General features: G+C 54.0%; 59 protein-coding genes (1 of these 59 only partly in view). 16 read left to right on the forward strand and 43 right to left on the reverse strand.

Annotated elements, in window-relative coordinates:
* From ACSZO4_RS04535 to fkpA, 9 genes are all read right to left on the reverse strand, one after another.
* The coding region (locus ACSZO4_RS04535; RefSeq protein ID WP_437887659.1) for a GTP-binding protein at positions 1-196 on the reverse strand (196 nt) is incomplete at its 3' end.
* A 67-nt stretch (positions 197-263) separates the two neighbouring features.
* Positions 264-2378 (reverse strand): elongation factor G, encoded by a 2115-nt coding sequence (gene fusA / locus ACSZO4_RS04540; protein ID WP_437887660.1) that lies wholly within the window; start codon positions 2376-2378, stop codon positions 264-266.
* A gap of 96 nt (positions 2379-2474) precedes the next feature.
* The gene (rpsG, locus tag ACSZO4_RS04545) at positions 2475-2945 is read right to left on the reverse strand and encodes a 30S ribosomal protein S7 (protein WP_437887661.1); all 471 of its coding nucleotides are present in this window, start codon (positions 2943-2945) and stop codon (positions 2475-2477) included.
* Between the two features lie 95 nt (positions 2946-3040).
* Positions 3041-3415 carry a 30S ribosomal protein S12 gene (rpsL, locus tag ACSZO4_RS04550; protein WP_003023654.1) on the reverse strand — a complete coding sequence of 125 codons (375 nt, stop codon included), beginning with the start codon at positions 3413-3415 and terminating at the stop codon, positions 3041-3043.
* A 124-nt stretch (positions 3416-3539) separates the two neighbouring features.
* A complete protein-coding gene (gene tusB, locus ACSZO4_RS04555) occupies positions 3540-3827 on the reverse strand; it encodes a sulfurtransferase complex subunit TusB (RefSeq protein ID WP_437887662.1) in 288 nt (95 codons plus the stop codon).
* Between the two features lie 7 nt (positions 3828-3834).
* Complete coding sequence (gene tusC, locus ACSZO4_RS04560) at positions 3835-4194, reverse strand: sulfurtransferase complex subunit TusC (RefSeq protein WP_437887663.1); 360 nt, start codon at positions 4192-4194, stop codon at positions 3835-3837.
* Positions 4194-4580 carry a sulfurtransferase complex subunit TusD gene (gene tusD, locus ACSZO4_RS04565; protein WP_437887664.1) on the reverse strand — a complete coding sequence of 129 codons (387 nt, stop codon included), beginning with the start codon at positions 4578-4580 and terminating at the stop codon, positions 4194-4196. The genes tusC and tusD overlap by 1 nt, the downstream gene beginning before the upstream one ends.
* Positions 4580-5302, reverse strand: coding sequence for a helix-turn-helix transcriptional regulator (locus tag ACSZO4_RS04570; protein ID WP_437887665.1), 723 nt, complete (start codon positions 5300-5302; stop codon positions 4580-4582). The genes tusD and ACSZO4_RS04570 overlap by 1 nt, the downstream gene beginning before the upstream one ends.
* Positions 5303-5465: 163 nt before the next feature.
* Positions 5466-6290: an FKBP-type peptidyl-prolyl cis-trans isomerase gene (fkpA, locus tag ACSZO4_RS04575; protein WP_437887666.1), complete on the reverse strand. Its 825-nt coding sequence runs from the start codon at positions 6288-6290 to the stop codon at positions 5466-5468.
* A 235-nt stretch (positions 6291-6525) separates the two neighbouring features.
* Here fkpA and ACSZO4_RS04580 point away from each other — a divergent pair, with 235 nt between their 5' ends.
* Entirely contained in the window at positions 6526-6744 is a 219-nt protein-coding gene (locus tag ACSZO4_RS04580) for a protein SlyX (protein ID WP_437887667.1), read from the forward strand.
* Positions 6745-6802: 58 nt separating this feature from the next.
* Here the strand turns inward: ACSZO4_RS04580 and slyD are convergent, their stop codons facing one another.
* The 4 genes from slyD to kefG form a co-directional block, all read right to left on the reverse strand.
* Positions 6803-7402, reverse strand: a complete 600-nt coding sequence (gene slyD / locus ACSZO4_RS04585; RefSeq protein ID WP_437887668.1) for a peptidylprolyl isomerase — start codon at positions 7400-7402, stop codon at positions 6803-6805.
* Between the two features lie 94 nt (positions 7403-7496).
* Positions 7497-7697 (reverse strand): YheV family putative zinc ribbon protein, encoded by a 201-nt coding sequence (locus ACSZO4_RS04590; RefSeq protein WP_437887669.1) that lies wholly within the window; start codon positions 7695-7697, stop codon positions 7497-7499.
* 10 nt (positions 7698-7707) lie between these two features.
* Positions 7708-9513, reverse strand: coding sequence for a glutathione-regulated potassium-efflux system protein KefB (gene kefB / locus ACSZO4_RS04595; RefSeq protein ID WP_437887670.1), 1806 nt, complete (start codon positions 9511-9513; stop codon positions 7708-7710).
* A complete protein-coding gene (kefG, locus tag ACSZO4_RS04600) occupies positions 9513-10064 on the reverse strand; it encodes a glutathione-regulated potassium-efflux system ancillary protein KefG (protein ID WP_437887715.1) in 552 nt (183 codons plus the stop codon). The genes kefB and kefG overlap by 1 nt, the downstream gene beginning before the upstream one ends.
* A 138-nt stretch (positions 10065-10202) precedes the next feature.
* On the opposite strand from kefG, the gene ACSZO4_RS04605 reads away from it, so the two are divergent.
* Together ACSZO4_RS04605 and ACSZO4_RS04610 are read left to right on the forward strand one after the other, a co-directional pair.
* Positions 10203-12107 carry an ABC transporter ATP-binding protein gene (locus ACSZO4_RS04605; protein ID WP_437887671.1) on the forward strand — a complete coding sequence of 635 codons (1905 nt, stop codon included), beginning with the start codon at positions 10203-10205 and terminating at the stop codon, positions 12105-12107.
* Positions 12108-12125: 18 nt separating this feature from the next.
* The gene (locus ACSZO4_RS04610; RefSeq protein WP_437887672.1) at positions 12126-13058 is read left to right on the forward strand and encodes a LysR family transcriptional regulator; all 933 of its coding nucleotides are present in this window, start codon (positions 12126-12128) and stop codon (positions 13056-13058) included.
* Here ACSZO4_RS04610 and mdcH read toward each other — a convergent pair whose 3' ends face one another.
* From mdcH to prs, 10 genes are all read right to left on the reverse strand, one after another.
* Complete coding sequence (gene mdcH, locus ACSZO4_RS04615; RefSeq protein ID WP_437887673.1) at positions 13059-13955, reverse strand: malonate decarboxylase subunit epsilon; 897 nt, start codon at positions 13953-13955, stop codon at positions 13059-13061. It abuts the gene before it with no gap.
* Complete coding sequence (locus ACSZO4_RS04620; RefSeq protein ID WP_437887674.1) at positions 13956-14573, reverse strand: malonate decarboxylase holo-ACP synthase; 618 nt, start codon at positions 14571-14573, stop codon at positions 13956-13958. It lies immediately after the preceding gene.
* Positions 14574-14575: 2 nt separating this feature from the next.
* Positions 14576-15535 (reverse strand): AEC family transporter, encoded by a 960-nt coding sequence (locus tag ACSZO4_RS04625; RefSeq protein WP_437887675.1) that lies wholly within the window; start codon positions 15533-15535, stop codon positions 14576-14578.
* Positions 15536-15659: 124 nt separating this feature from the next.
* Entirely contained in the window at positions 15660-16460 is an 801-nt protein-coding gene (gene mdcE / locus ACSZO4_RS04630) for a biotin-independent malonate decarboxylase subunit gamma (RefSeq protein ID WP_437887716.1), read from the reverse strand.
* Positions 16460-17293, reverse strand: a complete 834-nt coding sequence (locus ACSZO4_RS04635) for a biotin-independent malonate decarboxylase subunit beta (protein ID WP_437887676.1) — start codon at positions 17291-17293, stop codon at positions 16460-16462. The genes mdcE and ACSZO4_RS04635 overlap by 1 nt, the downstream gene beginning before the upstream one ends.
* The gene (gene mdcC / locus ACSZO4_RS04640) at positions 17286-17585 is read right to left on the reverse strand and encodes a malonate decarboxylase acyl carrier protein (RefSeq protein WP_437887677.1); all 300 of its coding nucleotides are present in this window, start codon (positions 17583-17585) and stop codon (positions 17286-17288) included. The genes ACSZO4_RS04635 and mdcC overlap by 8 nt, the downstream gene beginning before the upstream one ends.
* A 9-nt stretch (positions 17586-17594) precedes the next feature.
* The gene (locus tag ACSZO4_RS04645) at positions 17595-18452 is read right to left on the reverse strand and encodes a triphosphoribosyl-dephospho-CoA synthase (protein ID WP_437887678.1); all 858 of its coding nucleotides are present in this window, start codon (positions 18450-18452) and stop codon (positions 17595-17597) included.
* A complete protein-coding gene (mdcA, locus tag ACSZO4_RS04650; RefSeq protein ID WP_437887679.1) occupies positions 18452-20107 on the reverse strand; it encodes a malonate decarboxylase subunit alpha in 1656 nt (551 codons plus the stop codon). The genes ACSZO4_RS04645 and mdcA overlap by 1 nt, the downstream gene beginning before the upstream one ends.
* A gap of 213 nt (positions 20108-20320) precedes the next feature.
* Positions 20321-21811 (reverse strand): nicotinate phosphoribosyltransferase, encoded by a 1491-nt coding sequence (locus ACSZO4_RS04655; protein ID WP_437887680.1) that lies wholly within the window; start codon positions 21809-21811, stop codon positions 20321-20323.
* A gap of 13 nt (positions 21812-21824) precedes the next feature.
* Positions 21825-22685 (reverse strand): ribose-phosphate diphosphokinase, encoded by an 861-nt coding sequence (gene prs, locus ACSZO4_RS04660; RefSeq protein ID WP_437887681.1) that lies wholly within the window; start codon positions 22683-22685, stop codon positions 21825-21827.
* A 192-nt stretch (positions 22686-22877) separates the two neighbouring features.
* On the opposite strand from prs, the gene ACSZO4_RS04665 reads away from it, so the two are divergent.
* The 4 genes from ACSZO4_RS04665 to ACSZO4_RS04680 all read left to right on the forward strand — a co-directional run bounded on the left by ACSZO4_RS04665 (position 22878) and on the right by ACSZO4_RS04680 (position 25837).
* Positions 22878-23597 carry an NUDIX hydrolase gene (locus tag ACSZO4_RS04665; protein WP_437887682.1) on the forward strand — a complete coding sequence of 240 codons (720 nt, stop codon included), beginning with the start codon at positions 22878-22880 and terminating at the stop codon, positions 23595-23597.
* A 92-nt stretch (positions 23598-23689) separates the two neighbouring features.
* Positions 23690-24706 (forward strand): hydrolase, encoded by a 1017-nt coding sequence (locus ACSZO4_RS04670; protein ID WP_437887683.1) that lies wholly within the window; start codon positions 23690-23692, stop codon positions 24704-24706.
* A 1-nt stretch (position 24707) separates the two neighbouring features.
* Positions 24708-24926, forward strand: a complete 219-nt coding sequence (locus tag ACSZO4_RS04675; protein WP_437887684.1) for a YheU family protein — start codon at positions 24708-24710, stop codon at positions 24924-24926.
* Between the two features lie 41 nt (positions 24927-24967).
* On the forward strand, positions 24968-25837 hold the full coding sequence (locus ACSZO4_RS04680) for a phosphoribulokinase (protein WP_437887685.1): 870 nt from the start codon (positions 24968-24970) through the stop codon (positions 25835-25837).
* A 68-nt stretch (positions 25838-25905) separates the two neighbouring features.
* Here ACSZO4_RS04680 and ACSZO4_RS04685 read toward each other — a convergent pair whose 3' ends face one another.
* Complete coding sequence (locus tag ACSZO4_RS04685) at positions 25906-26310, reverse strand: OsmC family protein (RefSeq protein ID WP_437887686.1); 405 nt, start codon at positions 26308-26310, stop codon at positions 25906-25908.
* A 308-nt stretch (positions 26311-26618) separates the two neighbouring features.
* On the opposite strand from ACSZO4_RS04685, the gene crp reads away from it, so the two are divergent.
* The gene (gene crp / locus ACSZO4_RS04690) at positions 26619-27251 is read left to right on the forward strand and encodes a cAMP-activated global transcriptional regulator CRP (RefSeq protein ID WP_000242758.1); all 633 of its coding nucleotides are present in this window, start codon (positions 26619-26621) and stop codon (positions 27249-27251) included.
* 47 nt (positions 27252-27298) lie between these two features.
* A complete protein-coding gene (locus tag ACSZO4_RS04695; protein ID WP_437887687.1) occupies positions 27299-29371 on the forward strand; it encodes a YccS/YhfK family putative transporter in 2073 nt (690 codons plus the stop codon).
* Here the strand turns inward: ACSZO4_RS04695 and argD are convergent.
* The 6 genes from argD to ACSZO4_RS04725 all read right to left on the reverse strand — a co-directional run bounded on the left by argD (position 29368) and on the right by ACSZO4_RS04725 (position 34161).
* Complete coding sequence (argD, locus tag ACSZO4_RS04700) at positions 29368-30588, reverse strand: bifunctional acetylornithine/succinyldiaminopimelate transaminase (protein ID WP_437887688.1); 1221 nt, start codon at positions 30586-30588, stop codon at positions 29368-29370. The two genes, ACSZO4_RS04695 and argD, sit on opposite strands and share 4 nt — an antisense overlap.
* A gap of 79 nt (positions 30589-30667) precedes the next feature.
* Positions 30668-31240, reverse strand: a complete 573-nt coding sequence (gene pabA / locus ACSZO4_RS04705) for an aminodeoxychorismate synthase component 2 (RefSeq protein ID WP_437887689.1) — start codon at positions 31238-31240, stop codon at positions 30668-30670.
* A gap of 30 nt (positions 31241-31270) precedes the next feature.
* Positions 31271-31873: a putative adenosine monophosphate-protein transferase Fic gene (locus ACSZO4_RS04710; protein WP_437887690.1), complete on the reverse strand. Its 603-nt coding sequence runs from the start codon at positions 31871-31873 to the stop codon at positions 31271-31273.
* Entirely contained in the window at positions 31863-32033 is a 171-nt protein-coding gene (locus ACSZO4_RS04715; RefSeq protein WP_437887691.1) for a YhfG family protein, read from the reverse strand. Before ACSZO4_RS04715 ends, ACSZO4_RS04710 begins: the two co-directional genes overlap by 11 nt.
* Positions 32034-32141: 108 nt before the next feature.
* The gene (ppiA, locus tag ACSZO4_RS04720; protein WP_437887692.1) at positions 32142-32714 is read right to left on the reverse strand and encodes a peptidylprolyl isomerase A; all 573 of its coding nucleotides are present in this window, start codon (positions 32712-32714) and stop codon (positions 32142-32144) included.
* 151 nt (positions 32715-32865) lie between these two features.
* Positions 32866-34161 carry a cytosine deaminase gene (locus tag ACSZO4_RS04725; protein ID WP_437887693.1) on the reverse strand — a complete coding sequence of 432 codons (1296 nt, stop codon included), beginning with the start codon at positions 34159-34161 and terminating at the stop codon, positions 32866-32868.
* Between the two features lie 241 nt (positions 34162-34402).
* On the opposite strand from ACSZO4_RS04725, the gene nirB reads away from it, so the two are divergent.
* From nirB to cysG, 4 genes are all read left to right on the forward strand, one after another.
* A complete protein-coding gene (nirB, locus tag ACSZO4_RS04730) occupies positions 34403-36946 on the forward strand; it encodes a nitrite reductase large subunit NirB (protein WP_437887694.1) in 2544 nt (847 codons plus the stop codon).
* Positions 36943-37269, forward strand: coding sequence for a nitrite reductase small subunit NirD (gene nirD, locus ACSZO4_RS04735; protein ID WP_437887695.1), 327 nt, complete (start codon positions 36943-36945; stop codon positions 37267-37269). Before nirB ends, nirD begins: the two co-directional genes overlap by 4 nt.
* Before the next feature lie 68 nt (positions 37270-37337).
* Positions 37338-38147 (forward strand): nitrite transporter NirC, encoded by an 810-nt coding sequence (nirC, locus tag ACSZO4_RS04740; protein ID WP_437887696.1) that lies wholly within the window; start codon positions 37338-37340, stop codon positions 38145-38147.
* An 11-nt stretch (positions 38148-38158) separates the two neighbouring features.
* Positions 38159-39523 carry a siroheme synthase CysG gene (gene cysG, locus ACSZO4_RS04745; RefSeq protein WP_437887697.1) on the forward strand — a complete coding sequence of 455 codons (1365 nt, stop codon included), beginning with the start codon at positions 38159-38161 and terminating at the stop codon, positions 39521-39523.
* A gap of 116 nt (positions 39524-39639) precedes the next feature.
* On the opposite strand, the gene trpS is transcribed toward cysG, so the two are convergent.
* The 12 genes from trpS to ACSZO4_RS04805 form a co-directional block, all read right to left on the reverse strand.
* Positions 39640-40644: a tryptophan--tRNA ligase gene (gene trpS / locus ACSZO4_RS04750; RefSeq protein ID WP_437887698.1), complete on the reverse strand. Its 1005-nt coding sequence runs from the start codon at positions 40642-40644 to the stop codon at positions 39640-39642.
* Complete coding sequence (gene gph / locus ACSZO4_RS04755) at positions 40637-41398, reverse strand: phosphoglycolate phosphatase (RefSeq protein ID WP_437887699.1); 762 nt, start codon at positions 41396-41398, stop codon at positions 40637-40639. The genes trpS and gph overlap by 8 nt, the downstream gene beginning before the upstream one ends.
* Positions 41391-42068: a ribulose-phosphate 3-epimerase gene (rpe, locus tag ACSZO4_RS04760; RefSeq protein WP_437887700.1), complete on the reverse strand. Its 678-nt coding sequence runs from the start codon at positions 42066-42068 to the stop codon at positions 41391-41393. Before rpe ends, gph begins: the two co-directional genes overlap by 8 nt.
* 76 nt (positions 42069-42144) lie before the next feature.
* Positions 42145-42966: an adenine-specific DNA-methyltransferase gene (gene dam, locus ACSZO4_RS04765; RefSeq protein ID WP_437887701.1), complete on the reverse strand. Its 822-nt coding sequence runs from the start codon at positions 42964-42966 to the stop codon at positions 42145-42147.
* A gap of 67 nt (positions 42967-43033) precedes the next feature.
* Positions 43034-44329 (reverse strand): cell division protein DamX, encoded by a 1296-nt coding sequence (damX, locus tag ACSZO4_RS04770; RefSeq protein ID WP_437887702.1) that lies wholly within the window; start codon positions 44327-44329, stop codon positions 43034-43036.
* 89 nt (positions 44330-44418) lie between these two features.
* Positions 44419-45507 (reverse strand): 3-dehydroquinate synthase, encoded by a 1089-nt coding sequence (gene aroB, locus ACSZO4_RS04775; protein WP_437887703.1) that lies wholly within the window; start codon positions 45505-45507, stop codon positions 44419-44421.
* Between the two features lie 55 nt (positions 45508-45562).
* Positions 45563-46084 carry a shikimate kinase AroK gene (gene aroK, locus ACSZO4_RS04780; RefSeq protein WP_185668982.1) on the reverse strand — a complete coding sequence of 174 codons (522 nt, stop codon included), beginning with the start codon at positions 46082-46084 and terminating at the stop codon, positions 45563-45565.
* A 293-nt stretch (positions 46085-46377) separates the two neighbouring features.
* The gene (hofQ, locus tag ACSZO4_RS04785; RefSeq protein ID WP_437887717.1) at positions 46378-47586 is read right to left on the reverse strand and encodes a DNA uptake porin HofQ; all 1209 of its coding nucleotides are present in this window, start codon (positions 47584-47586) and stop codon (positions 46378-46380) included.
* Positions 47531-47947: a HofP DNA utilization family protein gene (locus ACSZO4_RS04790; protein ID WP_437887704.1), complete on the reverse strand. Its 417-nt coding sequence runs from the start codon at positions 47945-47947 to the stop codon at positions 47531-47533. The genes hofQ and ACSZO4_RS04790 overlap by 56 nt, the downstream gene beginning before the upstream one ends.
* Positions 47937-48404, reverse strand: coding sequence for a hypothetical protein (locus tag ACSZO4_RS04795; RefSeq protein ID WP_437887705.1), 468 nt, complete (start codon positions 48402-48404; stop codon positions 47937-47939). The genes ACSZO4_RS04790 and ACSZO4_RS04795 overlap by 11 nt, the downstream gene beginning before the upstream one ends.
* Entirely contained in the window at positions 48388-48930 is a 543-nt protein-coding gene (locus ACSZO4_RS04800; RefSeq protein WP_437887706.1) for a PilN domain-containing protein, read from the reverse strand. The genes ACSZO4_RS04795 and ACSZO4_RS04800 overlap by 17 nt, the downstream gene beginning before the upstream one ends.
* On the reverse strand, positions 48927-49712 hold the full coding sequence (locus ACSZO4_RS04805) for a DNA utilization protein HofM (protein ID WP_437887707.1): 786 nt from the start codon (positions 49710-49712) through the stop codon (positions 48927-48929). The genes ACSZO4_RS04800 and ACSZO4_RS04805 overlap by 4 nt, the downstream gene beginning before the upstream one ends.
* 120 nt (positions 49713-49832) lie before the next feature.
* On the opposite strand from ACSZO4_RS04805, the gene mrcA reads away from it, so the two are divergent.
* Positions 49833-52385: a peptidoglycan glycosyltransferase/peptidoglycan DD-transpeptidase MrcA gene (mrcA, locus tag ACSZO4_RS04810; protein ID WP_437887708.1), complete on the forward strand. Its 2553-nt coding sequence runs from the start codon at positions 49833-49835 to the stop codon at positions 52383-52385.
* 26 nt (positions 52386-52411) lie between these two features.
* Here the strand turns inward: mrcA and nudE are convergent, their stop codons facing one another.
* Positions 52412-52972: an ADP compounds hydrolase NudE gene (gene nudE / locus ACSZO4_RS04815; protein WP_437887709.1), complete on the reverse strand. Its 561-nt coding sequence runs from the start codon at positions 52970-52972 to the stop codon at positions 52412-52414.
* 321 nt (positions 52973-53293) lie between these two features.
* On the opposite strand from nudE, the gene ACSZO4_RS04820 reads away from it, so the two are divergent.
* Positions 53294-55429 carry an intracellular growth attenuator family protein gene (locus ACSZO4_RS04820; protein ID WP_437887710.1) on the forward strand — a complete coding sequence of 712 codons (2136 nt, stop codon included), beginning with the start codon at positions 53294-53296 and terminating at the stop codon, positions 55427-55429.
* Positions 55430-55492: 63 nt separating this feature from the next.
* Positions 55493-55956: the 5' portion of a GMP/IMP nucleotidase gene (gene yrfG, locus ACSZO4_RS04825; RefSeq protein WP_437887711.1), read on the forward strand. Its footprint extends 217 nt past the window's final position; 464 of the gene's 681 nt are visible here — the first part of the coding sequence; it begins with the start codon at positions 55493-55495; the stop codon falls past the right edge of the window.

Genomic DNA, 55956 nt, shown 5'->3' on the forward strand with positions numbered 1-55956 from the left:
AAGTGTTGATGGTGATACCACGTGCTTTTTCTTCCGGCGCGTTATCGATCTGGTCGAATGCACGAGCCTGGCCACCGAAGGTTTTGGACAGAACGGTGGTGATGGCAGCTGTCAGGGTAGTTTTACCATGGTCAACGTGGCCGATAGTACCGACGTTGACGTGCGGTTTTGTACGTTCAAATTTTTCTTTAGACACGGCTATATTCCTTACTATAGTGCCCCCTCTCTGAGGGGACACGGGACTTTGGTTTTAACCCTGCGGCTTATTTACCACGGGCTTCGATTACGGCCTGAGCAACGTTGTTCGGCGCATCATCATACTTCAGGAATTCCATAGTATAGGATGCACGACCTTTGGTCAGAGAACGCAGCTGAGTTGCATATCCGAACATTTCAGACAGCGGAACTTCAGCATGGATCTTAACGCCAGTCACTTCGGATTCCTGACCGCGCAGCATACCGCGACGACGGCTCAAGTCACCAATTACGTCACCGGTGTTCTCTTCCGGAGTCTCTACTTCAACCTTCATGATCGGCTCAAGCAGAACTGGTTTCGCTTTCTTAAAGCCATCTTTAAAGGCAATAGAAGCGGCCAGTTTAAACGCCAGTTCAGAGGAGTCAACGTCATGGTAAGAACCGAAGTGCAGACGAACACCCATGTCTACTACCGGGTAACCAGCCAGCGGGCCAGACTTCAGCTGCTCCTGGATGCCTTTATCAACGGCCGGGATGTATTCGCCAGGAATTACACCACCTTTAATGTCGTTGACGAACTCGTAGCCTTTCGGATTTGAGCCCGGCTCCAGCGGGTACATGTCGATAACAACATGACCGTACTGACCACGACCACCAGACTGCTTGGCGTGTTTACCTTCGATGTCGGTAACTTTCTGACGAATCGCTTCACGGTAAGCAACCTGAGGTTTACCTACGTTCGCTTCAACGTTGAATTCACGCTTCATACGGTCAACGATGATATCCAGGTGAAGTTCACCCATACCAGCGATGATAGTCTGGTTAGATTCTTCATCAGTCCATACGCGGAATGATGGGTCTTCTTTCGCCAGACGGCCCAGAGCCAGACCCATTTTTTCCTGGTCAGCTTTGGTTTTCGGTTCTACAGCGATGGAGATTACCGGCTCAGGGAATTCCATACGTTCCAGAATGATAGGCGCATCCGGGTTACACAGAGTGTCACCAGTGGTCACGTCTTTCAGACCGATAGCCGCAGCGATATCGCCCGCGCGAACTTCTTTGATCTCTTCACGTTTGTTAGCGTGCATCTGAACAATACGACCAAAACGCTCACGTGCAGATTTCACGGAGTTCAGTACGGTATCACCAGAGTTAACCACACCGGAGTACACGCGGAAGAAGGTCAGGTTACCCACGAACGGGTCAGTTGCGATTTTGAACGCCAGTGCTGCGAAAGGCTCATCATCGCTGGCGTGACGCTCAGCCGGAGTATCTTTACCATCATCCAGCATACCGTTGATTGCCGGTACGTCGGTCGGTGCTGGCAGGTAATCAATTACCGCATCCAGCATTGCCTGTACGCCTTTGTTTTTAAACGCAGAACCACAGGTAACCAGAATGATTTCGTTGTTCAGAACGCGCTGACGCAGAGCTTTCTTGATTTCTTCCTCGGTCAGCTCTTCGCCGCCCAGGTATTTTTCCATCAGCTCTTCAGAGGCTTCAGCAGCGGACTCAATCAGGTTCTGGTGCCATTCGTCAGCCAGGTCCTGCATGTCAGCCGGGATATCTTCGTATTCGAAGGTAACGCCCTGATCTGCTTCGTTCCAGTTGATGGCTTTCATTTTCACCAGGTCGATAACACCGGTGAAACCTTCTTCAGCACCAATTGCCAGCTGCAGCGGAACAGGGTTCGCGCCCAGACGGGATTTGATCTGACCAACAACTTTCAGGAAGTTCGCACCCATACGGTCCATTTTGTTAACGAACGCGATACGTGGAACTTTGTATTTGTTTGCCTGACGCCATACGGTTTCAGACTGCGGCTGAACACCACCAACTGCGCAGTAAACCATTACCGCGCCGTCAAGAACACGCATGGAACGTTCTACTTCGATAGTGAAGTCAACGTGCCCCGGGGTGTCGATGATGTTTACGCGATGCGGTTCATACTGTTTGGCCATACCAGACCAGAATGCAGTAGTCGCAGCGGAAGTGATGGTGATACCACGTTCCTGCTCCTGCTCCATCCAGTCCATGGTAGCGGCGCCGTCGTGAACTTCACCGATTTTATGGTTAACACCGGTGTAGAACAGAATACGTTCGGTAGTCGTGGTTTTACCGGCGTCGATGTGCGCACTGATACCGATGTTACGGTAGCGTGCGATAGGTGTTGTACGAGCCATTTTATTCCTCGTTTATTGCATTAGGCATTCAGTTAAGTTACCCAGAACGGGCGCCCCATCTGAAGCGCCCGACTGGTGACTAATACTACGAAGGGATTACCAACGGTAGTGTGCGAACGCCTTGTTGGCTTCAGCCATACGGTGAACGTCTTCACGTTTCTTAACTGCAGTACCTTTGTTGTCTGCAGCATCAGAAAGTTCGTTCGCCAGGCGGAGAGCCATGGATTTATCACCGCGTTTACGAGCAGCTTCAACGATCCAACGCATTGCCAGAGCATTACGACGAACCGGACGAACTTCAACTGGAACCTGATAAGTAGAACCACCTACACGGCGGGACTTAACTTCTACAGTCGGGCGAACGTTGTCGAGAGCGACTTCGAAAGCTTCCAGTGCATCTTTACCAGCACGCTGAGCCAGGGTCTCCAGTGCGCTGTATACGATGGTTTCTGCGGTAGATTTTTTACCGTCTACCATCAGGATATTGACAAATTTAGCCAGCAACTCTGATCCGAACTTAGGATCCGGCAGGATTTTACGCTGACCAATGACGCGACGACGTGGCATGGAAATACTCCGTTGTTAATTCAGGATTGTCCAAAACTCTAAGAGTTTAGTTTGACATTAATATAAAACGTTTGGCCTTACTTAACGGAGAACCATTAAGCCTTAGGACGTTTCACGCCATACTTGGAGCGTGATTGCTTACGGTCTTTAACGCCGGAGCAGTCAAGCGCACCACGAACGGTGTGGTAACGAACACCCGGGAGGTCTTTTACACGACCGCCACGGATCAGGATCACGGAGTGCTCCTGCAGGTTGTGACCTTCACCACCGATGTAGGAAGTCACTTCAAAACCGTTAGTCAAACGAACACGACATACTTTACGCAGTGCGGAGTTCGGTTTTTTAGGAGTGGTAGTATATACACGAGTACATACGCCACGTTTTTGCGGGCATGCTTCCAGCGCAGGCACGTTGCTTTTCGCAACTTTGCGTGCACGTGGTTTGCGTACCAGCTGGTTAACTGTTGCCATTAAATAGCTCCTGGTTTTAGCTTTTGCTTCGTAAACACGTAATAAAACGACCTCATATAATATGAGGACGCAGAATTTTATGGCTGTGCTCAAAAGGTGTCAAGAAATATACAGCGATCCCGAATCACCAACGCATCTGAGTCTCATGTTTTAACGCCAGACTAACGAAGTCAGTATAGCCAACCCTGACGACGCTGCCTGAAATTTGACCAGACAGACCCCGCGCATCAATATCTTCTGTCAGCACATGCACAGTTATGGGGGCATTTAGCAGTAACTCAAGGTAGCGCCCCCCTTCCAGTGCGGCGGTCACGCCGTCGGACAGCAACAAAAGATCGTCCCCTTCCTGCAAAGTACGCAGCAAAGTTGCCATATCACATTGCCAGGGAGAATGAGCCAGAGTGTGTAACACAGGCACCTCAGAAGGTCATAACGACATCGTATTCATTGAGTCGCTGACGCAACGCATCCGCTTCCAGCAGCGTCACTGGCAGCACAAACGCCGTTGCGTCATCCAGGCCGCGCTCACGCATCGATGCCTGACATACCCAACACTCTTCGATGTCATAAAGAGGAAGAACTTTAAAAGTGGCGATGTAATCTCGCGCCAGAATCGCAGCGGGCTGCTGGTCAGCAAGCAGTTGAAAGACTCCGTCACCGATAAAAAATACGCCAATATCATCGCTAAGCGCAGACGTAGCCATCAGTGCATCAAGGCCTTCTCGTCCGGCAGCAGAACCGTGCGGCGTGGAGGTAAATATAAAGGCGATACGTTTCATCAGAATTGCACCATGCGATCGCAGGTTAATGCCGCTTCAGCGAGTGCGCCCAGCCCGGACAACGAAAATCCGGGCTGAAGATTGGCCGCACCCAGTCCTTGCAGACGAGCTTCGCTTTCATCGGTCACGCCCCGGCGCAACGCTGCCGCCACACAGATATGCAACTCAACCTGATGCTCGTCATGCAAAGACTGCCAGGCCCGCACCAAATCAAACTCGTCGCTGGCGGGCGAGGTCAGAGCATTCGCATTGCTGACCCCATCCTGATAAAAAAAGACGCTGCCCAGTTCATGGCCGCAGGCCAGTAATGCTTGTGCAAACTGATACGCACTGCTGGCCTGCTGAGTACCATAAGCCGGACCGGTGACCATTAGGGCAAAACGCATTAACGATCCTGCCCGGAAAAATCACCGCTTTTGAACTGGCGGATATAGAGGTAAACCGTATGTTTGGAGATGTTCAAACGATCCGCAACCTGGTTAATCGCATCCTTGATATCAAAGATACCTTTCTCGTAGAGATTCAGAACGATTTGACGGTTTTTCGCATTATTAGAGACGTTGCGATCGGCGTTAACTTCTTCAATGGTGAATTCCAGCGTTTGCATGACCAAATCTTCAACAGAAGAAGCAAAGTTAACGGCAGAACCCGCATCAGGTGTTTCGGGGGGAATAAAGGTGTTCATGATTTGTGAGAACGGCACATCAAGGTTCATGTTGATGCACAAAAGTCCGATGACCCGATGATCTCGATTACGGATAGCAATGGTCACCGATTTCATCAAAACTCCGCTTTTCGCGCGCGTGAAGTAACATTTTGAGACGCTACTGTCCGCACCGGTCATATAATGCAGCATACGCAATGCAAGGTCAGTAATCGGCGAGCCGATTTTACGCCCGGTGTGTTCGCCGTTAGCAATACGAATGGCGGAACATTTCAGATCCTGCAGGGAGTGCAAAACGATTTCACAGTGAGAACCAATGAGCATCGCTAACCCGTCCACCACTGCTTCGTAGGATTTCAGAATATCGAAGTCAGTTTGATCGAAAGGACGTTGATCCAGTAAATCAAGTTCACTGGTTTCGTTGGTTAAAAGCGACCTGGACATGAAAAAAAACACTCCTTTTCAGGAGCCTGTCGGTAAGTTTTCAGGGCAGGCTCGACATAAACACGAAGTACTAAATTAATACAGCGTAGGTTACGCTTTCCAGAATTATATCCTTACTGTAATAAAAAAACCGCCGCCCTTTAGGCGGCGGTGTTTTTCACTCTTATTTCCTGGTCGCGTCAGGGGCTTTTTCAGCCGCTGCCGCTGCCGCTGCTGCATCGGCTTTCGGTGCCGGTTTGATATCCAGCAACTCTACTTCAAAGACCAGCGTGGAGTTCGCAGGAATGCCCGGAACGCCATTTTTGCCATAGGCCAGGTCTGGTGGAATAGCCAGTTTGATTTTACCGCCTTTCTTGATGTTTTTCAGGCCTTCGGTCCAGCCAGGGATAACACCATCAAGACGGAAGGAGAGCGGCTCGCCACGGGTATAGGAGTTATCAAACTCTTTACCGTCGATAAGCGTACCCTTGTAGTTAACTACCACGGTGTCGCTGTCCTTCGGCGCATCACCAGCCCCTTCTTTCTCTACCAGGTAGACAAGACCCGTTGAAGAGGTTTTAACACCCTTCTCTTTTGCAAATGCGTCACGGAAGGCTTTGCCTTTGGTTTCGTTCTCTGCTGCATCTTTTTCCATTTTTTCCTGCGCGGAGGTTTTCACGCGGGTTTCAAAAGCTTGCAGAGTCTGCTCAATTTCCTGGTCTGTCAGTTTGCTCTTATCAGCAAACGCATCCTGAACACCGGCGATAAGCTGAGCTTTATCCAGTTTAATGCCCAGTTTTTCCTGTTCTTTGAGAGAGTTTTCCATATAGCGGCCCAAAGATGCGCCCAGTGCATAAGCCGATTTCTGGTCGTCATTTTTAAACGCCGATTTAGCGTCAGCGGCTGCCGGAGCCTCTTTGGTTGCCGTGTCGGCTGCAAAGGTAAGCGGCGCATGTAATGCAACGGCCATCGTGGTCGCCAGCAGCGTGACTTTAAACAGTGATTTCATCCATTTCTCCAGGGCCGGGGCCTCTCACCCCAGGGTTTAAACGTATATGAGGAACGTACTATAGAACGTTGCGGAACAAATCAACATAAGCACGCTCCCTGAATTCGACAGTTTTCAGACTATTTTTGTTTAAATTAGTTTCGCGAAGTCGGCTACATGCTGCAACCGGGGGAAAAGTTCAGTAAAATTCGCCGGTCCAACGGTAATCGCGCCAGAAATTGATAAGAGGTGAAGTATGCACGATGTCACAACAGAAGCGCGACTGGCAGAACTGGAAAGTCGACTGGCTTTTCAGGAAATGACCATTGAAGAGCTGAACCAGACGGTCATTGCTCACGAACTGGAAATGGCGAAGCTGCGCGATCTTATGCGCCTGGTAACTGAAAAACTGAAAGCCAGCCAGCCTTCACATCTTGCCTCGCAGTCTGAAGAGACGCCGCCGCCCCATTATTGAGACGTAAAAAAAGCGGGTTTCCCCGCTTTTTTATTATCAACGTCTTAAAGACCGGTGATTAATGGCAGCCGCAGCCGCCGTTACCACCACAACCACCTTTACCGTGGCTATGGCCATGGTCGTGATCATGGTCGTGGCCGTGGCCACCGCAGCAACCATCGTGACCATGGTCGTGGTCATGATCGTGGCCGTGAGCGCCGTGGACGTGGCCGTGAGCCAGTTCTTCTTCCGTTGCTTCGCGAATTGCCACGACTTCAACGTTGAACTTCAGGTTCTGACCCGCCAGCATATGGTTGCCATCAACCACAACGTGCTCATCTTCAACTTCGGTAATTTCTACTGGTACCGGGCCCTGATCGGTTTCCGCCAGGAAACGCATACCCACCTGCAATTCATCAACGCCCATAAAGACATCTTTAGGAACGCGTTGCACCAGGTTTTCGTCATATTGACCGTAAGCGTCATTTGCGCCTACTGCCACATCAAATTTATCGCCAACTTCATGACCATCCAGCGCGTTTTCCAGGCCAGAAATCAGGGAACCGTGACCATGCAGGTAGTCCAGCGGCGCACTCACCGGAGACTCATCAACCAATACACCGTCTTCTGTACGTACCTGATAGGCCAGGCTGACCACCAGGTCTTTTGCTACTTTCATGATATCTCCTGAGCGTGGGAAAATTGCTGGCGCAGATTGTAGCGGAAATCCGCACCCGTGTACCCTTTAGCTTAAAAAAACTCTGGGTATATCGCTAGTCCGGATGAAAGATCCCAATAACCTGTTCATCTTTGCGGACATGCTCACGGGCTTCTTTATCCGCTTCACGCATCTGGTGTCCACACTTAACACACTCAACAATATCAATATTATTTTCACGCCACATGGCCATTGAGTCTTGTGCTTTGCAGGACGGGCATACCGCCCCGGCAATAAAACGTTTACGAATCGCCATACTTTTCCCCTTACTCAAACTCGTCCCAGCCATCCAGTTGGCGACGTTCCTGTTGCATTTCGCGCTGGAAAATCTCTTCCAGCTCTCGTCGCGCTTCCCGGACACGAGAAATCTGCGAGATGTCCGTATGCACCGGCATCAACTCACGCAGCATGCGCATATCCAGCCGTTTAAAGTGCAATTGCGCGCGATGCGCCTGATGTGGATGCATACCCAGCGAGATAAGCGTCTTGCGCCCTAACTCCAGCGCGCTGGAGAAGGTTTCGCGAGAGAATTGGGTCACCCCCAACTGTAATAACTCATGGGCTTCAACACGTCCACGCGCACGGGCCATAATGTTGAGGTGCGGAAAATGCTGCTGACAAAGCTCGACCACTTTCATCGTATCTTCCGGTTCATTGCAGGTGATAACGATAGATTGCGCAGCCTGCGCCCCCGCCGAACGCAGAAGCTCAAGCTGGGTCGCATCGCCGTAGTAAACCTTGTAACCATATTTACGCATCAGGTTGACCGCGCTGATATCACGCTCCAGTACCGTAATACGCATCTTATTGGCCATCAGTAAACGACTGATAACCTGGCCGAATCGGCCAAAACCCACCACGATGACCTGCGGTTGATCATCTTCCACCCACGGCGCTTCGTCTTCATCTTCCGTCGTGTTGAACCGACGCGACAGCAGCTTATCAATCAGCTTCATCAGCAGCGGCGTGGTCATCATCGACAATGTGACCGTCACCAGCAGCAGCGCCATCTGGTCGCCATGAAATAAACGCTGCGAAGAGGCGGCAGAGAAGAGCACAAAGGCAAACTCACCGCCCTGGCTCAGTACGCCGGCAAACTGCATGCGTTCCGAGCTACGCAGACCGTAAATCCGCGCAAGTACGTACAGCACCAGTACTTTCACTGCCACCAGAACCGCAACGCTCAACAGTACCCACAGAAGATGGGTATAGAGCCCCCCCAAATTCAGCGCCATGCCAACAGAGATGAAAAACAGGCCTAGCAACAGCCCTTTAAAGGGTTCGATGGCGATTTCCAGCTCATGCCGGTATTCGCTCTCGGCAAGCAAAATCCCGGCGATAAAAGTGCCGAGCGCCATCGACAAGCCCAGCGCATCCATAAACAGCGCCGAACCCAGAACCAATAGTAATGTGGCAGCAGTGAACACTTCACGCACGCCAGAACCTGCGATATAGCGAAATATCGGGCGTAACAGATAACGTCCGCCAATCAACATCCCGGCAAACGCCAGCACCTTGAGGCCTATCTTGATCCAGTCAGGATGTTCATCGCCATTTCCTGCCAGCAGAGGCACCAGCGCCAGGGCCGGGATCACCGCCAGATCCTGAAACAGCAGCACCGAAAAACCCAGTTGCCCGGACTCACTGCGATTCATCCCTTTTTCGCGCATCAGTTGCAGCGCCATCGCGGTGGAAGACATTGCCAGTCCGATACCGCCAATCACCGCAGCCTGCCAGGCAAACTGGGTCAGCATTAACAGCCCGGCGAGAATAGCGGCACTGAGCGCGACCTGGGCGGCCCCAACGCCAAAGATCGAACGCCGTAGCTCCCAAAGCCGCGAGGGATTGAGCTCCAGCCCAATAATGAACATCAGAAAGACCACGCCGAGTTCGGAGAAGTGGAGGATCTCATCAACATCACTGATAAAACCCAGCCCCCATGGGCCGATGGCAATGCCCGCCAGCAAATAGCCGAGCACGGCGCCAATTCCCAGTCTTGCAGCTAACGGAACCGCCACGACCGCCGCGAAAAGAAACAGGACGCCCGCCAGCAAGAGATCGGAACCTTCCATCAGCGGCCTCCGGTTATCAGGGGGGCCGCCAGCCAGTCACCGTAGGCTTTGGCATGATTTGCCAGCTCTTGCGGCGGCTGCCTGCGCGCCCAGTAAATAATAATCGGATTCATCCAGTGCATACGGCACATTGCGGCGGTGAGTTCAAAAGGCCGCAAAATGTCGCTCACCGGATAACGATTCAGCCCGTCATAACGATAAGCCGCTTCCGGCTCACCGGTGGTGATCACGCTCCGCCAGTACTTTCCCGCCAGCTGATTCCCTGCCGGGCCACTGGCAAATTCACGAGTCAGTACGCGATCCAGCCACTCTTTGAGTAATGCCGGGCAACTGTAGGTATACAGCGGGTGCTGGAACACAATGACATCATGTTCGCGCAGCAACGCTTGCTCCCGCGGGATATCAATAAAAAAGTCTGGATACTGTGCATAGAGATCATGCACGGTGACGTTGCGCAGTTGCATTGCCGGCTTAAGCAAAACCCGGTTCGCCACCGAGTCCTGTGATTCCGGATGGGCATACAGCAGCAGTACCTTCGCTGTCTGAGACATCATCCCCCTCCCGGGCGTCATACACTTTTGTGTATCGTCATCATTTTGGGCTACCATTGCGGGCCCGGTGGGGCAAAAACGCCCACACCTTACATTATCATAATGACAAATTAACATAGTCTGAACATACGGCGCCTTATGATTGTTTTCTCCTCGTTACAAATTCGTCGCGGCGTGCGTGTCCTGCTGGATAACGCCACAGCCACCATTAACCCAGGGCAAAAAGTTGGCCTGGTCGGCAAAAACGGCTGCGGCAAATCCACGCTGTTGGCGCTTTTGAAAAACGAGCTGAGCGCCGATGGCGGCAGTTTTACTTTCCCCAACAACTGGCAACTGGCCTGGGTTAATCAGGAAACCCCTGCCCTGCCGATGCCTGCGCTGGATTACGTCATTGACGGCGACCGTGAGTATCGTCGCCTTGAAAGTGAACTGAACGCCGCTAACGAGCGTAATGATGGCCATGCGATTGCCACCGTTCATGGCAAACTCGATGCCATTGACGCCTGGACTATCCGCTCCCGTGCCTCAAGCCTGCTGCACGGTCTGGGTTTCTCCAACGAGCAACTCGAACGCCCGGTCAGCGACTTTTCCGGCGGCTGGCGCATGCGTCTCAACCTTGCCCAGGCGCTGGTCTGCCGTTCAGACTTACTGCTGCTCGATGAACCCACGAACCACCTCGATCTCGATGCGGTTATCTGGCTGGAAAAATGGCTGAAGAGCTATCAGGGCACCCTGATCCTGATCTCCCATGACCGCGACTTCCTCGACCCGGTGGTGGACAAAATTATCCATATCGAACAGGAAACCATGTTCGAGTACACCGGCAACTACAGCTCGTTTGAACGTCAACGCTCAACCCGTCTGGCACAACAGCAGGCGATGTTTGAAAGCCAGCAGGAGCGCGTGGCGCATCTGCAAAGCTTTATTGATCGCTTTAAAGCGAAAGCCAGTAAAGCGAAGCAGGCCCAGAGCCGCATCAAGATGCTTGAGCGTATGGAGATGATTGCGCCGGCCCACGTGGATAACCCATTCCACTTCAGCTTCCGCGCGCCGGAAAGCCTGCCAAATCCGTTGCTGAAAATGGAAAAGATCAGCGCAGGTTATGGCGATCGCGTCATTCTGGACTCCATCAAGCTTAACCTGGTACCAGGCTCGCGCATCGGTCTGTTAGGCCGCAACGGTGCTGGTAAATCGACGCTGATCAAACTGCTGGCGGGTGAACTGGCCCCCTTTAGCGGCGATATCGGTTTAGCCAAAGGGATCAAGCTGGGTTACTTCGCCCAGCATCAGCTTGAATTTTTACGCGCCGATGAGTCGCCGATACAGCATCTGGTACGCCTGGCGCCTCAGGAGCTGGAGCAGAAACTGCGCGACTATCTTGGCGGTTTTGGCTTCCGGGGCGATAAGGTCAGCGAAGAGACGCGTCGCTTCTCCGGCGGCGAAAAAGCACGCCTGGTACTGGCGCTGATCGTCTGGCAACGCCCGAACCTGCTGTTGCTCGATGAACCGACCAACCACCTGGATCTGGATATGCGCCAGGCGCTGACCGAGGCACTGATTGAGTTTGAAGGAGCGCTGGTGGTGGTGTCCCATGACCGTCACCTGCTGCGCTCCACCACCGACGACCTTTACCTTGTCCATGACGGCAAAGTCGAAGCCTTTGATGGCGATCTGGAAGATTATCAGCAGTGGTTAAGCGACGTGCAAAAGCAGGAAAATCAGCCTGCGGATGCGGCGAAAGAGAACGCCAACAGCGCACAATCGCGCAAAGACCAAAAACGTCGGGAAGCCGAACTGCGCACCCAGACACAGCCCTTGCGTAAAGAGATAACCCGCCTCGAAAAAGAGATGGAACAGCTGAATGCCCGGCTTGCGCAGGCGGAAGAGAAACTGGGTGACAGCGGCCTTTACGATCAGAGCCGCAAAGCCGAGTTGACCGAGTGCCTGCAACAACAGGCGCAAGCCAAAGCCGGTCTGGAAGAGTGTGAGATGGCCTGGCTGGATGCCCAGGAACAACTTGAGGCGATGCTGCAAGCCGACTGACGCAAAAGGCAGGTTGAGATGAACCCGGACATTACCAGTGATATTACCTTTCGCAAGCTGACGATCTTTATGGCCTTTATGGAGAAAGGCAATATCGCCCGCGCCGCTGAAGCGCTCAACCTTAGCGGCGTAAGCGTACATCGGGCGCTGCACACGCTGGAAGAGAACGTTCGCTGTCCGCTGTTTACCCACAAAGGCCGCAATTTGTTGCCGCTGCCTGCGGCCTGGACCCTGCTGGAATATTGCCAGGAGGCCACGCAGATCATGGAGCGCGGGCTTTCCGAAGCGCGAAAAATGGCGGGTATTGGTCAGGGACGAATTCGGGTCGGGACGCTCTATTCACTGACGCTGGAAACGGTTCCGCAGCTGATTATGGGTATGAAGCCGCGTCGTCCCGATCTGGAGATGGATCTGACGATGGGATCAAATGAGACCCTGTTGCATATGCTCGACGAAGGTGCGCTGGATGCCATCCTGATCTCTATCTCTGAGAGCGAAATCGACAAGTCCAACCTTGAAATGCTGCCGCTGTTTCACGATGAGATTTACCTGGCGGCACCGGCCTCGGCGTCGCTCGATACCTCAAAACCCGCAGATCTGCGCGACTATCGCCAACAGAAATTTGTCTCGCTTGCGGAAGGCTTTGCCACCTACGCCGGGTTTCAGGAGGCCTTTCATATCGCCGGGTTTGAGCCGGAAATCGTCACCCGCGTCAATGACATCTTCTCAATGCTCAGTCTGGTGCAGGCGGGGATCGGCTTCTCACTGATGCCCGGACGAATGAAAAAAGCGTATGAAAATTCGGTGCAACTGCTAAAGCTGGCGCAGCCCTGGCAAATGCAACAACAGATAGCCATTGTCTTCGCCCGCAACCGCGAGCGTGACCCGAACCTGCTGGCGCTGGCCGCCGAAGGGCGTATGTATGCCCGGCGTTTGCAGGAAAACAGCTGATTACGCCTTAAGCCGCCGGGCCAGATGCAACGCCACGTCCACGCCGCTACGCTCCAGCGAGAGCGCCTCGCCTTCCCACTGAGCCTGGCGGGTCAGGCAGGTCAACACCCCACCCGGCGGCATTTCAATCGCCAGACGGGCCTCTCGTTCATTGGCGGCAATGACCGCTTCCTGCCAACGCACGGTACGCGCCATATTCATCGCCAGATCATCGGCAATTTTTTCCGGCTGCCATAACACCCGCCCGGTACTGCCACTCAAATACGCACATCCTGGGCGATTCACCTTAACCCTGGCAAAGGCCTGAGCCAGTTTTTGCGCGGGCGCCGCCAGCAGTTCACAGTGAGAGGGCACGCTCACGTCCAGCCGTTTCACTTTACTCGCCCCTGCAGCCTGCGCTTTTTGCCCCACGCTCGCCATCGCCTCATCGCTACCGGCAATCACAATCTGCGTCTCGGCGTTGAGATTGGCAATGTAAGCCCCGCTCCCTTGCAGCAATGCTTCAACCTGCGGCAGGGTCAGCCCCATAATCGCCGTCAGGCCGTAACCCTGCGGATACGCCTGTTCCATCAGGTCGCCACGCAGCGCCACCAGCGTTAACGCATCGGTAAAATCCAGCGCGCCGGCAATCACCGCCGCCGGGTAAGCGCCAATCGACAGGCCACTGACGATATCAGCCGCCACACCACGCCGCGCAAGCTCGCGCGCCCAGGCCACACCGGCAATTAACAAACACAGCTGCACCGCACGGGTATGCCGGAGGGCGTCTGCACTATCCAGGGTTTCAACCTCGTGGCCTAAAACCTCACGGGCCTGTGCCAGTTCCGTCCCCGGCAGGCGCTGCAACATCCCCGGAGACTGACTGCCCTGCCCCGGAAAAGTGAACAGTATTTTCATTTATTTCTCCCCAGACCAGGGGTCACTGACCAGCCGTGGACCCAGCTCCGTTTTTAGCAACGTTTTCCCGTCGCGCAGCCACTCTGCCAACGCAAAACCGCCCCTGGGCGTATCCACCTGGGTATCGGCGCGACACAGCGCATGGCTAAGTTGTGATTGCCAGAGGCGCAGATCAGCGGGCAATAGCGGCAGCGGCGCGCGGATCAGCAAATCAAGATCGCTGTCAGCATGAATTACCGGGATCCCGGTCGCCAGCGCATAGCCCGTGCTGCCGGTAATCCCCCAGCACCATGGCCACTGCTGGCGGCAGAGCTGAACCGCCACCTGAACCGGCGGCTGGGTAATAAACGCTGAGCGCAGCAGGTCATTTTCCTCCGCAAGCTGTTCGGGGGAAACCACACGGGCGATATGTTCAGGTTTGACCCATCCCGCAGCCCGTTGATCGCGCTTAAGTCCGCGCACCCCTACCGGGATGCGCCCATTTGCATCAACATCACGCCGCACCACAACCGGTAAACCGATATGCCATGCGTTCTTTACCCAGGCGTCGCTGATGCCTTCCAGCGCATCAAGGGTGGTCAACCAAAGCAGATCGTGCGGGCGTGGTGTTGAGGTCATGATTACATTCCTGAAGTCAGCGAGATAAACAGCGGCAGCGACAGGATACACAGTACCGAGCTTAACAGCAGCACTGCTTCCGCATCCGGTGACTGCACACCAAAGCGGTTACCAAACACCACGCCAAAGAAACCCGCAGACAGCGCAATCATCAGGATCGCGGTAATCGCAACCGAACCGTGCAGACCCAAAATCAGCACAATGGCCCAGGCAATCGCCGGTTGAATCAGTAGCTTGGCGAGGGTAGCCGTAATCACCATGGTATTGATTTGCAGTTTACGGGCAGAGAGGATCACCCCGGTCAGGAACAGCGCAGCCGCTGTCGCCGACAGTCCCAGAGGTTTAATGGACGCCAGCAGCAGTTCCGGCATTTTGATGCCAATCGCCGAGAGAATGACCCCGAGCAGCGGCCCCATAACGATAGGTTTTTTCAGCGAACGCCACATCAGAACCGGCAGCATGGTCAGAGTAGAACCCGTGTTGCCACCTGCGGCACGCGCTTTTTCACGCTCCAGAATCAGCAGGCAGAACGGCGTCATCAGTACGGAACCACAGGCGATGGAAACCGCCACGGAGAGCGACGTCGCAGCCCCTTCACCCAGCACACTGCCCAGGATCGGCAAACCGAGCGCCGCATAGTTTGGCAAGGCAACGGTCAGCGTCAGTACAGCGGCATCCTGCGGTGATTTTTTAAAGACGCTGGTCGCGAGGAAATAAATCGCGGCATAGGTTACCCACATCGCCAGGGTCAGTACCAGAATCAACGGCGACTGAGCGACGATGCCCGTCCGCGGAGTTTGCACCGTGGCGCTGAACAGCGCAGCAGGTAACGCAAAATCCATCACGAAGATATTGAGCAGGGAAACGTTTTTATTATCAACCAGTTTAGCCTTGCCCGCCCAGAAGCCCAGCAACATGATGATGAAGATCGGTGCGAGGGCATGAACAATTACGTAAGTCATAAAATCACCTGTAATAAAAGAGGGTATAGCACATGCGCGATGGTTATTATTTTTCAGATGCAGCGTCCCGCGCGGGCGCAGCGAGTGCGCCCACGAGGTGATACATCTGGCAGGTCTCTTTTTCTTACCAGCTGGCTTTCATGCGTTCGCGCACAAGAGCGGAGCTGCGGCGGTTGTCAGCACCCAGACGGTTTTTCAACGTGGTGTCCTGACGAGCGTCATTGATGGCCTGTTGCAGCGTGGTGTTCACCAGCGCCAGATCGGCAGAGGAAGGCGCATCGGGGTTACTGATATCCAGCAGGTTTTCCAGCAATCCCAGCGTGGCATAGTTACTGATGTCATACGCCATTGGTGGAATAGTAGCCGCCAGTTTCTCCAGTGCTTCAACGGTACGCAGGGTGATACGTGCGGCGGAGTCTTTACCCATCGCATGGATCAGAACCCCTTTGTCGTTGAAAGCAATCAGGCGGTTTGCCTGATAGCCATGCGCCAGGAAAGCGCCGGACATCGCTTTACCGACGATAAGCCCAATGACCGGATGACCGGCCAGGCGTGCATTGGCGTAAGCCGCTGCAGCGCCCGCCAGCGCCTGGTGAATGCCAAAACCCTCTTCACGGCGACCGTAGGCCTGGCTTGGCACATCAATCACCGCCACAATCGGGCGTTTCACCGCGCTGTTAGCATCCGCGGCAATGGTTTCGCTCACGACTTTTGCCAGCGTCCAGCCTTCCAGCAGGCCCACTTCGCCTTTTACCGCGCGTGGGAAGTGGTTATTGGCATCCGGTACGACGGCAATAAAACGTACGGCTTCACCATTGAGTTCGCCATCCGCCACCTGCACTGACGGGCACAACCCGGCCAGTCGCGGTGCGTTGGGAGCGAGAGTCTCCAGCCAGAGTTCGCCACGGCTAATTGCATTACTCATCATTTCACCTCCCGGGCAAAAAGCGCTTTTATCTGTTCGGCATCAGCCTGTTTGCGGGTGTCGAAATTTGTCAGGCGGGCAAGATAGTCGTCGTAGTTATCGGTACGGTGCTTCGCCGGAACGCCTTTCGCCAGCGCCTCGTTCATTGCCGCTTTCACCGCATTGACGCCATCGCCGACTAACGCTTCCACCAGCCCGCTTTGATAACGGACTTCGCCGCCGGTCATGCTCCAGATAAAGGGGCGATCGCGGGAGTCATACTCGTCAATCCCTGCTTCCTGCTCGATAACCTGCGGACCATTGAGCCCCAGACGTGCTTCACGGGTCACAATCAGAGAGCTGCACAGCGCGGCCGCAATCGACATCCCGCCAAAGCAACCCACGGTCCCGGCGACAATCCCCACCACCGGCGTATAACGACGCAGATCAACAATCGCGGCGTGAATATCGGCAATCGCCGCCAGGCCCAGATTCGCTTCCTGCAAACGTACGCCGCCGGTTTCAAGGCAAAGCACCGCCTGAGTCGGGATTCCGTTGCGGTTGTCTTCTGCGGCCAGTTCCAGCGCGGCGGCCATTTTGGCGCCGGACACTTCGCCCATACTGCCGCCCTGGAAGGCGCCTTCAATGGCCACCACCACCGCAGGTTTACCGCTGATGGTCCCTTTGGCGACGACCATGCCGTCATCCGCTTGCGGAACAATGCCCTGCGCGCCTAACCACGGCGACACAATGCCTTCGAAGGGATCCAGCAGTTCACGATAGCTGCCTTCATCCAGCAGCGCATGGGCGCGCTGGCGTGCTTTTAATTCAATAAAACTGCTGTCATCACGCATAGCTCACCTCTTCAAAAACCTGTTCGATACGGATGCGGGCAACACCCGGCGTCGCGCCAAAGTCGTGAATGATCAGCGTGCCTGCGGGCAGGTTGCTGACGGTCTGCAAGCGATTAAACAATGCTTCCCAGCGCCCGCGGCTGTTGTCCACGGAGGTGGTGATATCGATGGTTAATGTCTGACTCTGGTCGGCGGTGAATAACACCTCCATATCTCCGGAGCCGACAACCCCGGCCAGCGCTTTGCCGTTAAGGTGACGGCTGGCGGGCACGGTTAATGTGATTTTTTCCATAACATCCTCTTAATGCTTGAAATCAGGTGTCCCGATACGGTCGAGAAACAGGGTGGCGGCCAGCAAATCTGCGGCGCCGCCGGGCGAGGCATTCAGTGTCAGCATCTGGCCGTCGAGTCTTGCCAGCGCCTGTTGCCCTTCCGGCGTTGCGCTGCCGCCCGCGTTTAATACCGCGCGGGCACCGTGCTGCATGATCCGGAGCCCTTCCATCCCGGCGCGGGAGAGCACGCAGGTGTCGGTCAGTGACGTCATAATGGCCATCAGGGCATCAATCCGGGCCTGGGCTTCACTGCCCCCGTTCTTCCTGCTCAAACGCAACTGCGGCAACGCACACTGCAAAATGTGCGGAAAAGCCTGCTGCGCCTCTTCTCTGGCGCCCGGAACGCGGTAGCGGTGGGTGGCGCGCAGCCCTTTGCTGAACACTTTGGGGGCAAGGTTATCCGGCAGTTTTGCAAGCGATGCCGCCGTGGCCGCAATCTCTGCGGGACTGGCATCCCCGCCCTGCATGGCGACGGCGCTCACCAGCAGCCCGAGCGCCCAAATCGCGCCACGGTGGGTGTTGACGCCGCCGGTTGCGGCCATCATTTGCAGCTCGCCTTCGCGACCCAGTCGCCCGATGGTTTGCCTGAGCGCAATGTCTGCGGGTCGAAGCCAGCTTTGTTGCGCCAGCGCCTGAAACGTGGGGGTCAGACTATGTGCGGAGCACTCCATCAACGCGAGCGTTAAGTCGTGGTGCGCACCGTTCCCCCGACTGTCCACCAGACCAGGTTTCGGGCTTAATCGTGCTTCGTCTATCAGACACTGCGTGGCGGTTCGCGCCAGCCATTCGGCACCGCCTTCAACCTGAATCCGGGGCAGAAGTTTCATTACCAGCTCCGGAATTTCGCAGGTGGGTTATAGAGACCGTCTGACCATTCCACCAGGTCTGCCACGCTGCCGGCTGCCAGCAGCGAACGGGTAGCATCAGTGCGACGGATCCCCATATCTTCCGGGTAAACCACTTTGCCGCTCTGACGCAGTGCCGCAACGCGTTTGCTGTCCACACCCAGGCCGATATCGGTGATCCCGGCGACGGCTGCCACCATTGCGCGGCGCTCTTCCATGCTTTCGGCACGGTAGAGGTAGGCAATACCCTCTTCAGTCAGCACGTGGGTGACGTCATCGCCATAAATCATGACTGGCGCCAGCGGCATGCCGGAGGTTTTTGCCACTTCAACCGCATCCAGGGTCTCAACAAAACTCGGTTTAGCACCCGCCTGGAAAGTTTCGACCATCTGCACCACCAGCTTTTTACCGCGCTGCATCGGGTCAGGTTCAGTGATCATATTGAGCCAGGCTGGGGTAGCGTGACGACGACCGTGCGGGTCGTGCCCCATATTTGGCGCACCGCCAAAACCGGACAGACGACCACGGGTGACAGTTGAGGAGTTGGCGAGGCCATCAATTTGCAGCGTGGAGCCGATAAACATATCTACGGCGTACTGGCCAGCCAACTGGCAGAACGCGCGGTTAGAACGCATAGAGCCATCGCTACCGGTGAAGAAAATGTCCGGACGCGCGCGGATATACTCTTCCATCCCCAGTTCACCACCGAAGCAGTGCACGCTTTCAACCCAGCCGCTTTCGATAGCCGGGATCAGCGTCGGATGCGGGTTCAGGGTCCAGTGCTTACAGATTTTACCTTTCAGGCCGAGCTGTTCGCCGTAAGTTGGCAGCAGCAGCTCAATGGCTGCGGTGTTAAAGCCGATACCATGGTTCAGCGACTGCACCTGATGTTCCGCGTAGATGCCTTTAATCGCCATCATCGCCATCAGGATATGTTCCTGTTTGATCAGACGCGGGTCGCGGGTAAACAGAGGTTCGATAAAGAACGGTTTGTCCGCCACCACCACGTAGTCAATCCAGGAGCCCGGGATATCCACTCGTGGTAAATCACAGTCGTCATCCACCAGCTCATTCACCTGAGCAATCACGATACCGTCGCGGAACGCGGCGGCTTCCACCAGCGCCGGAGTATCTTCGGTACTCGGTCCGGTATACAGATTGCCTTTGCGGTCAGCTTTGTAACCGGCAATCAGCGCCACGTTCGGCGATAGATCGACGTAGAGACGGGAGTAAAGCTCGATATAGGTGTGGATGGCGCCGATTTCTAACAGGCCATCTTCCAGTAATTGAGAGATACGCAGGCTTTGGGTGCCGGAGAAAGAGAAATCCAGCTTACGGGCAATCCCTTTTTCAAAAATGTCGAGATGCTCGCTGCGCCCGATGCTGGGCATGATCATATGCAGGTCATGCACTTTTTGCGGGTTCACCTCAGCCAGCGCACGTGAAAGGAAATCGGCCTGTTTTTGGTTGTTCCCCTCAAGTACCACGCGATCGCCTGGCGCTATCAGTTTTTCCAGCATGGCGACCAGGTCGTCGGTCGGCAGCACTTTGCCCTGCACCGGTACGGAGGCCATGCGGCGCTGCTTCTCACTGCGCCTTGTGTTCCATACCCGTGGTGGCGTTTGCCCAGATAACATTATTAACCTCCTGATTCAGCTAATCATTTTGATTTGCTTAACGCTGAGTAAATTCTGCTCTGCGCAGAGACTGGCATCAATTAAGCGTAGAGACGAATCATTAGCATGAGGGTAATAATCACCGTAATGATTTGTGACGGGGATCATTTTATGTCGGGAAATGTGCTAAACGAGGGGGCATGGGATACCCCCGGCATGGGTGAGGTGCGTCAATCAGTGCTGTGCGGCCAGGCGCTGGCGAATCTGTTCAAAATGGTCAGTGTTGTACAGTTTGCCATCAAGGAAACGGGTTTTCAGTTCACCTGCTTTTTCCTGTTCCCGGGTCTGTTCATCATGCAGTTGCAACTCGCCCAGGCTATCTCTTTCCACCCGCAACAACCCGCGTGCTGAACGTTTCAGGCCGCTGTCGGTTTTTGGCTCTTTATAGATCATTCGTCCCTGACCATTAACCACTCCCCAGGTCGCCTTCATGGCAAAACCGAAGGTATCACGGGTGTTGTACTGGTAGGTAAAAGAGCCGACCCCGAAGACCACGTTTGCGCTGGCAAAGCCTTTCGCTTCCAGCCGACGCAGGATCTCATCTGCACGAGCAAGCGTGATGGAATCGCCGTAAATCAGACCAACGTGCGGATCCAGCACTTTGTAGCCCTTCTCATTCACCGTGCCGCCGAAGATTTCCCACAACACTTCAACGGATCCTTTCTCTTGCGGGCTGCGATCGGCGCGGGTATCGTCGTCGGTGCCAGTTCCGCAAAGAATTGCTACCGGATCGCCGCTATCCGGGCGGAACACCACGCGTCCCTCACGCCCGAGGATTATCTGTTTCAGCTCCCGGGTGTATTCCGTTATGACGCGCCAGTAATCCCAGGTATCTGAAACAATTGAAACAAATCCCTGCGGATAGAGATCCGCAATCAATCGACGGAAAGTTGCAATCTCATGCTCTTTCTCGCCCATGCACATAACACTGTGTTCGGTGGCCGGAATGCTCGCACCAATAAAGTACTCTTCACCATCGGTGTAGTAATCGCGGGCATACAGCAACGAAGGAATACTGTCAGTGCCTTTAAAACTCAATAAATGTCCGGCGCCTGCCTGCATGGTGTCCTGTAGTCCGGCCATGCCGCGAAAGGAAAAATCGTGGCACTGGAAATCGAGGTGCGACATATCGCTACAGGTTTTTTCCGCCCATCGTTCACAGACTTGACGATAGTGGTGGGCAATAGTGGCGTTGGTGGAGGCTTTCCACAGTTCAGCAGAGAGCACGGTTTCAAGGTAATTCACCAGCCAGAAAAATTCGTCGCGGGTATTGGTGATGGTCAGCACTGGCACTTTCATTGGCACTTTGCTGCCTTCATCAAGTGATTTGATGTGCAGAGGCAAATAACCCAGGCTATGCAGCGCCCGAATGTGATCCACCGGCACAGCATCTTTACCAAGGTAGCTGTCCATCACGGTTTTGTATTCATTCACCACATCCTCTTGCGGACGGGCAAAAAAGGACTCATTGAACAAATCGACCATAAACCATTGCAGAAAACCTTGCAGGCCAAAGAACACCAGTTTGCCATCTGCCACTGGCGAGGTGAAAAAGCGGTCACTGCGTGGCGTAAAGTTGGAGTACACCTGGGTGGTGCCCTGCGGATACTGAGCGCGATGGGAAACTTTATAACCGTCGATAGCAAGGACTGGATTTATTTTCATGGTGTTATCTCCCTTAAGCACAAAAAATGGTGTCGATATCAATAAGCTCAATACGCGGTTCGCGAAGCTGAGACGAAGCAAAAGAAGTGGTGGTATAGATGGCATCGATGCCGTTATTCAGCAGGTTTTCTACCCCTTTTGAAAAGACACCGTGCGTAACATACAGGCTCACGCTGCGGGCACCCGCATCGCGTAGCACCTGTGCGGAGCCGATAAAAGTGCCGCCCGCATCGCAAAGATCGTCAACAATGAGCACGTCTTTCCCTGCAACATCGCCGGAAACCAGCGCAAAACCGGTCAGGTTACCGCTCGCCACATCACGCTCTTTGGTGATGATGGCGTAATCCTGGGCGCCACTGGCTTTCGCCACGTTATGAATTTTCTTTAACGCCCCCGCATCGGGTGCCACCAGCATCAGCCTGCCCGTGCTGATGGCATGACGCAGGTTTTTGCTTTTCAGCAGGCAGGCCTCCTGAGCAATCACCACGCAGTTATTGATGGCCGCGGCTGCCGCATCGCTATGTGGATCCAGCAGAAAAACTTTGCTGAAGTTAAGTGTATTCAACTGATTAGCGAACACTTTAAGGGCAAAGCTATCACCGTTAACCATATGCCTGTCCTGACGCGCCCAGGGCAGCCAGGCCAGTTCAAGATGGCTTATCGCGATGTCGGTAACATGGCGCACAGCCTCAACCAGTTGTGCTAACAGCATGAAATCGTTCATATCACGCATGGCTGCGAAACGGATACGCATGACCCTGGCAAAACGTGGCAACTCATTGCTGACTTTTAGCCATACCGCACCATCAGGAAAGACACCATGCTCGATTTCAACTTGCTGATTATCAATAGTTAGTTCTATTTTTTTGGTCATAATTCACCTCACTATTAATTAATGTCCCTGGGACACATACAATATTGTCCATAAGACACTTATCGGCAAGTTATTTTTTGCACATTGAGAAGAAAAGGAATTAACAGCATGATATTTAAAGAAATAAAAGTTATCTTGCCGCGCTTCGTGGGGCTGATAAACTTGTGGCGTGTTAACTAAGACGAGTAAGCGATGATCAGCGAAGCAGAGTATCTGGATTCTTATGATGCCAGCCGGTTCCCTTCCCCCCTGGTGACGGTGGACAGCGTATTGCTAACGCTTCATGAGCAGGTACTTTGCGTTTTACTGGTGGAGCGTGCCAGCCCGCCGCAGCAAGGGTACTGGGGTCTGCCTGGCGGGTTTATCGATATCGAGCAGGATGAATCAACCCGCGCCACTGCGCTACGTAAGCTCACGGAAAAAACCGGTATCTCTCCCTCATGGCTGGAACAGCTGGATACCTTTTCTGGCGCACAGCGCGATCCGCGTGGCTGGAGTCTGACTATCGCCTGGTATGCGCTCATCTCATGGGTGGCCTGCGCTCCGCACGTCGCAACCGTCAGCGACGCTAAATGGGTACCGGTAAGCTCACTTGATGATATCGACCTGGCCTTTGATCACCGGGAGATAATTCAAACTGCGCTGCAGCGATTACGGCAGAAAACGATGTACTCTTTACTGCCTGTTTATTGTCTGCCTGATACCTTTACCCAGACACAATTGCAGGAGGCGACCGAAATTATCCTCGGCCAGCCTATCCAGCGAAAAAGCCTGATTCGCCGTTTCGAGGCTTCAGGCATGTTTGAAGAGACTGGCGAAAGCCTGGCGACTGGCGCACGGAAAGCGCGCTTATGGCGACGTAAGCCTGATGTCGACATCCATCTCTTTTCCCGTAATTTACTGGCGGATTAGCCTGTATACCGCTCGTAGCCCATGAAATGAACAATCGGACATGCTGCGTGTCGTTATAGTCATCCCCCAACAATTTATCGATTTTCTGTACTATGGCTGAAATGACCCCTTCGCAACTTTCGGAAATTGAAGAGAATACGCAGGACTTCCGCCCGATGCGCGGAGCGCGTAATCCCCATTTCCAGACCATGCTGCCGCGGATTATCCGTCGCAAGCTGGGCTTCGCCCCCCACTGGCAGCGCCTCGAACTCCCTGACGGCGACTTTGTTGATCTCGCATGGAGCGAAGATCCGGCTCAGGCCCGGCATAAGCCACGGCTGGTGGTCTTTCACGGGCTGGAAGGCAGCCTTCACAGTCCCTATGCGCACGGCCTGGTTGAGGCGGCAAAAGAGCGTGGCTGGCTTGGTGTGGTAATGCATTTTCGCGGATGCAGCGGCGAGCCTAATCGTCTCAACCGGATTTACCATTCAGGTGAAACTGAAGACGGGAGCTGGTTTTTACACTGGCTGCGCCGGGAGTTTGGCGAAGTGCCCACTGCGGCAGTCGGCTACTCGCTGGGGGGCAATATGCTCGCCTGCCTGCTGGCAAAAGAAGGCAGCAGCGCGCCGCTGGATGCCGCAGTGATTGTCTCAGCCCCCTTTGTGCTGGAAGCATGCAGCAACCATATCGAAAAGGGCTTTTCCCGGGTCTACCAGCACTACCTGCTCAATTTGCTCAAAGCCAACGCCTCACGCAAACTTAAGGCCTATCCAGGCTCCTTGCCGGTGAGCCTGGCGCAGCTGAAACGCGTCCGCCTGCTGCGCGAATTTGACGATTTGATCACCGCGCGTATTCATGGCTTTGCCGATGCGATCGACTATTATCGCCAGTGCAGCGCGATGCCGCTATTGAACAAAATAGCCAGACCGACACTGATTATTCATGCGAAAGACGATCCTTTTATGGATAGCCATGTGATTCCCGATCCGCAATCCCTGCCAGCGACAGTAGAGTATCAACTTACCGAGCATGGCGGCCATGTCGGCTTTGTGGGCGGCACGCTGCTTAGGCCGCAAATGTGGCTTGAGAAGCGGATCCCTGACTGGCTAAATACCTGGCTGGACGTCTAAGATGATAATTCCCTGGCAAGACCTCGCGCCTGAAACTCTGGACAATCTGATTGAGAGCTTTGTCTTGCGCGAAGGCACTGATTATGGTGAACATGAGCGCGCATTCGCGCAAAAAGTTGCCGATGTTAAGCGGCAACTGAAAAGTGGCGAAGCGGTGCTGGTGTGGTCAGAGTTACACGAAAGCGTCAACATTATGCCGCGCGCGCAGTTTCGCGAGTAACAGGATCCCGGCGAAAATACTCGCTTTTTCATGGAGCAACTATGTCTGCAAAACATCCGGTTATTGCCGTAACGGGCTCCAGTGGGGCAGGAACCACCACCACCAGCCTGGCGTTTCGTAAAATTTTCGCCCAGTTGAATCTGCACGCCGCCGAAGTCGAAGGCGACAGTTTCCATCGTTTCACCCGGCCAGAGATGGACATGGCCATCCGTAAAGCGCGCGATTTAGGCCGACATATCAGCTACTTTGGCCCGGAAGCCAATGATTTTGGTCTGCTGGAAAGCACCTTTATCGACTACGGGCAAACCGGGAAAGGTCAGTCGCGAAAATACCTTCACACCTATGATGAAGCGGTTCCGTGGAACCAGGTGCCAGGCACATTTACCCCCTGGCAGCCCCTTCCTGAACCCACGGATGTCCTTTTCTATGAAGGTTTGCACGGCGGCGTAGTCACGCCACAGCATGACGTTGCGCGGCATGTGGATCTGCTGGTCGGCGTGGTTCCTATTGTCAATCTGGAGTGGATGCAGAAACTGGTGCGGGATACCAGCGAACGCGGCCACTCCCGTGAAGCAGTGATGGACTCTGTCGTGCGCTCAATGGAAGACTATATCAACTTCATTACGCCGCAGTTTTCCCGCACCCATATTAACTTCCAGCGCGTTCCCACCGTTGATACCTCAAACCCGTTCGCCGCCAAGGTTATTCCATCACTGGATGAAAGCTTTGTGGTGATCCATTTCCGTAACCTTGAGGGGATTGATTATCCCTGGCTGCTGGCAATGCTGCAGGGCTCGTTTATTTCTCATATGAATACGCTGGTGGTTCCGGGCGGCAAAATGGGGCTGGCGATGGAGCTGATCATGACACCGCTGGTACAGCGGCTGATGGAAGGCAGAACGATAGCGTAATTTCAGCGCCCTCCCCTCGCAGGAGAGGGCCAGAGCAGGGCATCAGAACCTACAATGCCCTTATCCAGTCAGGCTTCAATCACTTCATATGTATGAGTGATGTTCGCCGCTTTTTCCAGCATCAGCGCCACCGAGCAGTACTTCTCAGCAGAGAGATCCACTGCACGCGATACCGCCGCATCTTTCAGCTCTTTTCCCGTCACAATAAAGTGCAGGTTGATATGGGTAAACAGACGAGGCGCTTCTTCACGACGCTCAGACGTCAGTTTCACTTCGCAGTCCGTCACATCGTGGCGACCTTTTTGCAGAATAGATACAACATCGATAGCGCTGCAGCCGCCAGCCGCCATCAGCACCATCTCCATCGGGCTTGGGGCTTTGTCGCCAGAGTTTCCATCCATCAAAATTTGGTGCCCTGATGCGGACTCGCCAAGGAACGTTAACCCTTCAACCCATTTCACACGTGCATGCATTTTGATTCACTCCGGAGTAGCAATTTTCTCTACAGATTACGCGTACATAAGAAAAGGCGCAACGGAAGGCGACCTGCGTCAAGCTGAAGCGAGACACCAGGAGACAGGCGGCAAAAGCTATGCTAAAACAGTCTGGATGCTACAGTGATACATAGACGTACTGCATGTATGCAGAGGACTATATATATTAGAGGCCGCAGACACGTCTGACGGTTCACTTCCCAAGTATCGGGAAGACAGATTGCAACCCCAGATGCAGGGTGCAGATCCTGAGTCTGGAGCCAGCTTATAACAGAGGATAACCGCGCATGGTGCTTGGCAAACCGCAAACAGACCCGACTCTCGAATGGTTCTTGTCTCATTGCCACATTCATAAGTACCCGTCGAAGAGCACGCTGATTCACCAGGGTGAAAAAGCGGAAACGTTGTATTACATCGTCAAAGGCTCAGTGGCAGTGCTCATCAAGGATGAAGAAGGGAAAGAGATGATCCTCTCTTACCTGAATCAGGGTGATTTTATCGGTGAACTGGGGCTTTTCGAAGAAGGTCAGGAGCGTAGTGCATGGGTACGCGCCAAGACTGCTTGTGAAGTGGCCGAAATTTCCTACAAAAAATTCCGTCAGCTGATCCAGGTAAACCCGGATATTCTGATGCGTCTGTCTTCGCAGATGGCGCGTCGCCTGCAAGTGACATCGGAAAAAGTCGGCAACCTCGCTTTCCTCGATGTAACAGGCCGTATTGCTCAGACGTTACTGAATCTGGCAAAACAACCCGACGCAATGACTCACCCGGACGGTATGCAAATTAAAATAACCCGTCAGGAGATTGGTCAGATCGTGGGCTGTTCTCGCGAAACCGTAGGCCGCATCCTGAAGATGCTGGAAGATCAGAACCTGATCTCCGCCCACGGTAAAACCATTGTCGTGTACGGAACACGTTAAGTCTTCGAACGGTGCATTATCATAGGTAATGCGCCGTTTTTGTTTCTATGTGGCGCAGGCTGATTTACCACCCCGAAATCAACTATGCACTGCGACAAACGCTGGTGTTATGTCTGCCGGTGACCGTTGGTCTGATTGTCGGCCGACTGGATCTCGGTCTTCTCTTCTCGTTAGTTCCCGCCTGTTGCAACATTGCCGGTCTCGACACCCCGCATAAACGCTTTTTTAAACGGGTGATTATTGGCGGTTCGCTTTTCGCCGGTAGCAGCCTCGCGGTGCAATTTTTACTCTTCGAAAATGTCCCGTTGCCTCTTATTCTGACGATGATGACGCTCATTCTTGGGGTGACCGCGGAAATCAGTGCGCTACATGGCAGGTTACTACCCGCCTCACTGATCGCCGCCATCTTTACTCTGAGCCTTGCGGGCAATATGCCGGTCTGGGAACCGCTGTTGATCTACAGTCTCGGCACCCTGTGGTACGGCGCGTTTAACGCCTTTTGGTTCTGGCGGGAGCAACCGCTTCGCGAATCCTTAAGTTTGCTGTACCGGCAACTGGCCGATTACTGCGAAGCAAAATACAGCCTGCTGACCCAGCATGCGGATCCGGAAAAAGCGCTGCCGCCGCTACTGGCCCGCCAGCAAAAGGCCGTGGATATGATTAGTCAGTGTTATCAGCAACTGCATATGCTGGCTGCGAATCATAATGGTGACTACAAGCGGCTGCTTCGTGTCTTTCAGATGGCGCTCGATTTGCAGGAGCATATAGCCGTCAGCTTGCATCAGCCTCAGGAAGTGCAGGCGCTGGTCGAACGCAGCCATGCCGAAGAAGTGATCCGCTGGAACGCGCAGACCGTCGCGGCCAGGCTGAGGGTCATTGCCGACGATATTCTCTATCACCGTTACCCCCAGCGCTTCAGTATGGATAAACAAATCAGCGCGCTGGAGAAAATCGCCCACCAGCATCCTGATAACCCGGTGGGGCAGTTTTGCGCCTGGCACTTCAGCCAAATCGCCCGGGTTTTGCGAACGCAGCGCCCCCTCTATATTCGCGATCTGATGGCGGAAAAGCAGCGCAGGTTGCCGCTACTACCGGCACTCAGAAGCTATTTATCTCTTAAGTCCGCGGCCTTACGCAACGCTGCGCGCATCAGCGTGATGTTAAGCGTCGCCAGCCTGATGGGCAGTGCCCTGCATTTACCCAAGCCCTGGTGGATCATGATGACCGTGATGTTTGTCACCCAAAACGGCTATGGCGCAACGCGAGTGCGCATTTTGCACCGGGCGGCAGGCACAATGGCCGGGTTAATCATCGCCGGAGCCACGTTGCACTACCATGTACCGGAAGGCTACACGCTGGTCACCATGCTGATTGTCACCCTGATAAGCTATCTGATCATTCGCAAAAGTTACGGCTGGGCGATGGTGGGCTTTACCCTTACGGCGGTGTACACGCTTCAGCTTCTGACCCTCAACGGCGAACAATTTATCGTCGCCCGTCTTATCGATACGCTGATTGGCTGTCTGATAGCCTTTGGCGGCATTGTCTGGCTGTGGCCGCAATGGCAAAGCGGCCTGCTGCGACGCAATGCCCATGATGCGCTGGAAACGTATCAGGACGCTATCCAGTTACTCCTGAGCAACGATCCGCAGGTCACGCCGCTGGCATACCAACGAATGCGCGTCAACCAGGCGCACAACGCCTTATTCAACCCCCTTAATCAGGCGATGCAGGAGCCGGGCTTCGATACGCGCTATCTGTCGGATATGAAACTGTGGGTCACTCACAGCCAGTTTATTGTTGAGCATATAAACGCCATGACCACCCTGGCGCGGGAGCACACCATGCTGACGCCGGACCTGGCGCAACGCTATTTGCAGTCATGTGAGATTGCGCTGCAACGTTGTCAGCAGCGGCTGGAATACGACGGAGCGGGAAGTTCAGGGGATGTGAATATTCTGGAAGCGCCGGAGACCCTGACACGGGGTCCTGTGAGCACGCTGGAACAACATCTCCAGCGTATTCTCGGGCATCTGAGCACCATGCACACCATTTCATCGGTGGCGTGTCGTCAGCGCCCGCATCATGGTATCTGGCTTAAACGTCGCTTACGCCGTTAGCCGTTAATCACTTTTGCCACCGCGCGGGCAAAACGATTCATACCTTCAACAATATCAGCATCTTCAACGATCAGCGCCGGGGCAAAACGCATTACATCCGGCCCGGCGTTCAGTACCATCACACCCTCTTCTGCCGCCGCATACAGGAAATCACGCGCCCGGCCTGTGAATTGCGGTTTCAGTTCAGCCCCAATCAGCAGACCCATACCGCGGATCTCACTGAACAGATCGTATTGCGCGTTGATTTTTTCCAGATGCTCAACAAAAAGTGCGCGCTTCGCATTCACGCCACTTAAGACTTCCGGCGTGTTGATGATATCAAAGGCCGCCCCTGCCACCGCGCAGGCCAGCGGGTTACCGCCGTAGGTGGAACCGTGGGAACCCGGATGGAAGGCGCTGGCGATCTCCTGAGTGGTCAGCATGGCGCTGACCGGGAAGCCGCCGCCCAGTGCCTTGGCGCTGGTCAGAATATCCGGCGTTACGCCATAGTGCATATAGGCAAACAGCTCACCACAACGCCCCATCCCACACTGCACTTCATCAAAGACCAGCAGCGCTTTGTGCTCGTCACACAGGTCACGCAGGCCTTGTAAAAACTCTGGCGTTGCGGCAGTCACGCCACCTTCGCCCTGGATAGGTTCGACCACCACCGCACAGGTGTGATCGTCCATGACCGCTTTGACAGCATGCAGATCGTTAAAGGGCACATGGACAATATCAGCCGGTTTTGGACCAAAACCATCAGAATACTTTGGCTGCCCGCCCACGGTCACCGTGAAGAGGGAACGACCATGAAACGCATTATGGAAAGCGATGATTTTGGTTTTGTGCGGACTATGGCGAGTGGACGCGTAAAAACGCGCCAGCTTAAATGCCGTTTCGTTGGCTTCGGTGCCGGAGTTCATAAAAACCACCCGCTCAGCGAAGGTCGCGTCAACCAGCTTACGCGCCAGACGCAGTGCTGGCTCATTAGTGAAAACGTTGCTGATGTGCCACAGAGTTTCACCCTGCGTTTTTAACGTTTCGACCAGCGTCGGGTGACAATGCCCCAGCGCGGTAACCGCTATTCCCCCCGCAAAATCAACGTACTCTTTACCTTGTTGATCCCATACGCGGCTGCCCTTTCCCTTCACCGGGATAAATTCGGCCGGTGCGAAGATTGGTAAAATGACTTCGTCGAAGGTTGCGCGCGTAATTGCGTCTTGCTGAGTTGCCATGTGACCCCACCCTTGTTAAATAAGAAGCAGAAGTGAAAATATAATCACGAAATATGCATAAAAAATCACTCAATGGCAACTAAAAATCGGTGCGATGCAGAAAGTTATTCAGTAGCGCATGACCCTGTTCACTGAGAATGCTCTCCGGATGAAACTGCACTCCTTCGAGATCCCACTGGCGATGGCGAATCCCCATGATCTCCTGGGTTTCACTCAAGGCAGTGACCTCAAAACAGTCCGGCAGCGTCGGGGGATCGATAAGCAATGAATGGTAGCGTGTGACGGTAAGCGGGTTGTTCAGGCCGTGAAAAACGCCCTTCCCGGTATGGCTAATCGGTGAGGTTTTCCCGTGCATAACTTTCTGCGCACGCACAATACGCGCGCCAAATGCCTGCGCAATCGCCTGGTGACCCAGGCAGACACCGAGGATCGGCAAAATGCCGGCATAATGGCGGATAACCTCAAGTGAGATCCCGGATTCATCGGGCGTGCAGGGCCCTGGAGAGATAACAATCTTTTCAGGCGGGTGGGCCGCAATGTCCGTCAGTGTTATTTCGTCGTTCCGCCTGACCTCGACCCGCGCGCCCAGCTCGCAAAAATATTGGTACAGGTTCCAGGTAAAAGAGTCGTAATTATCAATCAGCAGGATCATGGCGGCCTCGTAGAAATGTGCCGCCCTATTCTACTCAGATTCATTCACTTCGCTTACCACTTTGCCAAAGATCGTACGTAGCGGGGCCAGTTCCCCCATAGCCCCGGCCTGATTTGCCGCAGCCCAGCCCTGCGGATCGATATCCCGCCAGTCAAGCTGGTAACCGGCATGCAATGCCAGCTGTTCAAAGAAGATACGCTGCGTGATGCCGTTGCCAATACGAAAAGGGTGAAGCACATTGATTTCACAGTAGTAATGCGCCAGTCGCTCCACAAACTCAGCGAACTTAAGATGCTGAAGATACTCTTCGCCTTCCAGGCTGCGCATCAGGGCATTGCCCTCTTTCTCGATATACGCAAAATGGCAAAAACGGGTATCGCCCTGGTAAATATCCACCTCACGAAAAGCGCCTGCCCAGGCGAAAATATCCTGATAGAGGTGGCGGTGTATCGCACAAAGATGAGGTAAGCCACCCACCTTCGGCCCCAGTTCAAGGGTGGCGGCACGCAGAGCTGTCAGTTCCCACGCCGCCTGTTCCAGCCGCTGGGCCTGGTGAATATCGAGGATATTGCGCATCACATTGATGCCGGGGTACAGATAAGGATCGCGACCGTTGCCATATTTATCGCTCATAGTGCCTCCTCAACGCTTGCAGGCGCACATTGGCCTCTTCAGGCGTGAGCGTCACCAGTGGGCTGTCAACATTCTCCAGATGGCGACTGGCCTGAAAATTGATATTGCGTTGCTGCTCCCAGAGTCGGGATTTTTGTCGGTCAGTGAGTTTTTTGTTCATAACGCCTCCCTGATATCTCGCTCATTTGCCACAAGTATAAGCAGCATTTACGCGTTACGCAGGAAGGGTCTGGCAGTACGGGCCATAAGCAACCCGTACTGAAAAAGATTACGGCAGGACTTTCGCAGAGAGGATAACAACCGGTTTTGACGGCACATTCTGGTATGGGCCGACATCATGGGTGGGGACCTGAGAGATTTTGTCTGCAATCTCCATCCCCTTCACAATCTTACCAAATACCGCATAACCGAAATCGCGTTGACCGTGATCGAGGAAAGCGTTATCTGCAACATTCAGGAAGAACTGGCTGGTGGCGCTGTCTTTGTCAGCCGTGCGAGCCATGGAGATGGTGCCGCGGGTGTTACGCAAGCCGTTGTCGGCTTCGTTTTTAATCGGCGGATTTGGCTGCTTCTGCTGCATTTGCTCGTTAAAACCGCCGCCCTGAACCATAAAGCCCGGGATCACGCGGTGAAAGGTGGTGTTGTTATAAAAACCACTGTTCACATAATCGACAAAGTTTTTTACCGAGACCGGGGCTTTCTGTTTATCCAGCTCCAGTTCAATATTGCCAGCGGAGGTGGTAAGCAGAACATGAGGATCGCCTTTTGCCGCGAGAGCAGAAGAGGAGATCACTGAGAGGGCACATACAGCCGCAAAAGCCGCCAGAGTCGATTTAACCATGAGGTTTCCTTAACGAAATGCAGGTAACAAAGCGAGTGGCTTGATTCTAAAGAGCAGTCCGCCAGCAGGCCAGCCTTTTACTTAATTTTACGCAATTGAAACACATGTAACCTGAATGGCCACGCTTCCGGTGGCCATTCTGTTACCGCCTTCACTTCGCCTGGCGACTAAACAGCACTTCTTCACCACCGCTGTCGGTCTGCACCCAACTTTGCGCCAGCTGGGTCGTGGCAATAATCCGCCCGTGGCGAATCGACCAGCGTACCGGTGACTGGCAACGTACCGCATCAAAACCACTGCTGACAGGCAGAATAATCATATTGGCAGGATTGCCGGTCGCAATGCCGTAGTCCTTAAGCCCGAAGGTCCGCGCACTGTTGTGGGTGATAAGATTCAGACCATCATCAATTTGCTGATATCCCATCAACTGACAAACATGCAGCCCCATATGCAGCACCTGAAGCATATTGCCGGTTCCCAATGGATACCATGGATCAGAGACATCATCATGACCGAAACAGACATTAATGCCTGCCGCCATTAGCTCTTTTACCCGAGTGATGCCGCGCCGCTTGGGATAGTCATCAAAGCGCCCCTGCAAATGAATATTGACCAACGGGTTGGCGACGAAATTAATGCCGGAGAGTTTAAGCAGGCGGAACAGCCGCGAAGTATAGGCCCCGTTGTAGGAGTGCATTGCGGTGGTGTGGCTGGCGGTCACCCGCTCCCCTATGCCCATTTTCAGCGCCAGAGCCGCGACGGTTTCGACAAACCGCGACTGCTCATCATCAATTTCATCGCAGTGAATATCCAGCGGCCGGTCATATTTCTGCGCCAGCTCAAAGGCTATATGTAGCGATTCGACACCGTACTCGCGGGTGAATTCGAAATGCGGAATAGCCCCCACCACATCGGCACCGAGCCGTAATGCCTCTTCTAACAATGCGGCGCCATTGGGATAGGACAAAATCCCCTCTTGTGGGAAAGCGACAATTTGCAAATCTATCCACGGGGCGACCTCCTGCTTAACCTCCAGCATCGCTTTTAGCGCGGTAAGGTCGGGGTCGGAAACATCGACATGCGTACGTACAAACTGGATCCCGTTGGCCATTTGCCACTTCAGCGTTTGCCAGGCTCGCTGTTTAACGTCTTCATGGCTGAGCATGGCTTTACGCTCGGCCCAGCGCTCAATACCTTCAAACAAGGTCCCTGACTGATTCCAGTTCGGCTCCCCTGCCGTCTGGGTGGTATCAAGATGAATATGCGGTTCAATAAAAGGCGGAACCGCCAGCCCGCCGCGGGCGTTCAGCACCTCATAGCTCTCACCCTGGGTGGATCCCATAGGGGTGATTTCGCCAAAGCTCCCTTGCTCAATACTGATTTGCCATAACCCTTCACGCCCTGGCAAATGAACGTTCTGAACCAACCAAAGTGGTGCTGCTGACATACCCTACCCCCTGGGATTAACGCTGAAACACTGTTTCAGGCAATTGCCATAATTCCGCGCTCTTTTTTGTACACAATTTCCGCAAACACGAAAAGCCTGACAGATCCGACACTTATAAAAATCATGAAAAATCAGATATCTACCCATTAAGTGGTAGGCGAAGATGCACTTGATTTACATCAATAAGCCCATCTGCTGAATCGTTAAGGTAAGCAATAATAGAAAAGAAAAAGAGGCAAAAATGAGCAAAGTCAAACTCGCTATTATCGGTAATGGCATGGTCGGCCACCGTTTCGTTGAGGATCTTCTCGACAAAGCCTCTGCCGACCAGTTCGAGATTACCATTTTTTGTGAAGAGCCCCGTAAAGCTTACGATCGTGTGCATTTGTCATCCTACTTTTCGCACCATACAGCAGAAGAGCTGTCGCTGGTACGAGACGGTTTTTATGAGAAACACGGCGTTAATATTCTGGTGGGCGAACGGGCGATCACCATCAACCGTCAGGAAAAGGTGATCCACTCCAGCGCCGGTCGTACTGTTTATTACGACAAACTGATCATGGCGACCGGTTCTTATCCGTGGATCCCACCTATTAAAGGTTCCGAAACCCAGGACTGCTTTGTTTACCGCACCATAGAAGACCTGAATGCTATCGAATCCTGCGCCCGTCGCAGCCGCCGTGGGGCAGTGGTCGGTGGCGGTTTGCTCGGCCTTGAAGCGGCTGGCGCCCTGAAAAACTTAGGCGTCGAAACCCACGTTATCGAATTTGCCCCCATGCTGATGGCGGAACAGCTCGATCAGATGGGCGGCGAACAGCTTAAGCGTAAGATCGAAAGTATGGGCGTGCGCGTGCACACCAGCAAAAATACTCAAGAGATCGTTCAGGAAGGTACCGATGCGCGTAAGACCATGCGCTTTGCTGACGGTAGCAGCCTGGAAGTCGATTTCATTGTTTTCTCTACGGGTATTCGCCCACGCGACAAACTGGCGACCCAGTGTGGTCTTGAGGTGGCGCAACGTGGCGGCATCAGGATTAACGATACCTGCCAGACCTCAGACCCGGATATCTACGCCATTGGCGAGTGTGCCAGCTGGGATAATCACGTTTACGGCCTGGTCGCCCCGGGTTACAAAATGGCGCAGGTTGCAGTGGACCATATCCTCGGCCATGCGAACACCTTTGCCGGTGCCGATATGAGCGCCAAGCTGAAGCTGCTGGGCGTGGACGTCGGAGGTATTGGCGATGCCCATGGCCGCACGCCGGGCGCCCGCAGCTACGTTTATCTCGACGAAAGCAAAGAAGTCTATAAACGGTTGATCGTCAGCCCGGATAATAAAACCCTGCTTGGCGCGGTACTGGTGGGTGACACCAGTGATTTCGGCAACCTGCTGCAACTGGTGCTGAACGCTATCGAACTGCCGGAAAACCCGGATGCGCTGATCCTGCCGTCCCACGCCGGCAGCGGCAAACCATCAATTGGCGTCGATAAACTGCCTGACAGCGCGCAGATCTGTTCCTGCTTCGACGTCACCAAAGGCATGCTGGTCGCCGCCATCAATAAAGGCTGCCACACCGTTGCGGCGCTAAAAGCAGAAACCAAAGCCGGGACCGGTTGCGGTGGATGTATCCCGCTGGTGACTCAGGTACTGAATGCTGAACTGGCGAAACAGGGGATTGAAGTCACCAACAATCTGTGTGAGCACTTTGCTTATTCTCGTCAGGAGCTGTACCACCTGATCCGCGTGGAGGGCATCAAATCCTTCGATGAACTGCTGGAGAAATACGGCAAAGGCTACGGCTGTGAAGTCTGTAAACCCACCGTCGGTTCTCTGCTCGCCTCCTGCTGGAACGAATACGTTCTGAAACCCCAGAACACGCCGCTCCAGGACACCAACGACAACTTCCTGGCCAACATCCAGAAGGACAGTACCTACTCTGTCATCCCGCGTTCTGCGGGAGGTGAAATCACCCCGGAAGGGCTGATGGAAGTGGGGAGAATTGCCCGGGAATTTAATCTCTATACCAAAATTACCGGCTCACAACGTATTGGCCTGTTTGGCGCGCAGAAAGACGATTTGCCGGAAATCTGGCGTCAGCTGGTGGAAGCGGGCTTCGAAACCGGCCACGCCTACGCTAAAGCGCTGCGGATGGCGAAAACCTGTGTGGGTAGCACCTGGTGCCGCTATGGCGTAGGCGACAGCGTGGGCTTCGGCGTCGAGCTGGAAAATCGCTACAAAGGCATCCGCACGCCACACAAAATGAAGTTTGGCGTTTCAGGTTGTACCCGTGAGTGCGCGGAGGCTCAGGGGAAAGACGTTGGAATTATTGCCACCGAGAAAGGCTGGAACCTGTATGTGTGCGGTAACGGCGGGATGAAGCCCCGTCATGCGGATCTGCTGGCCGCCGATCTTGACCGTGAAACCCTGCTCCGCTACCTCGATCGCTTTATGATGTTTTATATCCGCACCGCCGACAAACTGACCCGCACGGCTTCCTGGCTGGATAATCTGGAAGGCGGCATCGACTACCTCAGAAGCGTCATCATCGACAACAAGCTGGGCCTCAATGACTCGCTTGAAGCTGAAATAGCCCGTCTGCGCGACGCCGTTATCTGTGAGTGGACAGAAACCGTGAACACGCCGCAGGCGCAGGTTCGTTTCAGACACTTTATCAATAGCGACAAACGCGATCCGGCGGTACAGGTTGTACCTGAGCGCGAGCAGCACCGCCCGGCCACACCCTATGAACGCATCCCGGTGATGTTAGTGGAGGAAACCGTATGAGCCAGTGGAACACTATCTGCAAAATTGACGACATCGTACCGGCAACTGGGGTCTGCGCCCTGCTCAATGACACGCAAGTCGCCATCTTCCGCCCCCGTCATGATGACCAGGTCTATGCCATCAGCAATATCGACCCGTTCTTCCAGGCAAGCGTGCTGTCCAGAGGCCTGATCGGCGAACACAATGGTGAACTGTGGGTCGCCAGCCCATTGAAAAAGCAGCGTTTTCGATTAAGCGACGGGATGTGTATGGAAGATGAAAGCCGTTCAGTGGCGCATTTCGAGGCCCGGGTCAAAGACGGTGTGGTGCAGCTTAAAGCGTAATTTTCAGTGGAGGTGTAATGCCTCCACTTTTTAAACCTTATTCTTTTTTAATTTTGGATAATCACGCTATGTTTACAGACACAATTAACAAGTGTGCGGCTAATGCCGCGCGTATAGCACGCCTCTCAACGAATAATCCTGCCAGCTTCTGGATAAGCTCAGCAATGGCGGGGGCCTATGTGGGACTGGGGATTATTTTGATTTTTACCCTCGGTAATCTGCTTGAGCCGTCCGTCCGCCCGCTGGTGATGGGAGCCACTTTTGGTATCGCCCTGACGCTGGTGATTATTGCCGGTTCTGAACTCTTCACCGGCCATACCATGTTTCTCACCCTCGGTGTCAAAGCCGGCACCATCAGCCAGAGACAAATGTGGGCGATACTGCCGCAAACCTGGTTGGGTAATCTGCTGGGTTCAGTACTGGTTGCGCTGCTCTATAACTGGGGTGGTGGCAGTTTGCTGCCGCTGGATACCAGCCTCGTGCACACCGCGGCGTTGGCCAAAACCAGTGCTCCGGCAGCTGTACTGTTCTTCAAAGGGGCGCTGTGTAACTGGTTAGTATGCCTGGCAATCTGGATGGCAATTCGCACCGAAGGCGCGGCTAAATTTCTCGCCATCTGGTGGTGCCTGCTGGCGTTTATCGCTTCCGGATACGAACACTCTGTCGCCAACATGACGCTGTTCTCACTCTCCTGGTTTGGTCATCACAGCGATGCTTATACCCTGACCGGAATTGGGCATAACCTGTTGTGGGTAACCCTCGGCAATACTTTGTCCGGTGTCGTGTTTATGGGTCTGGGTTACTGGTATGCTACGCCAAAATCCGAGCGCCCGTCTGTTACGCAGACAGTGGAAAGTCGCCCAATAACAACTAATTAAAAGGTAGTGTCGTGGACCATTTACCCATATTTTGTCAATTACGCGAACGCGCTTGTCTGCTGGTCGGCGGCGGTGATGTCGCAGAACGTAAAGCCCGACTTTTAATGGATGCTGGTGCACGACTCACCGTCAATTCACTCACCTTTGTCCCCCAGTTCTCCGTCTGGGCCAGCGAAGGGATGCTGACGCTGGTTGAAGGCAATTTCGATGAAAATCTGCTCGACCCTTGCTGGCTGGTGATTGCGGCAACGGATGATGAGGCCGTCAACCAACAGGTCAGCGAAGCGGCAGAGCGCCGCCGTATTTTCTGTAATGTGGTGGATGCGCCAAAACAGGCAAGCTTTATCATGCCCTCCATTATTGATCGCTCCCCATTGATGGTGGCCGTCTCCTCGGGAGGCACCTCGCCGGTGCTGGCCCGCCTGCTGCGTGAAAAGCTCGAAGCCATTCTTCCTCAACATCTTGGACATGTCGCCCATTACGCGGGCAAACTGCGTCGCCGGGTGAAGGAACACTTTGCCAGTGTCGCCGAGCGTCGTCGCTTCTGGGAAAAGCTGTTTGTGAATGACCGACTTGCCCAGTCACTTGCCAACCAGGATAGCGCCGCCGTTGAGGCCATTACCGAAAAGCTGTTGGCCGAGCCGCTCGATCATCGGGGCGAAGTGGTGCTGGTTGGCGCGGGTCCTGGCGACCCGGGATTGTTAACCCTGAAAGGGCTGCAACAGATCCAGCAGGCCGATGTGGTGGTGTACGATCGTCTGGTCTCCGATGAAATCATGAACCTGGTGCGCCGTGACGCAGACCGTGTCTTCGTCGGTAAACGCGCGGGTTATCACTGTGTTCCTCAGCAAGAAATTAACCAGATCCTGCTGCGTGAAGCGCAACAGGGCAAACGCGTGGTGCGTCTTAAAGGCGGAGACCCCTTTATTTTCGGGCGTGGCGGTGAAGAACTGGAGACCCTGTGCCATGCGGGCATCCCCTTCTCCGTGGTGCCGGGCATTACCGCCGCTTCGGGTTGTTCCGCCTACTCAGGCATCCCTCTGACTCACCGCGACTACGCGCAAAGCGTACGCCTGGTCACCGGGCATCTGAAAACCGGTGGTGAACTGGACTGGGAAAACCTGGCCGCCGAAAAACAGACGCTGGTGTTCTATATGGGACTGAATCAGGCGGCAATCATCGGGGAAAAACTGATTCAATATGGTATGCAGGCTGATATGCCGGTCGCGCTGGTGGAAAACGGCACCTCGGTAAAACAGCGTGTGGTCAGCGGCGTGCTAACGCAGCTCGGTGAACTGGCGCAGCAGGTCGAAAGTCCGGCGCTGATTATCGTTGGCCGGGTCGTCGGCCTGCGCGATAAGCTGAAGTGGTTCTAGCTTTAGAGACAAAAACCGGGGTTATTGCGGCCTGATGCCCTCACCCCGTCCCTCTCCCACGGGAGAGGGTGCAAACACTAAAAACGGTAACCCAGGGGTTACCGTTTTGCTTTTATTTACGGCTTAGCAACAAACCCGATAGCTTCATACACCGCTTTCAGGGTCTCGGAGGCACGAGCGCTCGCTTTCTCCGCACCTTCTTTCATTACCTTCTGCAGGAAGGCTTCGTCATTACGGTAACGATGATAACGTTCCTGAAGCTCAGTCAGCATGCCGGAAACCGCCTCTGCTACTTCGCCTTTCAGATGGCCATACATTTTGCCTTCGAAGTGCTGTTCCAGCTCCGGGATGCTCTTCCCGGTGACCGCAGAGAGGATATCCAGCAGGTTGGAAACGCCCGCCTTGTTCTGCACGTCATAACGAACAACCGGCGGCTCATCGCCATCGGTCATGGCACGTTTGATCTTCTTAACGACTGATTTCGGATCTTCCAGCAGGCCGATAACGTTGTTGCGGTTATCGTCCGACTTGGACATCTTCTTGGTCGGTTCCAGCAAGGACATCACGCGCGCGCCAGATTTCGGAATAAACGGCTCTGGCACTTTGAACACATCACCGTAAATTGCATTGAAACGCTGGGCGATATCACGGCTCAGTTCCAGATGCTGTTTCTGATCTTCGCCGACCGGCACCTGGTTGGTCTGATAAAGCAGAATGTCAGCCGCCATCAGCACCGGGTAATCAAACAGACCGGCGTTGATGTTTTCAGAGTAGCGAGCAGATTTGTCTTTGAACTGGGTCATACGGCTCAGTTCGCCGAAATAGGTATAACAGTTCAGCGCCCAGCCGAGTTGTGCATGTTCCGGCGCATGAGACTGAACGAAGATGGTGCTTTTCTCAGGATCGATACCGCACGCCAGATACAGCGCCAGAGTATCCAGCGTCGCTTTACGTAACTTCTCAGGATCCTGACGCGCGGTAATAGCATGCAGATCAACGATGCAATAGATGCAGTGGTAATCATCCTGCATGTTTACCCACTGACGCAGCGCACCCATGTAGTTACCAATGGTCAATTCACCTGAGGGCTGTGCACCACTAAATACGATGGGCTTAGTCATTTTTCACGTCCTGATTTTCACTATGCGAAAGCCCGAGTGCGGGCAGTAGTTCATTGAAGCGGTCGTACACGTAGTCCGGCTCGCTTAAGGTAATGGATTCGCCGTAATTGTAACCATAAGTCAGGCCTACGGAGCAACAACCTGCGGCTTTTGCAGCGAGAATATCGTTGCGGGAATCACCGACAAACAGCAGTGCATCAGGCGCCAGCGCCAGCTTTTCTGCCACCAGCAATAGCGGTTCCGGATGCGGTTTTTTATTTTTCACGTCGTCACCGCCGATGACCACGCTGAAGAAGGAGGCAATGCCCAAAGACTCAAGCAGCGGTGCAACAAAGGGGGTTGGCTTGTTGGTTACCAGCGCCAGCGGGAAGCCTTTTTCATGCAGCGCCGCCAGCGTCTGCGCCACATCCGGGAACAGAAAACTGCCCTCTTCTACGGACTCAGCGTAGTAACGATCAAACAGCTTACGCAACATGAAAGCTTGCTCTTCCTGCGGGATATCCGCCTGATTCACCGACGGTTTTCCGGAAGAAGCTCGTTGGGCGTTACGCTCCTGCAATGACCAGCTCAGGGCGCGTGACATCAGGACATCAGCCCCATTACCAATCCAGGTGATAACGCGTTCCTCACCGGCCTGCGGCAGCTCCAGTGCGTACAACGCATTGTCCACCGCCGCCGTCAAACCCGGCGCACTGTCGACCAGCGTCCCGTCGAGATCGAAAGCGACCCCGCGAATTGTTTGCAATTTATCCATGACTTACCTTTGCCAGTTCACTGCGCATTTCATCGATCACTTTCTTGTAGTCTGGCTGGTCGAAAATTGCGGAGCCCGCAACAAACATATCGGCTCCAGCCGCAGCAATATCGGCGATATTACTGACCTTCACGCCGCCATCCACTTCCAGTCGAATATCAAAACCAGATTCATCGATACGACGGCGTACTTCACGCAGCTTATCGAGAGTATGCGGAATAAAGGACTGACCACCGAAACCGGGGTTAACCGACATCAGCAGAATGACGTCGATCTTGTCCATCACATAGTCCAGATAACTCAGCGACGTGGCTGGGTTAAAGACCAGTCCAGCTTTACAGCCCTGTTCTTTAATCAGTTGCAGCGTGCGATCAACATGTTCGGATGCTTCAGGATGAAAGGTAATGATACTTGCCCCGGCAGCGGCGAAATCCGGTATCAGTCGGTCTACCGGTTTCACCATCAAATGCACATCAATCGGGGCGGTAATGCCATAGTTGCGTAAGGCTTTGAGCACCATCGGACCGATGGTCAGATTAGGCACGTAATGGTTATCCATCACGTCGAAGTGCACGACATCTGCACCTGCGGCCAGCGCATTTGCCGTGTCTTCACCCAGACGGGCGAAGTCAGCCGAGAGAATCGAAGGGGCAATCAAATACTGTGTCATCCGCATCTCCTTGAAAAGAAAATAAAGTCATTTTACAGGCTAAGGTGAACGCGTAACGACGGCGAAAACGAGCTGGCTACAGGGTCGTCGGTCGATACAACGCCAGCAGTTCATCCACCTTTTTGCGTGCCCCGCCGTTGCTGCTGATACTGCGCCGGACTTTCACCACATGCAGTTTGGCCTGACGATACCACTCACGGGTAAGCGCCGTGTCATGGTTAGAAATCAATACCGGGATTCTGTTGCTCACCAGGCTCTCGGCGATGGACGCCAGATGGGCCTGCTGCTCCATTGTAAAACTGTTCGTATGGTACGCCGTAAAGTTGGCGGTCGCAGAAAGCGGCGCATAAGGTGGGTCACAATAGACCACCGAGTTGGCATCCGCCCGCGCCATGCTGTCCGCATAAGATTCGCAGAAGAAGAAAGCATTCTGTGCCTTCTCAGCAAAATGATACAGCTCAGCTTCCGGGAAATAGGGCTTTTTGTAACGGCCAAAAGGCACGTTAAACTCGCCACGCAGGTTATAGCGACAGAGTCCATTGTAACCATGACGGTTTAGGTACAAAAAGAGCGCCGCGCGCCTCAGGGGATCCCGGTTCTGATTAAATTCGCTACGAAGCTGGTAGTAAATATCAGACTGGTTAGTCTCGGGTGTGAACAGTGTACGAGCCGCTTCAACATATTCGTGCACATTATCTTTAACGATATTGTACAGACTGATCAGATCGCTGTTGATATCCGCGAGAATATAGCGGGAATATGAAGTATTGAGGAAAACAGAACCCGCGCCAACAAAGGGTTCGATAAGACAATCGCCCGCAGGCAGATGTCGTTCAATATCAGTAAGCAGGGGGTATTTCCCCCCTGCCCATTTCAGAAAAGCGCGATTTTTTTTCATGCTGGGTGATTAATTACACTCTCTCCGGCTGTGGAGACAGCTCCGACAGCATCCTGCGCTTTAAACATTATTTTAGATCGGCCTGAACCTGGTGCAGCGGCTTCGCCCACGGGTTTTTCGCCTGAACATCGGATGGCAGGGCTGTAACAGCACGTTTCGCTTCTTCTTTTGAAGCATACACACCGCTTACCAGCACATACCAGGGCTGACCGTTACGGGTCGTCTGATAAACCACGAAGTTTTTCAGATTCTCCTTTTTCGCCCATGCATTCAGGTTAGTGGAGTTTGACGAACTGCTCAATTGCAGGGTGTAGTGACTGCCCGGCGCAGACTTCAGCGCACCGACATTCCCCGTTGCTCCCGCGCTGGCAGCAGGTGCTGCAGCCGTGGCCGCCGGGGCTGTAACTACTGGAGCTTTAGCTGCTGGAGCCTGAACCGGCGCTGTCGCCATCGGCGCTTTCACCGGAGCGGCAACGGTGGTTTCAACACGTTTAGGCTGCTGAGTAACTGGAGGCGCAACTGGTTTAGGTTCCGCTTTCACCACCGGCGGCTTAGGCTGAGGTTTTGGCTCAATCACCATCTGCTTACGTTCAGTACGCGTTCCAGCGGCACTATTTTGTGTCGCAGCGTTATGCGCAGCATTACCGTTGCCGCCACGAACAGGGGCAACCGTTGCGGGTTCTGTCGGGAGCGTACTGTTAGCCACCACATTATTAATCTGACCCTGACCCTGAGGCGATGACAGCGCGCTGTTTAAATCACCCTGAACTTCAAGGCGTTGCTGACCCTCAGGCGTGACAGATACCTGGCTTTGCGAAGGAGTTGCAGAGATAGGGGGCAGTGAGACATCGCGCGGCGCACCGGCGGCGGTATCTGCTGCTGGTGCAGCCTCTGGAGACGGCTGCACGCCATTCGTCTGCTCAGCCGCAGGGCTGGCGCTGTTAGCGGAAAGGTCGATATTCTTCTCAGCAGGCGCGGCTTGATCTGCCGTGGAGGTGGACGGCGCCTTAAGAGCTGAGCCGATACCCACGATGAGCAACAGAAGCACCAGAATGCCCACGCCCATCATGACGTACTGGCGTGACGCAGGCTTCGCGGCGGCGGCTTTTTTACGCTTGCGCGGGCGGCGTTCAACATGTTCCTCGTCAAACTCGCCCTCTTGTGCTTCGTACTCTTCTTCGTAGTCGTCGCGCTCATCACGCGTTTTACGCGCACGAGCAGGGCGGCGATCGTCAGCCTCAAGATCAACATCATCGAAATTGATCTGCGGTTCATCGACACGTTCAGAAGACTGACGAGAACGACCAGTACGACGATCCGCTGGATCGGGTTTCAGATCGTCTTCTGGTTTGAATTCATCCATTTAACACCCCACTCAAAGGTTTATGCTAACCACCTGCGCATAAAACCCGAATTTAAACGCTGCGCACGCACAGCTAACCTTTCTAATTGTTACGCCTGCTGGCAATCAGCAATAGCGCCTAGTACAACGTCTTGTGACACTCCGCCACGCACTTCACTTTTCCCTATCGCCAGCGGGAGCACTAAACGTAGCTCGCCTGCCAGTACTTTCTTGTCGCGCAGCATATGCGGGATATATGCCTGAGCGGACATTTCCTGCGGTCCACTCACCGGTAACCCGGCACGTTTGAGCAACGTGATAATACGCTGCGTGTCTTCCTGACTAAACTGACCCAGGCGTTCAGACGCGCGCGCCGCCATCACCATACCTGCCGCGACAGCTTCGCCATGCAGCCAGTTGCCATAACCCATTTCGGCTTCTATTGCATGACCAAAGGTATGTCCCAGATTGAGTAAAGCACGTAAGCCGGTTTCCCGCTCATCCGCCGCCACAACTTCAGCTTTCAGCTCACAACAACGGCGAATACAGTAAGCCATCGCCTTGCCATCCAGACGCAACAAGGCATCCAGATTTTGCTCAAGCCAGTCGAAAAATGCGCCATCAAGAATGATGCCGTATTTGATGACCTCAGCCAGGCCAGACGAGAGTTCACGTGCCGGCAAAGATGACAGGCAATCGAGATCAACCACCACTGAAGCAGGTTGATAGAACGCGCCAATCATATTTTTGCCAAGGGGATGGTTTACCGCTGTTTTCCCGCCGACGGAAGAGTCGACCTGAGAAAGCAAGGTGGTAGGCACCTGGATAAAACGAACGCCACGTTGATAACTGGCTGCAGCGAAACCGGTAAGATCACCGATAACCCCGCCACCCAGCGCAACAAGGGTTGTGTCACGACCATGGGGTTTTTGCAAAAGTGCGGTGAACACAGTGTCCAGCACCGTCAGGCTTTTATACTTCTCGCCATCAGGGAGTACCACGCTGTCAACCTTAATACCCGCCGATTCCAACACTCCACGGACTTTGTCGAGATAGAGTGGGGCCAGTGTTTCATTGGTGACCAACATAACCTGATCACCAGACTTCAGGGGCCAGAAGGAAGCTGGGTCGTTGAACAATCCAGCCGCGATGGTGATAGGGTAACTACGTTCCCCAAGAGTGACGGTGATCCTCTCCATGACGCGACATCCACCTTTATTGCTTAAACCCGCAGGCCTGTGAGTTGAGCCAGAATTAGTTGCTTTCCAGCATATGAATAATCTGGTTTGCGACAACTTTTGCGCTCTGATCGTCAGTGCGAATGGTCACGTCAGCAATCTCTTCATACAGAGGATTACGTTCGTCAGCCAGCGCCACCAGCACTTCACGCGGCGGCGTTTCCACCTGCAAAAGTGGACGTTTTTTGTCACGTTGCGTACGAGCCAATTGCTTTTCGATGGTGGTTTCCAGATAAACCACGACACCCCGGGCGGAGAGACGATTACGGGTTTCACGAGATTTCACTGAGCCGCCACCGGTAGCCAGTACAATGCCTTGCTTTTCCGTTAACTCATTGATGATTTTTTCTTCGCGATCGCGGAAACCTTCTTCACCTTCTACATCGAAGACCCAGCCCACATCAGCTCCGGTTCGTTTCTCAATCTCTTGATCAGAATCGTAAAATTCCATATTGAGTTGTTGAGCTAACTGACGCCCAATAGTGCTTTTGCCGGCACCCATAGGCCCAACCAGAAAGATATTGCGTTTCTCTGCCATTTTTTCGGTACTACTAAGACTATTCGTTGATGATAAACCTGCTTCGTTAACATCTTACAGAGCAGGACATGAACTGAAACCTCATATACGTAAGTTCGAGAGTCAGACCAAAAATTATCTCAGTACTATGGTTGGTTTGGCAACTGAATAAATCACTAACCCGCCGCAGACCTCATTTATGGTAGTAGGCATCCGCTGACACTCAAATCGGTACTCCTTGTAAGCTAAATCATCTCTCACGTCAAACACCTGTATCGACTTCGACAGAAAAAGCGGCATGGAATATGTATCAATCAACGAACAGAGACTAATCGTGGTGTAATAAAGACCACCAGTTCACGGCGTTCATTATCTTTGCCGTCATGGCGAAACAATCGTCCGACCCACGGAATCGCACTCAGCACCGGCACACTGTCAGTGCCCGCGTTATTCTTTTGCGAGAAAATACCGCCCAGCGCCAGCGTCTCGCCACTTTTTATCTCCACCAGGGTTTCTATCTCCTGTTTATCAATCGCCAGTACTTCACCATCGGCCTGCTGGAGAATTTGCCCGGGGACATTCTGGGTAATACGCAGCTTCAGACGTACCCGCCCCTCCGGCAGAACGGTAGGCGTAACTTCCATCCCCAGAACCGCTTCTTTAAACTCCACGGAGGTTGCGCCGCTGTCACCGCTGGATACCTGATAAGGAATTTCACTGCCCTGCTTAATGCTGGCAGGCTGCATATGCGAGGTCAGCAGTCGCGGGCTGGCAATGATCTCAAGCTGCTGTTTTTGCTCAAGCGCCGACAGCTCCAGATCCAGTAATCGGCCATTAATACTGCCAATGTTAAACCCCACGCGCGTACTGGCGCTCTCCACCGAAAGGGAACCGGAAAGCGTCGTCATCTGACCCCGCTTGCCTGTCTGCGTTGCCTCCCCCAGGCCCCATTTCACTCCGAGATCCCGCAGGCTTTTTTCATTGATGGTCACGATGTGCGCGGCCAGTTCAACCTGTTCAACTGGCAGGTCCATCTGCGCTACCCTCTTTTCCAGCGCGTTGAGTGCGCTCTTATTATCACGAGCGAACAAGCGATTAAGCCGCGTATCGACAGTCATCGCCCCTCTGGGACTCAACAGCTTTTCACCCGCCTTTGCCAGCTCGCTGGCATCAGCATAGCGCAACCTGATGCTGCGTTCTTCGAGCGGCAGGCTTTGCTTTTTTTTCTCCAGCGCCGCTTCGCGCGCATCCTGCTGCTGTTGCTGCCAGCCTGCCGAATGCACCTGTAAAATATTACCTTGTGTGTGCATCGTTAACCCGGTTACCGACATCACCGTTTGCAACGCCTGTTGCCAGGGGACATCCACAAGATGCAGCGACAGGCTGCCGGTCACATCAGGCGCGATCACCAGATTCTGTTTCTTCTGTTCCGCCAGCGCCTGCAGGACCTGTGCAATGGGTACGTCATCAACTATCAGAGTCACCCGTTGGGGAGGCTGTTCCTTTGCGCTGACGTTGATCATCAGGAGCCAAAGGCAAACAGCTATTGTGGGTTGTTTTATCATCCTGAATTCCTTCTCGCTTCCAGCACCAGCGTGCGGGTGAACATCCTTCAGTGTTTACAAGGGCGATCTCTTCCTTATTTAACTTAGCCACGCGCCAGCCGGCGAAAAGCGCTTCTCCCTGCCGAATTCGCCGCCAGTTACCTGCGGGATCACGGACGATCCCAACATATTTACCTTCAACAGCAACCACCCCCTGCCAATGCCAGTGGGTCATTTGCGCGATCTGGCAGCGATCGGGGACGGGCTGAAAGGGGTCACGCATACCTGTCAGTAGTGGTAACAACATGATGCAGGCCGCCAGCATAGGTTTAGCCGCCATCGCCCTGCTCCAGTTGAAGCGTGAAGTGCAGCCGGTTTTCTTTCATCACCAGCGAGAATGCCGTTACCCACATATTGCGCTCCGCCAGATAGGTAAAGGTCTGCGGAATCTGCTCCCACTGCGCCTCCAGTTCTATTTCTCCGCCACGGGCGCCGGGCTGCCAGCGAATTAACTGCCTGCCCGCAGACTGAAGCGCCAATGGTGAGAAGGTTTGTTTGGCCTTACCGTGAGGACTTTGCTCCTGCAGTGGAGGTTTAAGTTTCAGCAAGGCTTTCCAGCGGATCTGTGTTGTCAGCTGCTGCGCGTCCCGTTGCTGATCCAGCGCGTTTTGCTCCGTTTCGATGGGATAAATCACTCCCCACCAGCAGAGCGTCGCCAGCAATAAAATGAGCGTAATACCCACCAGTGCGCGAAAAAGTGGAGAGAGGGCATACCAGAATTCAAGGTCGCGAGGCATTGTTATCCACCTCGTCGAGCTGGTAGCGAAATTGCCAGTATCCCTGCTCATCGCGTTCTGTTGCGCCAGACTGGTGTAAGCGGAAACCCTGGGTGGAACTCAATACCTGCTCAAGCGCGCTCAACGCCGAAAAAGAACGGGTTAGCCCGGTAAGTTCCAGCCCTCCCTGGCGAAAATGAAGGGTTGTCAGCCAGGCGCGGTCAGGCATCCCATTGGCCAGTGAATTTAACCGCACCTGCCATACTGCTGTTATTTCCCGCTGCCGGGCAAGGGACTGCTGCTGAACCCACTGCTCACGCAACGCCCTGAATTGAGGCTCCCGGGAGGAGATACGCGTAAAAACCTGGGTGTCCGATTGCAGCCGAGTGGAGGATAAATGCCGGTCGAGGAGAGCCCTCACCCGCCATCCGGCAGTCGCCAGTATCATTGTCAGGCTGGCGAGTGTGAGGAAAAGTATCCAGAAGCGACGGCAGTTCTTCTGCCGTTGCTCACGCCAGGGCATCAGATTTACCGTGCGCCCTGTCACTGGTGATGCCCCAGAGCGAGACCGATAGCAATAGCAAAGCGCGCGCCTTGCACCGGTAAGGGCGGATGACGCTGAACGACTGCTTGCCAGGGGTCAAAACCACTCTGCTCATCAGCGCATAGCTTTATCTCTTCGGTGGAAAAACCCAGACGGGAAGCCAGCAGAGGAAGCGAGGGGAGCTCTTCGCATGAATGGCGTCCCCACGCCGAACGCGTAGCCCACAGCCACTGTGTCTCATCCTGCCAGATAAGACATTGCGCCGGAGGCGTCAGGAACGGGATCAGTTGCTGTAACGCGCAGGCATCCGGCGTAATCGCAGCCACATTCAGTTGCAGGGATTTTGCCAGCGCCAGTAACTCTGCGACCTCTTTATTCTGTGCCGCTGTGACGTTATAGACAGGTGCCAGCGCATCTTCGATATAATCGAAACGTAAATCTTTCGCGGCCATTTCCAGCTCCCGGGCCATGGTCTGCGAAAGCCAGCCTGTCAGCTCCTTTTCCCGCAGTTTCAGAGGGGGCTGTGGCAGTCGTTTTTGCAATGTACGTCCCGTCGGGAATGCGAGGCGTATGCGATGATTTTGCGGCAGCGACTTGCGCCAGGGCGCTAAAGTCGTAAGCAGGTGCTGAGGCATTCGCAACTGCCCGTGTTCAACGGTACCGGCGGGCAGTTCTATCTGCCACCAGCGGCGTAAAGCCCATCCCGTGCGTCCATATGCGAGTGCAACACTTGCGATACTATCTTGCTGAATATGCAGCCCAATTTGCCAGTGCCCGAATGCCATAAATCACAATCTCCTTATCGTCGGGAAAGATAACGGCTATATCAATGCATCAGGCTTGCATTTATACTACCGCGCGGTTGTTTATAAACTGCCCAAATGAAACTAAATGAGAATCCTCCGGTGAAGTTCGTAAAGTATTTATTCATCCTTGCAGTTTTTTGCATTCTGCTGGGAGCAGGTTCGATTTATGGCTTGTACAAATATATTGAGCCGCAATTACCTGATGTCGCGACGCTGAAAGACGTGCGACTGCAAATCCCGATGCAGATCTACAGTGCTGACGGCGAATTGATTGCGCAGTACGGGGAAAAGCGACGCATTCCGCTGACCTTAAGTCAAATTCCCCCCCAAATGGTGAAAGCCTTTATTGCCACGGAAGACAGCCGCTTTTATGAGCATCATGGCGTCGACCCGGTAGGGATTTTCCGTGCTGCAAGCGTCGCAATGTTTTCAGGCCATGCATCACAGGGGGCAAGTACGATCACGCAGCAGCTCGCGCGTAACTTCTTCCTGAGCCCTGAACGCACCCTGATGCGTAAAATCAAAGAAGTCTTCCTGGCTATTCGTATTGAGCAGTTGCTGACGAAAGACGAGATCCTTGAGCTCTATCTCAACAAGATTTATCTCGGCTATCGCGCTTATGGCGTCGGTGCGGCCGCCCAGGTCTATTTCGGCAAATCTGCCGATCAGTTAACGCTCAGTGAGATGGCGGTCATTGCCGGCCTGCCAAAAGCCCCTTCCACCTTTAACCCACTCTATTCGATGGATCGCGCGACTGCCCGTCGTAACGTCGTGCTGTCACGCATGTTGAGCGAGGGTTATATCACGCAGACCGAATATGCTCAGGCCCGGTCGGAAGAGATTGATGCTGACTACCATGCGCCGGAAATCGCCTTCTCCGCACCTTATCTCTCGGAGATGGTGCGCCAGGAAATGATGACCCGCTACGGTGAGAAAGCTTATGAAGATGGCTACCGCGTTTACACCACCGTGACACGCAAAGTGCAGCAATCCGCCCAGGATGCGGTGCGCAAAAACGTGATGGATTACGATATGCGCCACGGTTATCGCGGGCAGTCGAATGTGCTCTGGAAGCCAGGTGAATCGGCCTGGGACACGAAAAAGATCACTGATTCCCTGAAAGCCCTGCCCTCTTATGGCCCTCTCGAGCCTGCCGTGGTGACCGCAGCCAGTCAGCAGGAAGCAATGGCGCTGCTGGCAGATGGCACCTCCGTCTCCTTACATATGGACGGGGTACGCTGGGCGCGGCCTTATCGTTCCGATACCCAGCAAGGGGCCACCCCACGCAAGGTGAACGACGTGGTGCAGACAGGCCAGCAGATTTGGGTTCGCCCGGTCAATGATGGCTGGTGGCTGGCGCAGGTGCCGGACGTTAACTCCGCGCTGGTGTCGATCAACCCCCGCGATGGCGCAGTACTGGCGCTGGTCGGCGGCTTTGACTTCAACCAGAGCAAATTTAACCGTGCCACCCAGGCACTGCGTCAGGTTGGCTCAAACATTAAGCCGTTCCTCTATACCGCGGCGATGGATAAAGGCCTGACGCTGGCCAGTATTCTGAACGATGTACCGATCTCCCGTTGGGATGCCGGGGCAGGTTCAGACTGGCAGCCGAAAAACTCACCCGATGAGTACGCCGGGCCAATCCGTCTGCGCCAGGGTCTGGGGCAGTCTAAAAACGTGGTGATGGTTCGCGCCATGCGCGCCATGGGCGTCGATTATGCAGCCGAGTACTTGCAGCGTTTCGGTTTCCCGGCGCAGAACATCGTGCACACTGAATCCCTGGCGTTGGGTTCGGCTTCATTCACCCCAATGCAGGTTGCCCGTGGTTACGCCGTAATGGCCAATGGTGGATTCCTGGTCGATCCCTGGTTCATTGCCAAAATCGAGAACGATCAGGGTGGAACAGTGTTTGAGGCGAAACCTAAAATCGCCTGCGCTGACTGCGATATTCCCGTGATTTACGGTGATACGCCTAAATCCAACGTGCTCGAAAATAAGGACATGGAAAACGTAGCCACCTCGGTGGAACAGCCAAACCAGGCGCTTCCGATGCCACAGCTGGAGCAGGCAAACCAGGATCTGGTGGCGAAAAGCGGCGGTCAGCAATATGCGCCTCACGTCATCAGCACACCGCTGGCGTTCCTGATCAAGAGCGCACTGAACAGTAACGTCTTTGGCGAACCTGGCTGGCAGGGCACCGGCTGGCGTGCAGGACGCGACCTGAAACGCAATGATATCGGCGGCAAAACCGGCACCACCAACAGTTCAAAAGACGCCTGGTTCTCAGGTTATGGTCCGGGAGTCGTCACCTCAGTCTGGATTGGCTTTGACGATCATCGTCGTGACCTGGGGCGTACCACCGCGTCAGGGGCGATCAAAGATCAGATTTCAGGCTACGAAGGCGGTGCGAAGAGCGCCCAGCCGGCATGGGATGCTTATATGCAGGCTGTACTGAATGGCGTACCTGAGGATCCACTCACTCCGCCGCCAGGTATTGTGACGGTAAACATCGATCGTAACACCGGCCAGTTAGCCAGCGGCGGTAGCAGCCGACAGGAGTTCTTTATCGAAGGTACTCAGCCAACCCAGCAGGCGGTACATGAGGTGGGCACCGAGATTATTGATAACGGTGAAACACACGAACTGTTCTGATAAAAAAGGCGCGAAAGCGCCTTTTTTTACAGTCTGCCCTGCCCTTTGAGCCACTCTCTGAGCAGAAACAGCGCGCTCACATTGCGGGCTTCATTGAAATCCGGTTCTTCCAGTAAATCCATTAAATGCGCCAGTGGCCAGCGCACCTGGGGTAAAGGTTCCGGCTCGTCACCTGGCAAGGATTCAGGATAGAGATCCTCTGCCAGCAGAATATTCATTTTGCTGGAGAAGTAGGAGGGAGCCATGCTGAGTTTTTTCAGGAATGTCAGTTCCCTGGCCCCGAAACCGACTTCTTCTTTCAGTTCACGATTTGCCGCTTCATACATGTTTTCGCCAGGATCGATTAACCCTTTTGAGAAGCCTAATTCATAGGACTCTGTCCCGACAGCATATTCGCGGATCAGGATAATATGATCGTCGACAATGGGCACGATCATGACTGCTTCGCGCGGGGAGGGCCGCATACGCTCATAAACGCGACGGACACCATTACTGAATTCCAGGTCCACACTTTCAACGTTAAAAAGTCGTGAAGAGGCAACGGTTTCAACGTTAAGAATGGTGGGTTTTTGCAATGATTCGCTCATTATTATCGGTCTTTCCAGAGAATACTGACATTATTGTGCGACACACTGCCGCATTTGGGCAATGTCATTTGCCTGGCATTTACATTTTCGCAACCTGCTTTTAGACATCTATCAAATAAACCTAAAAGTCAAGAGGTTGAAATGAAACTAAGAATTTGCTGATATTCTCTTACAGAGGGCTTTGCTACCCTTCCAGAGACTGTGGAGCAATTAACAATTAAGAAGACGATTTCTCCTGCAAACTTTTTGATTACGCTGATAATATTGATGGGAAAAGGTGCAACTGACTACACCTGCTACTAAAAGTAAGATGGGGAAAGCATGAGCACCATTTTGATTTTTTTCGCTGCTATGCTGGCCTGCGCACTCGTCATTGGGTGGGTATACAGAATACGATCGCAGAGGCGATATCGTTTACCACACCTCCAGGATTTTGCAGGTGCGACTACGCGTAAGTTAAAACCAGAAGAGCGCAATGCCGTTGAAAGCTATCTGGAAGCACTTTCCCGTACCCGTCAGGTACCCGGACCGACAGGTGCCACGACGGCCCCTATCACGCTCACGCTTAACGCCCAAAGCAACACGGTTATTCATCTCACTCAGGCCATTACCCGTTATGGCATCACCACCGATGCCCCCAATAAATGGCGCTACTACCTGGATTCTGTTGAAGTACATTTGCCTCCTTTCTGGGAGCAGCACATCACGGATGAAAACAGTGTTGAGCTGATCCGCACCGATACAATCCCACTGGTAATTGCCCTCAATGGCCACACCCTCAGTGAATCGCATTACGACGAACAGGGGCTGATGCCCGAACAGGTTTCGGCGGCACATTCCGCCATTCGGGGCGAAGAGACAGAGCAAATCGAACTGCTCAATATTCGCCACGAAACTGCGCAAGAGTATGCCCTGAGTCGACCGGACGGCATGCGTGAAGCCCTACTGATTGTCACCGCATTTTTACTGTTCTTTTTCTGTCTGGTCGCACCGGAAGTTTTTGTTATCTGGCTTGCGGGCGGAGGCATGATGCTGCTCGCCGCAGGCTTATGGGGTCTATTTGCGCCTCCGGCAAAAAACACGCTGCGGGAAATTCACTGTCTGCGCGGCACCCCCAAGCGCTGGGGCCTGTTCGGCGAAAATAACCAGGAGCAAATCAATAATATCTCGCTTGGGATCATTGATTTAATCTACCCTCGTCATTGGCAGCCTTATATCGCCCAAAACCTTGGTCAGCAATGCGACATCGATATCTACCTGGATCGCCATGTGGTTCGCCAGGGGCGTTTTCTCTCCCTTCACGATGAAGTGACCAAATTCCCGCTCCAGCACTGGGTCAGAAGCGCCGTCATTTCCATTGGCGCGCTGGTTGTGCTGGCGATGTTACTGATTTGGGTGCCGCTGGATATGCCCATCAAGTTTACGCTGTCGTGGATTAAGGGGGCGCAAACCATCGAAGCGACAAAAGTCAGTGAGCTTGAAGCCGCCGGGCTGCAGGTTGGCGATTCACTGCGCGTGCATAGCACCGGCATGTGCAGCATTCACTCCTCAAGCAGCTGGACGACCCGCCAGAGTTCACCTTTCACCCCCTTCGATTGTTCGCAGATTATCTGGAACGATGCGCCGCCGCTGCCGCTGCCGGAATCGGAAACCGTCAGCAAAGCGACCGCGCTGGTGCAGGCGGTGAATCGTCAACTGCATCCAAAACCAGAAGATGACTCCCGGGTCAGCCCTGCCCTGCGCACGGCGATCCAAAAATCAGGCATGGTGTTATTGAATGATTTCTCGGAGATTGTGCTCAAAACCCAGGCGCTTTGCGCCGCTGACGACGATTGCCTGCGGCTGAAAAATGCGCTGGTCAATCTGGGCAACAGTAAAGACTGGGACACGCTGACCACACGGGCAAGCGCGGGTAAATTAACCGGGGTCAACGTGCTGTTACGCCCGGTAAGCGCTGAATCGCTCGACAATCTGGTAACCACCTCGACAGCCCCATTCATTCTGCGAGAAACCACCCGTGCCGCGCAGTCGCTGAACAGCCCGGCTCCTGGCGGTTTTTTGATTATCAGCGAAGAAGGCAGCGAACTGGTCGATCAACCGTACCCACCTGTTGCCCTGTATGATTACCCGGCCGCCGATCAATGGAATGAGTTCCAGCGATTAGCGGAAATGCTGATGCAAACCCCGTTCAGCGCCGAAGGGATCATTACCAATATTTCGACCGATGCGAACGGCACCCGCCATATCAGCATGCATCGTATTCCTGACGCTTCAGGCCTGTGGCGCTACGTCAGCACCACGCTGTTACTGCTGGCGATGATAGTCAGTAGCCTTTATAACGGCGTGCTGGCCTTACGCCGCTATCAGCGCAGCCGTACGCGACTGGCGGAGATCCAGCAGTATTATGAAAACTGTCTGAATCCAAAACTTATCCCCTCCCCCGAAAGCCTGCCCTGATAAACGAATGCGCGCCGGGTATGCTAACCTGTCGCGCATCTTTATTTCTGGCTGGAGTTACCTATGCATTTTGATATCGACTGGCGAGACGTGGATACCGTCCTGCTGGACATGGATGGCACCCTGCTCGACCTCGCGTTCGATAACTATTTCTGGCAAACCCTGGTGCCCGAAACCTATGGCGCAAAGCAAGGCATCAGCCCGAGCGAAGCCCAGGCCATTATGCGCCAGGAGTACCATGCGGTGCAGCATACGCTAAACTGGTACTGTCTGGATTTCTGGAGCGAACGCCTGGGGCTCGATATCCGCGAGATGACAACCCAACAGGGACCAAGAGCGGCGCTGCGTGAAGATACCGTGCCGTTCCTGGCGGCATTAAAAAACAGCGGCAAGCGCCGCATTCTGCTAACCAATGCGCACCCGCACAATCTTGCGGTGAAACTTGAGCATACAGGTCTTGCCGCACACCTTGATTTATTGCTTTCGACCCACACATTTGGTTATCCAAAAGAAGATCAGCGTTTGTG

Origin of the sequence: Phytobacter sp. V91 (assembly GCF_965644225.1) — a bacterium.
Taxonomy (GTDB): Bacteria; Pseudomonadota; Gammaproteobacteria; order Enterobacterales; family Enterobacteriaceae; genus CBFFRJ01.

What these genes read in the sequence shown, in the direction of transcription:
- fusA (WP_437887660.1), bottom strand. Translation starts at nt 2,378, where the DNA reads ATGGCTCGTACAACACCTATCGCACGCTACCGTAACATCGGTATCAGT.
- rpsG (WP_437887661.1), bottom strand. Translation starts at nt 2,945, where the DNA reads ATGCCACGTCGTCGCGTCATTGGTCAGCGTAAAATCCTGCCGGATCCT.
- rpsL (WP_003023654.1), bottom strand. Translation starts at nt 3,415, where the DNA reads ATGGCAACAGTTAACCAGCTGGTACGCAAACCACGTGCACGCAAAGTT.
- tusC (WP_437887663.1), bottom strand. Translation starts at nt 4,194, where the DNA reads ATGAAACGTATCGCCTTTATATTTACCTCCACGCCGCACGGTTCTGCT.
- tusD (WP_437887664.1), bottom strand. Translation starts at nt 4,580, where the DNA reads ATGCGTTTTGCCCTAATGGTCACCGGTCCGGCTTATGGTACTCAGCAG.
- ACSZO4_RS04570 (WP_437887665.1), bottom strand. Translation starts at nt 5,302, where the DNA reads ATGTCCAGGTCGCTTTTAACCAACGAAACCAGTGAACTTGATTTACTG.
- fkpA (WP_437887666.1), bottom strand. Translation starts at nt 6,290, where the DNA reads ATGAAATCACTGTTTAAAGTCACGCTGCTGGCGACCACGATGGCCGTT.
- ACSZO4_RS04580 (WP_437887667.1), top strand. Translation starts at nt 6,526, where the DNA reads ATGCACGATGTCACAACAGAAGCGCGACTGGCAGAACTGGAAAGTCGA.
- slyD (WP_437887668.1), bottom strand. Translation starts at nt 7,402, where the DNA reads ATGAAAGTAGCAAAAGACCTGGTGGTCAGCCTGGCCTATCAGGTACGT.
- ACSZO4_RS04590 (WP_437887669.1), bottom strand. Translation starts at nt 7,697, where the DNA reads ATGGCGATTCGTAAACGTTTTATTGCCGGGGCGGTATGCCCGTCCTGC.
- kefB (WP_437887670.1), bottom strand. Translation starts at nt 9,513, where the DNA reads ATGGAAGGTTCCGATCTCTTGCTGGCGGGCGTCCTGTTTCTTTTCGCG.
- kefG (WP_437887715.1), bottom strand. Translation starts at nt 10,064, where the DNA reads ATGTCTCAGACAGCGAAGGTACTGCTGCTGTATGCCCATCCGGAATCA.
- ACSZO4_RS04605 (WP_437887671.1), top strand. Translation starts at nt 10,203, where the DNA reads ATGATTGTTTTCTCCTCGTTACAAATTCGTCGCGGCGTGCGTGTCCTG.
- ACSZO4_RS04610 (WP_437887672.1), top strand. Translation starts at nt 12,126, where the DNA reads ATGAACCCGGACATTACCAGTGATATTACCTTTCGCAAGCTGACGATC.
- mdcH (WP_437887673.1), bottom strand. Translation starts at nt 13,955, where the DNA reads ATGAAAATACTGTTCACTTTTCCGGGGCAGGGCAGTCAGTCTCCGGGG.
- ACSZO4_RS04620 (WP_437887674.1), bottom strand. Translation starts at nt 14,573, where the DNA reads ATGACCTCAACACCACGCCCGCACGATCTGCTTTGGTTGACCACCCTT.
- ACSZO4_RS04625 (WP_437887675.1), bottom strand. Translation starts at nt 15,535, where the DNA reads ATGACTTACGTAATTGTTCATGCCCTCGCACCGATCTTCATCATCATG.
- mdcE (WP_437887716.1), bottom strand. Translation starts at nt 16,460, where the DNA reads ATGAGTAATGCAATTAGCCGTGGCGAACTCTGGCTGGAGACTCTCGCT.
- ACSZO4_RS04635 (WP_437887676.1), bottom strand. Translation starts at nt 17,293, where the DNA reads ATGCGTGATGACAGCAGTTTTATTGAATTAAAAGCACGCCAGCGCGCC.
- mdcC (WP_437887677.1), bottom strand. Translation starts at nt 17,585, where the DNA reads ATGGAAAAAATCACATTAACCGTGCCCGCCAGCCGTCACCTTAACGGC.
- ACSZO4_RS04645 (WP_437887678.1), bottom strand. Translation starts at nt 18,452, where the DNA reads ATGAAACTTCTGCCCCGGATTCAGGTTGAAGGCGGTGCCGAATGGCTG.
- mdcA (WP_437887679.1), bottom strand. Translation starts at nt 20,107, where the DNA reads ATGTTATCTGGGCAAACGCCACCACGGGTATGGAACACAAGGCGCAGT.
- ACSZO4_RS04655 (WP_437887680.1), bottom strand. Translation starts at nt 21,811, where the DNA reads ATGAAAATAAATCCAGTCCTTGCTATCGACGGTTATAAAGTTTCCCAT.
- prs (WP_437887681.1), bottom strand. Translation starts at nt 22,685, where the DNA reads ATGACCAAAAAAATAGAACTAACTATTGATAATCAGCAAGTTGAAATC.
- ACSZO4_RS04665 (WP_437887682.1), top strand. Translation starts at nt 22,878, where the DNA reads ATGATCAGCGAAGCAGAGTATCTGGATTCTTATGATGCCAGCCGGTTC.
- ACSZO4_RS04670 (WP_437887683.1), top strand. Translation starts at nt 23,690, where the DNA reads ATGGCTGAAATGACCCCTTCGCAACTTTCGGAAATTGAAGAGAATACG.
- ACSZO4_RS04675 (WP_437887684.1), top strand. Translation starts at nt 24,708, where the DNA reads ATGATAATTCCCTGGCAAGACCTCGCGCCTGAAACTCTGGACAATCTG.
- ACSZO4_RS04680 (WP_437887685.1), top strand. Translation starts at nt 24,968, where the DNA reads ATGTCTGCAAAACATCCGGTTATTGCCGTAACGGGCTCCAGTGGGGCA.
- ACSZO4_RS04685 (WP_437887686.1), bottom strand. Translation starts at nt 26,310, where the DNA reads ATGCATGCACGTGTGAAATGGGTTGAAGGGTTAACGTTCCTTGGCGAG.
- crp (WP_000242758.1), top strand. Translation starts at nt 26,619, where the DNA reads ATGGTGCTTGGCAAACCGCAAACAGACCCGACTCTCGAATGGTTCTTG.
- ACSZO4_RS04695 (WP_437887687.1), top strand. Translation starts at nt 27,299, where the DNA reads ATGTGGCGCAGGCTGATTTACCACCCCGAAATCAACTATGCACTGCGA.
- argD (WP_437887688.1), bottom strand. Translation starts at nt 30,588, where the DNA reads ATGGCAACTCAGCAAGACGCAATTACGCGCGCAACCTTCGACGAAGTC.
- pabA (WP_437887689.1), bottom strand. Translation starts at nt 31,240, where the DNA reads ATGATCCTGCTGATTGATAATTACGACTCTTTTACCTGGAACCTGTAC.
- ACSZO4_RS04710 (WP_437887690.1), bottom strand. Translation starts at nt 31,873, where the DNA reads ATGAGCGATAAATATGGCAACGGTCGCGATCCTTATCTGTACCCCGGC.
- ACSZO4_RS04715 (WP_437887691.1), bottom strand. Translation starts at nt 32,033, where the DNA reads ATGAACAAAAAACTCACTGACCGACAAAAATCCCGACTCTGGGAGCAG.
- ppiA (WP_437887692.1), bottom strand. Translation starts at nt 32,714, where the DNA reads ATGGTTAAATCGACTCTGGCGGCTTTTGCGGCTGTATGTGCCCTCTCA.
- ACSZO4_RS04725 (WP_437887693.1), bottom strand. Translation starts at nt 34,161, where the DNA reads ATGTCAGCAGCACCACTTTGGTTGGTTCAGAACGTTCATTTGCCAGGG.
- nirB (WP_437887694.1), top strand. Translation starts at nt 34,403, where the DNA reads ATGAGCAAAGTCAAACTCGCTATTATCGGTAATGGCATGGTCGGCCAC.
- nirD (WP_437887695.1), top strand. Translation starts at nt 36,943, where the DNA reads ATGAGCCAGTGGAACACTATCTGCAAAATTGACGACATCGTACCGGCA.
- nirC (WP_437887696.1), top strand. Translation starts at nt 37,338, where the DNA reads ATGTTTACAGACACAATTAACAAGTGTGCGGCTAATGCCGCGCGTATA.
- trpS (WP_437887698.1), bottom strand. Translation starts at nt 40,644, where the DNA reads ATGACTAAGCCCATCGTATTTAGTGGTGCACAGCCCTCAGGTGAATTG.
- gph (WP_437887699.1), bottom strand. Translation starts at nt 41,398, where the DNA reads ATGGATAAATTGCAAACAATTCGCGGGGTCGCTTTCGATCTCGACGGG.
- rpe (WP_437887700.1), bottom strand. Translation starts at nt 42,068, where the DNA reads ATGACACAGTATTTGATTGCCCCTTCGATTCTCTCGGCTGACTTCGCC.
- dam (WP_437887701.1), bottom strand. Translation starts at nt 42,966, where the DNA reads ATGAAAAAAAATCGCGCTTTTCTGAAATGGGCAGGGGGGAAATACCCC.
- damX (WP_437887702.1), bottom strand. Translation starts at nt 44,329, where the DNA reads ATGGATGAATTCAAACCAGAAGACGATCTGAAACCCGATCCAGCGGAT.
- aroB (WP_437887703.1), bottom strand. Translation starts at nt 45,507, where the DNA reads ATGGAGAGGATCACCGTCACTCTTGGGGAACGTAGTTACCCTATCACC.
- aroK (WP_185668982.1), bottom strand. Translation starts at nt 46,084, where the DNA reads ATGGCAGAGAAACGCAATATCTTTCTGGTTGGGCCTATGGGTGCCGGC.
- hofQ (WP_437887717.1), bottom strand. Translation starts at nt 47,586, where the DNA reads ATGATCAACGTCAGCGCAAAGGAACAGCCTCCCCAACGGGTGACTCTG.
- ACSZO4_RS04790 (WP_437887704.1), bottom strand. Translation starts at nt 47,947, where the DNA reads ATGGCGGCTAAACCTATGCTGGCGGCCTGCATCATGTTGTTACCACTA.
- ACSZO4_RS04795 (WP_437887705.1), bottom strand. Translation starts at nt 48,404, where the DNA reads ATGCCTCGCGACCTTGAATTCTGGTATGCCCTCTCTCCACTTTTTCGC.
- ACSZO4_RS04805 (WP_437887707.1), bottom strand. Translation starts at nt 49,712, where the DNA reads ATGGCATTCGGGCACTGGCAAATTGGGCTGCATATTCAGCAAGATAGT.
- nudE (WP_437887709.1), bottom strand. Translation starts at nt 52,972, where the DNA reads ATGAGCGAATCATTGCAAAAACCCACCATTCTTAACGTTGAAACCGTT.
- ACSZO4_RS04820 (WP_437887710.1), top strand. Translation starts at nt 53,294, where the DNA reads ATGAGCACCATTTTGATTTTTTTCGCTGCTATGCTGGCCTGCGCACTC.